Source organism: Miniimonas arenae (assembly GCF_006351005.1).
GTDB classification, from domain to species: Bacteria; Actinomycetota; Actinomycetes; order Actinomycetales; family Beutenbergiaceae; genus Miniimonas; species Miniimonas arenae.
This window is the reverse complement of the sequence record NZ_VENP01000011.1, coordinates 1-57,671: the sequence shown is the minus strand read 5'-3', so window position 1 is coordinate 57,671 and position 57,671 is coordinate 1. Positions and strand designations below refer to the sequence as shown.

Below are 57,671 nucleotides of genomic sequence, written 5' to 3'. Positions count from 1 at the left end.
GACCGAGGCCGCCGAGGGGTTCGAGCTGCCCGGCGCCGACCTGTCCGGTGAGGAGATCACCGTCCGCGTCCTTCCGCGGCAGGCGGACGAGTTCACGTGCACGCGGTGCTTCCTCGTGCACCACCGCAGCCAGCTCGCGTTCAGCGACTCGGTCGGAGCGGTCTGCGCGGAGTGCGCCGCCTGATCCGACCCTCAGCGACAGCACGGCCCCCGGCTCCAGCCGGGGGCCGTCGTCGTCTCGGCGCGGTCGTCCTTCGACCGCGGACCCGGCCTGAGTGCCGTCAGGCGACGGGTGGACGGATCGCCTGCAGCGCGCGTGCCAGCTCGTCCGCGCGCCGGGAGGAGACGACCCAGTACGGCGTCGGGTCCGCGTCGTCGCGCACCTCGACCTGCACGGCGGTGCGGATCCAGCCGCGGTGCGCGAGGTAGGCGCGCGCGTCCGCACCCGGCCCCAGGACGTGCCGGGTCGCCTCGGCGTCGAGCGCGCGCACCTCGCCGATGTGCCACGCGTCCAGGAACGCGCGGCCGGCGCGCAGGCCCGGGTCGGTGCCGTCGCTCACGCTGACGCGGTCGGCGGTCCGGGCCAGCAGCAGCACGATGGTGGCGGTCACCACGATCGCGGTCGCCAGGGCGGTCACCTCCGAGAGCGGGAAGACCACGAGCCCCGCCAGCAGACCCCCGAACGGTGCGAGCACCCAGGCCCCCGCGGAGGGCCACTGACGCTCCACGAACACGTCGGCGGACTCGACAGCGGGGGGCATGTGTCCAAGCCTGCCACGGCGCCGGGGCCGTGCAGACGCGCAGGTAGAGTGGCCGGGTGACGCACGACGGCATGGCGGGAGCGCCCGGGGAGGGCCCCGAGGAGGTCGACGTCGCGATCAAGATCCTCGACGACGGCATCGAGCCGCCCACCTATGCGCACCGGTTCGACGCGGGTGCGGACCTGCGCGCACGGGTCGCCGTGACCCTCGAGCCGGGTGAGCGTGCCACCGTGCCCACGGGGCTCGCGCTGGCGGTGCCGCGGGGGTTCGTCGCGCTGGTGCACCCCCGCTCCGGCCTGGCCGCGCGGCACGGGGTCACCGTGCTCAACGCACCCGGCACGATCGACGCGGACTACCGCGGCGAGGTCGCCGTCGTGCTCGTCAACACGTCACGTGACCGCGCGGTCACGCTCGAGCGGGGCGACCGGATCGCCCAGCTCGTGCTGCAGCGCGTGGCGCACGCACGCTGGCAGGTCGCACAGGACCTGCCCGAGACCGTCCGCGGGACGGGCGGTTTCGGTTCCACGGGCGGGTTCGTCCCCGCCGGAGAGGACTCCTGATGGCTCTGTTCGGTCGACGCCGCCGCGAGGCGGAGGAGACAGCGCCCGAGCCGGCTGCCGAGGCGGCCGACGGCGAGGCCACCCCGGACGACGGCGAGGCCGACGCCGGCGAGGCCACGCTCTCGCCCGAGGCGGTGCCCGCCGGCGAGCGTGGCCCGTGGGACGTCGCCGACGCCGACGACCGCCCCGGCCGCGTGGACCTCGGCGCGCTGCGCATCCCCGGCCGCAACGGGATGGCGCTGCGGATGGAGCTGGACCGCCAGTCCAAGCGCGTCATGGCGGCCAACGTGACGATCGGCCAGTCCAACCTGCAGCTGCAGGCGTTCGCCGCACCGCGCACTGCGGGCATCTGGGACGAGATCCGCGGCCAGATCGCCGCGCAGATCACGGCCCAGGGCGGTTCGGTGCAGGAGGCCAAGGGCCCGTTCGGCGCCGAGCTGCTCGCGCTGCTCCCGGTGCGGGACCAGGCCGGCAACGTGGCACGCCGGCCGGCCCGGTTCCTCGGCGTGGACGGACCGCGCTGGTTCCTGCGCGGCGTGCTCACCGGGGCAGCCCTCGCCGACCGCGCGGCCGCGACGCAGATGGAGCAGTACTTCTCCGAGGTGGTCGTGGTGCGCGGCAGCGAGGCCAAGCCGCCGAGCGAGCTGCTCACCCTCACGATGCCCGGCCGGCCGGCGCCCGCCGAGCCGGCGCCCGCGCAGCCGGACCTGCTCCGCCGCGGTCCCGAGATCACCGAGGTGCGCTGAGGTGGGGGCGACCTCGGCCCGCGTCGGCTGGCTCGCCAGCCACGCCGAGCTCCAGGCATCGGAGCAGCGCAGCTGGGTCGAGCGGTACCAGACCGAGGACATCGCCGCCCTCCAGCCGCGCCACCGCAGCCGTGTGGCCGGCGTGCTGCGCTCCGTGACGTACGCGCCGGTGGGCTCGACGACGGCGCTGCGCGCGGAGCTGTTCGACGGCACCGGCTCGATCGAGCTGTGCTGGACGGGACGCCGCGACGTGCCCGGGATCGTGCCCGGCCGGCGGCTGCTCGCCACCGGCATGGTGGCGCGCGGCGAGGCGCGCCAGGCGCGCCTGCTGATGTTCAACCCGCGCTACGACCTCATCGCCACCAGGCCGGGTGCCGGGTGAGCGACGCGGCGCGGGACCGCGTCGACGGCGCCGCCCCCACCGCACCAGACGCTGGGCCGGACGCCTCGCCCGCCGCCACGCCCCCTGTTGCCAGGCCCGCCGCTCCCGACGGCGTGTCCCACGCCGGTCCCGCCGTCGCGCCCGCGGTGACTCCCGCCGTCGTGCCCGCGACCGCTCGCGAGCTGGCGCCGGACGTCGCGCGCGCGCAGGGCCTGCGGGCGCTCGGCGGCGAGGGCTTCTCGCTCGAGGAGGCCGTCGGCGGGTGGCGCGGGCTGATCGAGTCGGTCGCGCCCGGGTTCGTCTTCGTCGTCGTCTTCGTCGTCACGAACGAGGTGCGACCGCCTGTCCTGGCCTCGCTCGCCGTCGCGGCGATCGCCGTCGTCGCGCGGCTGGTGCGTCGTAGCCCGGTGACGTACGCGCTCGGCGGCGTGCTCGGCGTCGGGATCGGCGCCTTCTGGGCCTGGCGCTCGGGCGACGCCGAGAACTACTTCGCGTGGGGCCTGCTCACGAACGCCGCGTTCGCGCTCGGCGTGGGGATCTCCCTCGCGGTGCGCTGGCCGCTGGTGGGGATCGTGGTGAGCGCGCTCGGCCTGGCGCCCAAGGCCCCGGTCGACGCACGGACCGAGGCGGGTGCCGCCGTCGAACCGGGCGAGCCGGCTCCGCCCGTGCTGGACTCCTCGTGGCGGCGCGACCCGCAGGCGATGCGCCGCTACACGATCGCCACGTGGCTCTGGTTCGCCGCGTTCGTGCTGCGCCTGGCCGTCCAGCTGCCGCTCTACCTCGGCGGCGAGGTCGCCTGGCTCGGCACGGCCCGGCTCGTCATGGGGCTGCCGCTGTGGGCGCTGGTGCTGTGGCTGACGTGGCTGCTGGTCCGGCGTCCAGGACACGCTGGAGCTGCTGCACGGGCGTCCCGTCGGGACTGAGGTGCGCGTCGACCTTGTCGGCCACCACGAACAGCAGCTGGTCCCCGCCCTCCAGGGCGTCGTCCGGGCTCGGCGGGATCGGGTGGTTGCTGCGGATGATGGTGGCGAGCACCACGTCGAGCGGCCAGGCCACCTCACCGACGCGGCGCCCCACGAGCGGGGAGCTGTCGGGGAGTGCGACCTCGTACATCCCCGCACCGGAGGACTGCAGCTCGAAGAGCTTGACGAGGTCCCCCACGCTGACGGCCTCCTCGACGAGCGCCGTCATGATCCGCGGCGTCGAGACAGGGACGTCCACACCCCACGTCTCGTCGAACATCCACTCGTTCTTCGGGTTGTTCACGCGCGCGACGGTGCGCGGCACCGCGAACTCCGTCCGGGCGATGAGCGACAGCACGAGGTTCACCTTGTCGTCGCCCGTCGCCGCCACGACGACGTCGCAGTCCTCCAGGCCCGCCTGCTCCAGGGTCGCCATCTCGCACGCGTCCCCGAGCAGCCAGCGGGCGCGCGACACGCTGGCCACGCGCATCGCGGCGGGGTTGCGGTCGATGAGCGTGACGTCGTGGCCGTGCCCGAGCAGCTCGCGGGCGATGGACCGGCCGACACTGCCGGCACCGGCGATGACAGCCTTCATGACTCCTCCTTGCGCGGCGGCGTGGCGAGCACGCGCTGGACGGCGTTCGCGGACGACGGCGCACACAGCACGTGCGCGACGTCGTTCTCCTGCACCACGGACTCGGGGGTGAGGAGCATGCCGGCGCCCCAGCGGGTGAGGAAGGCGACCCGGGCGCCCGACGCCTGCTCGAGGCGAGCCACGGGCACGCCGATCCAGCCCGCGTGCAGCGACATCTCCACGAGCGCGACCTTCCCCGAGGAGTCGGTGTACTCGGTCATCTCACGGGCCGGCAGCAGGCGACGCAGCATCTGGTCCACCGTCCACCGCACGGTGGCGACGGTCGGGATGCCGAGCCGCGAGTACATCTCGGCGCGGCCGGCGTCGTAGATCCGCGCGACCACGTTGTCGACGCCGAAGGTCTCGCGCACCACGCGGGCGGCGAGGATGTTGGAGTTGTCGCCGTTGGACACCGCGGCGAACGCGTAGGCCTCGTCGATGCCGGCCTGGGTCAGGGCGTCCCGGTCGAACCCCATGCCGGTGACGCGTCGTCCGGAGAAGTCGGCCGGGAGCCGGCGGAACGCCTCGGGGTTGGAGTCGATGACGGCCACCGAGTGGCCCTGGTTCTCGAGCGTCTCCGCGAGCATGACGCCCACGCGGCCCGCACCCATGATGACGACGTGCACGCGTCAGACGCTACACGCGCCTAGCATGTCGACCCGTGCCAGGAATCCTCGACGGCGCCAAGCGCGTCCTCCTCGGGCGCCCGATGTCCAGCGACGCGCTGGGCCACACGCTGCTGCCCAAGCGCATCGCGCTGCCCGTCTTCGCCTCGGACGCGCTGTCCTCAGTCGCCTACGCGCCGGACGAGATCCTGCTGACGCTCTCGATCGCGGGCGTCACCTCCTACCTCCTGTCGCCCTGGATCGGGCTCGCCGTCGCCGTCGTCCTCCTCACGGTGGTCGCGTCCTACCGCCAGACGGTGCACGCCTACCCCTCGGGTGGCGGGGACTACGAGGTTGCGACGACGAACCTCGGCCGCAACGCGGGCATCAGCGTCGCGAGCGCGCTGCTCGTGGACTACGTCATGACGGTGGCGGTCTCGATCTCCCAGGCCGCGCAGTACCTGTCGGCGATCGTCCCGTCGGTGAACGGCTACGAGGCCGCCATCGCGGTGGGCGCCATCGTGCTCCTCACCCTCATGAATTTGCGCGGCGTGCGGGAGTCGGGGGCGTTCTTCGCCGTCCCGGTGTACCTGTTCATGTTCGCGATGGGGCTGATGGCGGTGTGGGGCACCGTGCAGTACTTCACCGGCAGTCTCACGCTGGCCGAGAGCGCGGGTTTCGAGCTGGTGGCCGAGCCCGGGTTCGAGCAGGGCCTCGTCGGCATCGGCGGAGCGATGCTGCTGGCCCGGGCCTTCTCCTCCGGCTGCGCGGCGCTGACGGGTGTCGAGGCGATCAGCAACGGGGTTCCGGCGTTCAAGAAGCCGAAGTCGCGCAACGCCGCGACGACCCTCCTGCTGCTGGGTCTCATCTCGGTGACCATGATCGCCGCCATCCTCTTCCTCGCCCGGGCCACGGGCGTCGTCTTCGCCGAGAACCCGCACGAGCAGATGACCGACGGTGGTCGGGCGCTCCCCGAGGGGTACGAGCAGCACCCCGTCATCGGGCAGATCGCCGACGCGGTGTTCCACCACACCCCGGTGCTGTTCTACTTCGTGACGGCGGTCACCGGCCTCATCCTCGTCCTCGCGGCGAACACGGCGTTCAACGGGTTTCCCGTGCTGGGCTCGATCCTCGCGCGGGACGGGCTCCTGCCGCGGCAGCTGCACACCCGGGGTGACCGCCTCGCGTTCTCCAACGGCATCATCGCCCTCGCGGCCGCCGCGATCGCGCTCGTCATCATCTTCGACGCCTCGGTCACGCGGCTCATCCAGCTCTACATCGTGGGCGTCTTCATCAGCTTCACGATGAGTCAGCTCGGCATGGTGCGGCACTGGACGCGCGCGCTGCGCACCGAGGTCGATGCCCGAGTCCGGTCGCGGATGGTCCGCTCGCGCGCGGTGAACGCGTTCGGGCTGGGGCTCACCGGCGTCGTGCTCGTCATCGTCCTCGTCACGAAGTTCACCCGCGGCGCCTGGATCACCCTCGTCCTCATGGCGATCCTCTTCGTCGCGATGCGCGGCATCGCCAAGCACTACGACCGGGTGCGCGCGGAGCTCGAGCTCGACGACGTGAGCGCCGCGCGTGCGCTGCCGTCCCGGGTCCAGGCGGTCGTGCTCATCTCGCGGGTGCACAAGCCGACGATGCGGGCCATCGCGTACGCGCGAGCGACCCGCCCGTCCTCGCTCGAAGCCATCACGGTCGGGGTCGACCCGGAGGACGTCGAGCGGCTGCGCGCCGACTGGGTCGACAAGGAGATCCCGATCCCGCTCACCGTGCTGGACTCGCCCTACCGCGAGATCACCCGCCCGGTGCTGGACTACGTGAAGTCGCTGCGCAGCACCTCACCGCGCGACCTCGTGGTCGTCTACGTGCCGGAGTACGTGGTGGGGCACTGGTGGGAGCAGATCCTGCACAACCAGAGCGCCCTGCGGCTCAAGAGCCGTCTGCTGTTCACGCCCGGCGTCGTGGTGGCTTCGGTGCCCTGGCAGCTGGACTCCGCGAGCGACGGCGCGGACGAGTCGCGGTGGGACGAGCCGGTCGTCCAGTGGCGGACCGGCGGCCCGCAGGAGTGAGCCGCCGAGGCGACCCGGTCGACCACGACCGGCCCGGCTACTGCAGGAGCGAGTCCGGCGGTGGCAGCTGCACCGCCTGCTCGGCCTCGACGTGCACGCCCGGAAGCAGGTCCAGCCGTTCGCGGGTCGGGGTGTCGGCTCGCCCCAGCACGATCCCGAGCTGATCGAGCACCGAGGTGACGGCGAGCCCGCACTCCTCGAGCGCGGGCAGCGTCGTGCTCAGCGGGCGACCGGTGATCGTCACCACGACGGCCTGGCGCTCGGGGCGCTCGGGGCGCTCGGGGGCGTGGTGGGTGCGACGGTGCAGCGGCGTGGAGCCGGACATGCCTCCATTCTCACCCCGGGTCGGCCTGCCGTCGACGACTGCTCACCCCCGGGCCGCGCCCGATCCTCAGGCCGGCGGCCGGGTGGGCACCGTGGCGCAGCCGGCGCCGACGAGCATCGCGTCCTGCCCGGTCCCCCGCGCGGTCTCGACCACCCGCGCCCACAGCTCGCGCCCGCGCAGCCCGGTGGCCCGCGCGTACACGGCGGCGACCCCGGACACGTGCGGCGTCGCCATGCTCGTGCCCGAGAGGTAGGCGTAGGACCCCCGAGCCACCGGGTAGGAGGAGTAGACGTCGACCCCCGGCGCGGCGATGTTCACCTCGCCGCCGTCGCCGTTGAGCGCGACGCACGAGAAGGACGCCCGCAGCAGCGCCCGGTCGAGCGCGGCCACGGCCATCACGCTCGGGCAGTTGGCGGGTGAGCCGACCGGCATGTACCCCTCGTTGCCCGCGGCCGCGACGATGAGGCAGCCCGCGTCGAGCGCGGCCTGGGCGGCGGCCTCGTAGTACTGCAGGTAGGTCTCGCCCTTGGCGACGGCCGAGCCGAGCGACATCGAGATGACCGGCGCTCCGAGCGAGACGGCCCAGTTGATGCCCGCCAGCACGCCGCCCGAGGACCCCGACCCCTCGTTCGAGAGCACCTTGCCGACGGCGAGGCGCGCCGAGGGGGCGACCGAGAACCGGCGCTGCCCGCCCGGCGGCGTGTGCGCGCCGGCGATCGTGCCCGCCACGTGCGTGCCGTGGCCCAGCCCGTCGTGCACCTCCTCGCCGTCGACGAAGCTCTGGTGGGCGACGACGACCCCGGCCAGGTCGGGGTGGCCGAGATCGACTCCGGTGTCCAGCACCGCGACCGTGATCCCGGAGCCGGCCCAGGGCGCGCGGCTTCCGGCGGGCGGCGCGGCGTGCACGGCCTGGATGCCCCACGTCGCGTTCGGCGAGTCCGCCCAGAGCGTGGCCGGGTCGGTGCCCGGCTCCTCCGCGAGGTAGGTCTCGTCGGCCGAGACCGCGGCGGTGTGCTGGCCCAGCGCACGGACGTAGACCTCTGGCTCGCAGGAGCGCACGGGGAGCTCGGTTCCGGCGGCGGCCGCGCCCAGGGCGCTGACCTGGTCGGGATCCGCCGCGAGGATCGCGATGCCGAGCTGGTCGAGGTAGGCGTCCTCGCCCGGGACGGAGCCCGGCGGCGCATCGCCCACGCGCTGCACGCGGATGCCGGTGACGTCCCGCAGAAGCCCCTCGCCCTCGCCGCGGGCACCGGGCTCGAGGACGACGATCGTGCGTCCGGTCGTCCCGGTGGGGAGGTCGGCGCGGGTGGTGCTGTCCAGGCTCATGGGGGCTCCTCGAAAGTGACGGGTGCGGGTCCGAGGGGGACGTGCTCACCCCGGGGCGGGGGCGTGGGTCGAGCGTGCCACGCGCCGCCGACATCGCCCAGGGCCAGGCGGATCTCGGCCGACGCGCCCAGACCCCCGGACCCGTGCGGGTTCAAGGGTCTCGGTCAGGATCGAGCCCGGGCGTGCGCCGTCAGGGACGGCGGGGCCTTCGCCGTCGGCCGGGGATCACGCGAGGAGGCCGGTCACGAGACGAGCCCGATCACGAGCTGGACCCAGAACACCCCGAGCACCACGAAGGCCACGGCGCCGAGCGCGACCTGCCACCACCGGTCCCGGAGTCGGCCCATGAACTCCGCCTTCGTCGCCATGTAGACGAGCAGGAAGCACAGCACCGGCGCGGTGAGCACGGTGAGGGACTGCGCGATCACGATGAGCTGCACCGGCGAGGCCTGGAAGATGGCGGTGACGACGAGACCCACGGTGAGGATGACGCCGGAGAAGATGCGGGCGGCCTTCGTGGACGCGGAGGCGCCCTTCCCGAGCGCGTCGGAGAGCATCGTGCCGCCGGCGGTCGCGTTGGCGGTCATCGCGGAGAACGCCGCCGCGAAGAAGCCGAGAGAGAAGACCCAGGTGCCCACGCTGCCGGCGAGCGGCTCGAACACGGAGGAGAGCTGACCGATCGTCGAGGCGATCTCGCCGGGACCGTCGAACACCTTGGCCGCCACGAGGATCACGAGGGCCGTCATGACGCCGGGCGCGACGATGCCGGGCACCGTGTCGGCGACGGTGATGTCGCGGTACTGCGACTCCGTCCGCCGACGCTCGCGCGTCCCGTAGGCGCTGTAGAAGGCGGCGTTCGCCGAGAGACAGGTGCCGATGAGGGCGATGACGATGGTCGTGGAGCCCTCCGGGACGCGCGGGACGAGGCCCTCGACGGCGAGCCACCAGTCCGGTCGGGCGAGCACCGCCGACAGCACGAACGCGAGGGCCATGAGCGCCATCGCGACGATCATCACCCGCTCCATCACGCCGTAGACGTTGCGCAGCACGAGCACGACGGCGACGGCGAGCGTGCACACGACGGACCAGAACACCGGCGCGCCGCCGAAGAGCATCGAGAGGGCCAGGCCGGACCCGACCGCGTTGCCGACGGAGAACATCAGCGTGATGACGAACACGGCGCAGCCGGCGAGGTAGCCCACCCAGGTGCCGAGCCGCTGCTTGACCGCGGTGAGCAGCGAGACGGGGGACTTGATGCCGATGCGGACACTCATGTCGGTCAGCGTGAGCATGAGGATCGTCGCCGCCACGACGACCCAGACGAGCTGGTACCCGAAGCCGGAGCCGGCCTGGATCGACGTGGTGAGGTTGCCGGGGCCGAAGCCCCAGCAGCCGACTACGAATGCGGGGCCGGCCATCCGCAGCAGCCGGACGAAGGAGCGACGACCGGTGGTGGTCGTCTCGCCCGTGGCGCTCGGCACTGCGGTGGACGCGGCTGCCTGCCGCTCTGGCGCGGGCGGGCCCGCGACCGTCTGGGGGAGCGGGTCTGCGCGGACGGCCGCTGGGGCGACGGTGCCGGTGGGACGGGTCGTGTCGTGCATGGGGTCCTCCGTAGCGGCAACTCTGCCGCGGGTCGACGTCGACGGGAAGGCTCGGACGAGTGGTCACGGGGTGCATGACCGCGAGGGACGTTCGATAAGGAACGTTCCCGGGAACGATTGCAAGTGTGCGGGCGCGTCGAGGCCGCCGTCAAGGGCCAGTTCCCGGAGGTCGCCGCGTCACGCCCCGTACAGGCCCGCGAAGACGAACGACAGCGTCACGGACAGCCCGGCCACGATCAGGCCCGGAACGAGGAACGGGTGGTCGAACACGTGGCGGCCGAGCCGCGTGGAACCGGTGTCGTCGAGCTCGGCGGCGGCCAGGAGGGTCGGGTAGGTCGGCAGGATGAACATGCCGGAGGTGGCGGGGAACGCCGCCACGATCGCAGCCGGCGCGACGCCGAGGGCGAGCGCGGTCGGCATCAGCGCCTGCGCCGTCGCGGCCTGGGAGTAGAGCAGCGACGAGGCAAGGATCATGACGACGGCGAGCAGCCACGGCCACTGCACCAGTGCATCGCCCGCCAGCTCGCCGATGAGCTCGCTGTGGTTGTTGACAAAGGTCGAGCCGAGCCAGGCCACGCCGAGGATGCACGTGCACGCCGTCATGCCGACCTTGAAGGTCGAGGCCGACGGGATCTCTTTCACGTCCCCGCGGCACAGCACGAGGATCGCCAGGGCGACGGTCAGCATGGCCGCGACGCGAGCCGCCGCGCCGTTCATCGCGGGCGGGTCGACGAGGCCGACCCGCTCGCTCGTGAGGACCGCGTAGGTGAGCACCGCGACGAGTCCGACGACGAAGATCACCACCGAGCGTCGGGCGCCGGGCGGCAGGTCGCGCGCCTCGTGCGGCTGCGGAGGCCGCGCCTCACCGGTGCGCAGACGCTCGGCGTACTCGGGCAGCGTCGACAGCGCGGTGCGGCCCCGCGCGCGGTCCCAGACGAGGTAGAGCACCGAGGTCGCGAGGACCGCGAGCAGTGTCGCTGGCATCACGATGGCGAGCAGGAGCAGGTAGTCCCAGCCCGTGTCCCCGTCCTCCAGGAGGGAGGACATGAACAGGACGGACGCTGAGATCGGGGAGGCGGTGATCGCGACGAGCGAGGCCGCGACGCCGATCGTGAGGGCGCGCTGCGGGCGGACGTCGTTCTCCTTGCCTCCACGATCACCGGCATCGTCGCGAAGGACGCCTGACCGGTGCTGGCGGTGAGCGTGAGCAGGTAGATGACGACCGGACCGAGCACGGTGAGTCGTTTGGGGTTGGCCCGCAGCACTCGGTCGGCGAGATCGACGAGGTAGTCCATGCCGCCGGCGACCTGCATGGCGGCGACGGCGACGATCACCACCATGATGAACGCCACGACGGTGAGGGGCAGGTCGTCGAGCGAGACCGTGGCGCCCGTGAGGCCGAGCAGCAGGACGCCGAGGCCCCCCGCGAACCCGATGCCGATGCCGCCGACCTTGGCGCCGATCGCGATGGCGCCGAGCAGGATGAGCAGGTGGAGCCAGATCATCGCCGCCACCCCCTGGCGACCGCGAGCGGCCGCGGGAACGGGGTGGGAGCGGGGGTGGTGGGACGGGGGCGCACGGGGCCGCCCGTCGGGGTGCCGGACAACGCGGGTCATCTCCTTCGATGGCGGCGTCGAGACGCCGTAGGCCTGCGGGTGGGCCGGCACCCTGGGGGAGGAACGGGAACGTCGGGGGAGCGGGGCGTCCCGGCCGCGCGGGGGTGAGCCGCGCGGCCGGGAGATCTGTGTGGGCCGATCAGGCGGGGACGACCGCCTGGCCGAGGCCCGCGAACGCCAGCGCGGCCGCGATCTCCTCGTGCGCGCCCTCGGCGAGCGGGAGGAGCGGCGAGCGGACGGTCGCGTGCTCGAGGATGCCGCGGGCGACCAGCGCCTCCTTGAGGGCCACGGTGCCCTCCATGTGCGAGCCGCGGTGGTACACGGCCTGGGTGAGCGGGAAGAGCTTGGTGTGCACGGCCTTCGCCGCGGCGTAGTCCTGCGCCTTGCCGGCCTCGAGCAGCTCGTTCAGCAGCTCCGACGCCATGTTGCCGTAGCCGACGAGGAAGCCGTCCACGTCGAACGCCGTGTGCAGCAGGTACTCGTCGTGGCAGGAGAGGATCTGCAGGTCGGGGTAGGTCTCGCGGAGGATCGGGATCTCGGTGTCCCACCGCTTCATGTTCCGCACGCCGTTCTTGGTGGCGAACACACCCTCCTGGCCGGCGATCTCGAGCTGGGTCTCGAGGTCGTAGGACGCCTTGGTGACGTCCGGGTACTGGAAGAGGATGCTGGGCAGGCCTGCCTCCTCGTAGATCGCCTTGTAGCGGTCCTGCGGGGCGCCCTTCTGGAAGCCGAAGCGCAGCCAGCCGTGCGAGGGGTAGATGAGCCCGGCGGCGGCGCCCGCGGCGACCGCGCGGCGCGACTCCTCGACGGCGACGGCCGTGCCCTCGCCGGTGATGCCCGCGATGACCGGGACGCGCCCGTCGGTGGACGCCACGAACTCCTCGATCACCTGCACCTGCTCGGCCTGGGTGAGGAACGTGCCCTCGCCCGCGTGGCCCAGCACGATGAGGCTCTTCACGTAGGGCAGGGAGCCCAGGTAGCCGCCGAGGCGGTGGATGGCCTCGACGTCCACCGCACCGTCGCGGGTGAAGGGCGTCACGGGGGCCGGGTTGATGCCGCGCATGTCCAACGTCATTGTTCTTCTCCTTGTCGGGATCAACGTGCAATCGTTCACGGGAACGATTGCAAGTATGCCCCCCGTCCCGATCACAGGTCAACCCTGCGTCTGCCACGGATCGTTCCCGGGTCGCCGGCGCGATGGTGGCGCGGCGGCGTGGCCGAGCGGATGGAAGGATGGCGGGTGCAGGCCAGACCGAACCGGGGGTGGACGTGGCGTTCGAACGACAGGTCGTGACGCTGCGTGACGTCGCCGACGCAGCCGGGGTGTCCGTCTCGACCGCGAGCCGCGTGCTGGACGAACGGGGGCCCCGGTCGCGCTCGGCGAGCGCTGACCGGGTGCGCCGCGCCGCCGACGAGCTGGGCTACCGCCGCAACGCGATCGCGGCCGGCCTGCGCCGTGGTGCGACCGGGACGATCGGCATGCTGGTCCCGCGGCTGTCCGACACCGTGATGGCCGTCATGTACGAGGCGGTCGAGAGCGCCGCGCGAGCGCGCGGCTTCATGGCGGTCGTCGCGACGAGCGGTGACGACCCGCAGGACGAGGCGCGCGCCACCGAGACGCTGCTCGACCGCAACGTCGACGGCCTCGTGCTGGCGACGGCGCGCTTCGACGACTCCCTCCCCGCGTCGCTGCGCGAGCGCGGGATCCCGCACGTCCTCGTGCTGCGGACCGACGGCGTGAGCGCGTCCTCGCTCGGCGACGACGAGACGGGTGGCTACCTCGCGACGCGCCACCTGCTCGACCTCGGGCACGAGCGCGTCGCCGTCGTGGCAGGACCCGCGTTCACCTCGACCGCGCGATCGCGGCTGGCCGGGGCGAGGCGCGCCCTCACCGAGCGCGGCCTCGAGGCGCCCGCCGAGCTCGTCGGCCACGCGCCGACGTACGGCGTGGACGACGGCGTGCTCGCCGGCGAGCGACTGTTCGCCCTTCCCGCGGCAGAGCGACCGACGGCGGTGTTCGCCGCGAACGACAACCTCGCCATCGGGGTGATGTCGGCCGCGTACCGGGCCGGCCAGGTCCCGGGGCAGGACGTGGCGATCGTGGGCTACAACGACATCCCGTTCTCCCGCCGGATGCCGGTGCCGCTCTCCTCGGTCCTCGTCCCGTACGACCACATCGCCGCCACCGCGCTCGACCTGCTCGCCGAGCACGGCGAGCCGCGGATCGAACGCGCCATGCCGACCCTCATCCCACGGGCCTCCTCGGGGGCTCCCCTGCGCGGGGGGCGCTCGTGAGCCAGGACGGCCACGTGCTGCGCGGCGTCCGCACGGGCGCCCCGGCGCACGGCGGGCACGTCGTCGCCCGGCACGAGGGTCGCGTCGTCTTCGTGCGGCACGCCGCGCCGGGCGAGCTCGTGGACGTCCGGCTCACCGACGCCGGCGAGGGCGCGCGGTTCTGGCGCGGTGACGCGATCAGCGTCCACGAGCCCTCCCCGGACCGGGTGCCGCACGTGTGGCCGCCGGCCGGGCCGGGCGGCGTGGGCGGCGCCGAGCTCGGCCACCTCACGCTCGAGGCCCAGCGCCGCTGGAAGGCGACCGTCATCGCCGACACGCTGCGGCGCATCGGCCACCTCGAGGTGCCGGACGTGCCGGTGCACGCGGCGCCGGGCGAGGAGGCGCGCGGCGGGCTCGGCACGCGCACCCGCATCGAGCTCGTCGTCGACGCCGAGGGTCGCCCGGCGATGCACCGCCACCGCAGCCACGCGCTCGTGCCCGTGCCGGACATGCCGCTCGCCGTCGAGCAGATCCGCTCCTCCGGCGTGCTCGAGGAGTCCTGGCCGCCGGGCACCCGCCTCGACGTCGTCGCGGCGCACGACGGCCTGGCGGTCTACGTCGACGGCGAGCCCGCGCCCGGCCGACCGGGCGTGCGGGCCGGCGTCGTCGAGCGCGTGACGGTGACCGACCCCGCGGGCGCGAGCCGGGAGTACGAGTTCCGCGTCGCGGGCACGGGCTTCTGGCAGGTGCACCCCCAGGCGCCGAGCCTGCTGGCCGAGCGCGTGCTGACCGCGGCGGACCTGCGCGAGGGCGAGCACGTCCTCGAGCTCTACTCCGGCGCCGGCCTGCTCACGCTCCCGCTCGCGGACGCGGTGGGGGAGTCCGGCGTCGTGGTCGCCGTCGAGGGGGCCGGCGACGGCGCACGCTACGCCCGGCGCAACGCGCGCGCCCACCCGTGGGTGCGGCTCGTCGAGGGCGACGTCGACCACCTGCTCGCGCAGGCCGCCGACGGCCACGCGCCCCGAGGTCGAGGCGAGGGCGGCGGCCGCGGCGCGCGGGGCCGCTCGGGGCGCGGCGGCCGGACGAGGGCCGACGCGCAGACCCGGGCGCCCGGGACGCGCGGCCTGCTCGCTGACGTGCGACCCGACGTCGTGGTGCTCGACCCGCCCCGGGTCGGCGCCGGTCGCGGCGTGGTCGACGCCCTGACCGCGCTGCGCCCGCGGCGCATCGTCTACGTAGCGTGCGACCCCGCCGCGCTGGCGCGGGACGCGGCCCGCGCCGTCGCCCGCGGCTACGTGCTGAGCGACCTGCAGGCCTACGACCTCTTCCCGCACACCCACCACGTCGAGGCGATCGCGGTGCTCGACGCGCCCGGGGACCTCCGCCTCGCCGCGGAGCAGGGGTGGCCGGCGTGACGACGGCGACCCTCGTCGGGCTCACCGAGGCCGAGGTCGCGCAGCGGGTCGCCGCGGGTCAGGTCAACCGCGCCGACGACGCCACGTCGCGCAGCCTCGCGGACATCCTCCGGGCGAACACCCTCACCCTGTTCAACGCCATGCTCGGCACGGCGTTCGTGCTCGTCCTCCTCACCGGCCGCTGGCAGGACGCGCTGTTCGGCCTCGTGCTGGTCGTCAACACGCTCGTGGGCGTCGTCACCGAGTACCGCGCGAAGCGCACCCTCGACCAGCTCGCGGTGCTCGACGCACCCACCGCGCGGGCGCTGCGCGACGGGCAGGTGCGGGAGGTCGCCGTCGGGCACGTCGTGCTCGACGACGTGCTCGAGATCGCCGCGGGCGACCAGGTCCCGGTGGACGCGGAGGTCCTGCAGACCCGTGGGCTCGAGCTCGACGAGTCCCTGCTCACCGGCGAGTCCCGTCCGGTGCGCCGCGGCACGGGCGAGGAGGTGCTCTCGGGCTCGTCCGTGGTCGCCGGGGCCGCGACCGTGCGTGCCGTCCGGGTCGGTGCCGACTCCTACGCGCAGAAGGTGACGGCCGCCGCCAAGCGCTACTCCCTCGCCTCCTCCGAGCTGCAGGCGGGGGTGCGCCGCGTGCTGCGCGTCGTCTCGTGGATCATCGTGCCGATGGCCGTGCTGCTCGGGCTCAGCCAGCTGCGCGCGCTCGGCGGATGGGACGCGGCGCTCGCGAACGGGACGTGGCGCGACGCGGTCGTGCAGTCCGTGGCCGGGGTCGTCGGGATGATCCCCGACGGCCTGGTGCTGCTCGTGTCGCTCAACTTCGCCCTCGCCGCCGTGCTGCTCGCGCGGCGAGGCGTCCTCGTCCAGGAGCTGCCCGCGGTCGAGGTGCTGGCCCGGGTCGACGTGCTCTGCCTGGACAAGACCGGCACGATCACGGACGGCGCCGTCGCGTGCGAGGCGCTCCTCGTGCTCGACGCCGACGGCGAGCCCACCTCCGCGCAGCCGGACCGCCGGGTGCTCGCGGTGCTCGCCGCGATCGGCGCGCAGCCGGGGGCGAACGCGACCGCCGCGGCCCTGGCCGAGCACGTGCGGTCCAGGGCGGGCACCGCGCCGGGTGCGGCGAGCGGGGCGAGCACGACCGGATCCGCGATCGTGCCCGCCGCCGTGGGCGCCTCGGTCCCGTTCTCCTCGGCGCGCAAGTGGTCCGCGCTCGACGCCGACGGCGAGGCCTGGGTCCTCGGGGCGCCCGAGGTCGTGCTCGCGGGCCGGGAGGACGCCCTGGCCCGCGCAACGCTCGCGGCCGCCCGCGAGCGGGCGGGTGCGGGTGCGCGGGTCGTGCTGCTGTCCCGCGCCCCCGAGGGCCTGCCGGACGTCGACGAGGCGATGCCCGCCGTCGTGCCCGCCGCGCTCGCGGTGCTCGCCGAGCGCGTCCGGGGCGACGCGTCGGCGACGCTGGGCTACTTCCGCGAGCAGGACGTCGCGCTGCACGTCATCTCCGGCGACAACGCCGACACGGTCGGCGCCATCGCGACGAAGGTCGAGCTGCTCGGGCCGGGGGTCGACGTGCCGGGCACGGACGCCCGCACGCTGCCCGACGACGTGGCCGCCCTCGGCGACGCGCTGCAGGACGCGCCCGTGCTCGGGCGGGTCACGCCCGAGCAGAAGGTCGGCATCGTCGAGGCGCTGCAGGCGCAGGGCCGCACGGTCGCGATGACCGGCGACGGCGTGAACGACGCGCTCGCGATCAAGACGGCTGACCTCGGCATCGCGATGGGCGAGGGCGCGCGCGCCACCAAGGCCGTGTCCCGGATCGTGCTGCTCGACGGCCGGTTCGCCACCCTGCCCGGCGTCCTGGCGCAGGGCCGGCGGGTCATCGCCAACATGGAGCGGGTGGCGACGTTCTTCCTCGTCAAGACCGCCTACTCGACCGTGCTCGCCGTCGTGACGGTGCTCGCGACCCTCGCCGTGCCGATCGGCTACCCCTTCCTGCCGCGCCACCTCACGCTGGTCTCCGCGCTCACGATCGGCATCCCCGGGTTCCTGCTCTCGCTGCCGCCCTCGCAGGAGCGGTACGTGCCGGGCTTCCTGCGCCGGGTGCTCTCGTTCGCGCTGCCGGCCGGCCTGCTCGTCGCCGTCGCCGCGATGGGCGTGTACCTGGCCACCCGCGACCCCGCGCACGACGGCGAGACGACGGCCCGCACGCTGGCGACCCTCAGCGCGACGGGACTCGGGCTCGTCATCGTCGTGGCCTACCAGGGCCGGTTCGCGTGGTGGAAGGCCGCGATGGTCGCGGTGCTCGCCGCGGCCGGCGTCGGCGCGCCGTACGTGCCGCTCGCACGGGACTTCTTCCTGCTCGAGGTGCCGACGGCGGCCGACTGGCTGCTCGTGCTCGCCGTCGTGGCCGTCGGCGGAGCCCTGCTGGTGCTGCTGCGGCGGGTGGTGCAGGCGCGGGACGGCGGGCATGCTGGGCGAGCCGGTTCGCCGTCGGTGGGCCCGACGACGTAAGATATCTTGACGTCAAGATAGTTTTTGCGCGAGCGCGAGGAGACCCCATGAGCACACCTGACAGCTTCGGAGCCAGAGGGACCCTCGAGGTCGCGGGCGCCAGCTACGAGATCTACCGCCTCTCGGCGGTCGAGGGGACGGCACGGCTGCCGTTCAGCCTCAAGGTCCTCGCCGAGAACCTGCTGCGCACCGAGGACGGCGCGAACATCACCGCCGACCACATCCGCGCCATCGCGGCGTGGGACCCGGACGCCCAGCCCGACACCGAGATCCAGTTCACGCCTGCGCGCGTGATCATGCAGGACTTCACCGGCGTCCCGTGCGTCGTCGACCTCGCCACGATGCGCGAGGCCGTCGCCGAGCTCGGCGGCGACCCCAAGCGGATCAACCCCCTCGCGCCCGCCGAGATGGTCATCGACCACTCGGTGCAGATCGACGTCGCCGGCCGCCGCGACGCGTTCGAGCGCAACGTGGAGCTGGAGTACGAGCGCAACCACGAGCGCTACCAGTTCCTGCGCTGGGGCCAGACGGCGTTCGACGACTTCAAGGTCGTCCCGCCGGGGACCGGCATCGTGCACCAGGTCAACATCGAGTACCTCGCGCGCGTCGTGATGACGCGCGAGGTGGACGTCGACGGCGAGCGCGTGCTGCGCGCCTACCCCGACACCTGCGTCGGCACCGACTCGCACACCACGATGGTGAACGGCCTCGGCGTGCTCGGCTGGGGCGTCGGCGGCATCGAGGCCGAGGCCGCGATGCTCGGTCAGCCGGTCTCGATGCTCATCCCGCGCGTGGTCGGCTTCAAGCTCTCCGGCACGATCCCGGCGGGCGTCACCGCGACCGACGTCGTCCTCACGATCACCGAGATGCTGCGCCAGCATGGCGTCGTCGGCAAGTTCGTCGAGTTCTACGGCGCGGGCGTGGCGGCGGTCCCGCTCGCCAACCGCGCCACGATCGGCAACATGAGCCCCGAGTTCGGCTCGACCGCGGCGATCTTCCCGATCGACTCGGTCACCGTGGACTACCTGCGCCTGACCGGGCGCAGCGAGGAGCAGCTCGCGCTCGTCGAGGCGTACGCCAAGGAGCAGGGCATGTGGCTCGACCCGAGCGCGGAGGGCTACGCCGAGCCGCAGTTCTCGGAGTACCTCGAGCTCGACCTGTCCACCGTGGTCCCCTCGATCGCCGGGCCGAAGCGCCCGCAGGACCGCATCGAGCTGTCCCACGCCAAGACCCAGTTCGGCCGCGACCTGCCGACGTACGCGCCCGACGTCGTCAACGTCATCGACCAGGCCGAGCTCGAGTCCTTCCCGGCCTCGGACTCCCCGGCGATCGGCGAGCGCGTGCGCCGCACCGTCTCGGTGACCGACTCCGAGGGTCGCCAGTACGAGCTGTTCCACGGCGCCGTGGCGATCGCGTCGATCACGTCGTGCACGAACACCTCCAACCCGTCGGTCATGCTCGCGGCCGCGCTGCTCGCGAAGAACGCCGTCGAGAAGGGCCTCGTCGCCAAGCCGTGGGTCAAGACGTCGATGGCGCCCGGCTCGCAGGTCGTGACGAACTACTACGAGAAGGCGGGGCTGTGGCCCTACCTGGAGAAGCTCGGCTTCCACCTCGTGGGCTACGGCTGCGCGACCTGCATCGGCAACTCCGGCCCGCTGGACCCGGCCGTCTCCGAGGTCGTCAACCACGAGGACCTCGCGGTGGTCTCGGTGCTCTCGGGCAACCGCAACTTCGAGGGCCGGATCAATCCGGACGTCAAGATGAACTACCTGGCGTCCCCGCCGCTCGTCATCGCGTACGCCCTGGCCGGCACGATGGACTTCGACTTCGAGCACGAGCCCCTGGGCCGCGACGAGGCCGGGCAGCCGGTCTTCCTGCGCGACATCTGGCCGGCGCCCGAGGAGGTCCAGGCCACGATCGACGCCTCGATCGACCGCCAGATGTTCACCGAGGACTACGCCGACGTCTTCACGGGTGACGAGCGCTGGCGCGGGCTGGACACCCCCGCAGGCGACACGTTCGCGTGGGACCAGCAGTCGACCTACGTGCGCAAGCCCCCGTACTTCGAGGGCATGCCGGCCCAGCCCGAGCCGGTCACCGACATCACGGGCGCGCGTGTGCTCGCCAAGCTCGGTGACTCCGTGACCACCGACCACATCAGCCCTGCGGGGTCGATCAAGGTGGACAGCCCGGCCGGGCGCTACCTCGCCGAGCACGGCGTGGACCGCAAGGACTTCAACTCCTACGGCTCGCGCCGCGGCAACCACGAGGTGATGATCCGCGGCACGTTCGCGAACATCCGGCTGCGCAACCAGCTCCTCGCCGACCGCTTCGACGGCAAGGGCGTCGAGGGCGGCTTCACCGTCAACTTCCTGACCGGTGAGGACACCACGATCTACGACGCCTCGGTCGCCTACGCCGAGGCCGGCGTCCCGCTCGTGGTGCTCGGCGGCAAGGAGTACGGCTCGGGCTCCTCGCGCGACTGGGCCGCGAAGGGCACCCGCCTGCTCGGCGTGCGCGCCGTCATCACGGAGAGCTTCGAGCGCATCCACCGGTCCAACCTCATCGGCATGGGCGTCGTCCCGCTGCAGTTCCCGGCGGGCGAGAGCGCGAGCTCGCTCGGCCTCGACGGCACGGAGACGTTCGACATCGCCGGCATCACGCAGCTCAACGAGGGCGTGACCCCGCGCACGCTCGCCGTCACCGCGACCAAGCCGAGCGGCGAGGTGATCTCGTTCGACGCCGTCGTGCGCATCGACACCCCGGGTGAGGCGGACTACTACCGCAACGGCGGCATCCTGCAGTACGTGCTGCGCTCGCTCGTGGCCTGACGCCCGGCGTGTGACACCCGCGCCTGACACCCCGGCGCTGCGGGCCACCCGCGTGCCCGACGGCGGCCCTCACCTTCGCGGTGAGGGCCGCCGTCGTGCGTGTCGCACCCCGCTGGCACACTCGGCGCCATGACCACGACGTCCACGGTGCAGGACCACCTCGTCGACCGCGTGCAGCGCGAGCTCAGCAGCCTCGTCGACAAGACCGAGGGGCTCAGCGAGTACGACGCGCGGCGGCCGCTCGTGGGCAGCGGGACCAGCCTGCTCGGGCTGCTGCAGCACACGAGCGCCGTGGTGCTCGGCTACGTGACCGAGTGCTTCGGGCGCGAGGCGGGGATCGAGCTGCCCTTCTTCGGGCCCGACGCCGAGGAGGGCGCGGACATGTGGGTGTCGCCCGACGTCGAGCGGTCGTGGGTGGTCGGTCTCGCCCACCACACGATCGAGCAGGTGGGGCGCTCGAGCGAGGCGCTCACGCTGGACTCACCCGGACGGGTGCCCTGGTGGGGCGAGCGCGGTGCGGTGACGTTCGGCGAGATCCTCGCGCACGTCCTCGTCGAGGTCTCGCGGCACGCGGGGCAGGCCGACATCCTGCGCGAGGAGCTCGACGGCGCGCTCGGCTCCCGCCGCGACGACCCGAACGTGCCGGCGTGGAGCGCGCAGCAGTGGGCGGCCTACCGACAGCGGCTGGAGGAGATCGCGGCGCGCTTTCGCTGAGCACCGTCGAGCCGGCGGTGCAAGCACGGACCGCCGGCGGACACATCACGGTCATGGAGGGTCCCGCTCGTCCCGCTGATCCCACTGCCTCCGCTCGCGCTGCTCGCCGTGCGCGTCCGGTCCGGCCCTGCCGTCCAGATCGCACCGCGCCCGGCGAGCGTCCTCGCGGCCGGTCGCTCGCCGTCGTCGGTGCGGCCGTCGTGTCGGCGACGCTCGCCGCGGGGTGCGCCGCGCCGGAGGGTGCGACCGAACCCTTGCGCAGCGAGGTCGCGTACCAGCCCGTCTCGCTCGACGAGGCGCCCGCGCTCGACGGCGTGCTCGCCGCCAACGACGCCCTCGGCGCCGCGATGCTCTCCTCGAGCGACGCGACCAACGCCGTCGCGAGTCCGTTCGGCGCCTACGTCGCGCTCTCGATGCTCGCGGAGGGCGCGCGCGGCGACACGGCGGCGGCGTTCGACGCGGCCCTCGGCGCGGCCGGTGCCGACCGCACGGCGAGCGTCTCGGCGCTGCGGGAGGCGCTGCTGGCCTACGACGGCGACCCCACGCTCGCCGCGGCCGACCAGCTGCCCGCCGCCCCGCTGCTCCACCTGGCCGACCGTGTCGTGCTCGACGACGAGCTCGACGTCGAGCCGGACTTCCTCGCCGCGCTGGCGCGCGGGTACGACGCGGGTGTCGACACGACCGACCTGGGCGTCGCCGCGGCCAAGGCCGTGCTCGACGAGTGGGTGAACCGTGAGACGGGCGGCCTCGTACGGTCGTCGGCGATCACGCCCCACCCCGACCTGCGCGTCGTCCTGCAGGACGCGATCGTGCTGGCTGCCCGCTGGCGCGTCCCGTTCGAGCCGAGCGACACCGCGCCGGCCGCGTTCGCCACCGGCACCGACATGGTCGACGTCGACACGCTGCACGGGACTGCGGAGGCGGACTGGACGGCGCACGACGTCGACGGCTGGACCAGCGTGCGGCTGCCCTACGTCGAGGGCTTCGTCGCCGACCTCGTCCTGCCGCCGGCCGGGACCGACCCGGCCGACGTCTCGCTCGACGTGCTCGGCGGGCTGCGCACGGGGGCGGAGGCGACCGACCTGGCGCAGGGCCGGCCGATCGGCGTCGCGGTGCCCGTGCTCGACCTCGAGCCGGGCCCGCTCGACCTCCTTCTCGCGCTGGACGCTGTCGGGCTCGGGGAGCTGTCCCGTCTGTCCGACCTGCCCGACCTGGGAGGCATCACCACGACGGAGAATCTCGTTCTCGCCCAGGCGGCCCAGCAGGCGCGTCTGACGTTGGACGAGGGCGGAACCGTCGCCGCTGCCGTCACCGAGCTCGCGGCCGACTCGACCGCCGCGCAGGTCCAGCCGGCGGACGCGTTCGTCGTGACGTTCGACCGGCCGTTCCTCCTGCGGGTCGCGGACGCGGAGACCGGGCTCACGCTGTTCCTCGCCGCGGTGCGCGACCCGAGTGCGGGGTAGCACGCGTCAAGCGCTGTCGCACCCTGGTGCGAGGATGCGGGCATGACCCGGCCGGCGATCCCCGCGACAGGCTCCGGTGCGTCGCCGCCCGGGTGGTGGCCGGTGCTCGGTGGCGTGGTCGCAGGCGCCGCAGCCCTCGTGGCGGGCGAGCTCGTGGCCACCGTGCTCGTGCCGGCGGGGGCGCCGGTCGCCGCGGTCGGGGGAGCGGTCATCGACGCGCTGCCGGCCTCGCTCGTGAACTGGGGCAAGGAGACGCTCGGCACCGCCGACAAGCCCGTGCTGCTCGGCATCGTCGTGCTCGTGGTGCTCGCGCTCGCGGGCTGGGCCGGCGCGAGCGAGGTCCGTCGCGACGGCGCCGGGTCGCTCGTGCTCGCGGGCCTCGCGACCGTGGCGGGCGTTGCGGCCGCGGTGCGGGCCGAGTCGCTGGTGGCGGCGCTGCCCGCCGCCGTCGCGGGCGTGGCTGGCGTCGTGCTGCTACGGGCGTTGACGCGGCGGCTGCGCGCGGGTGGCGCCGGGGCGCGTGCACCTGCTCCCCGGCCGGGCGCCGAGGCCGTATGGAATGTACCCGGTCTTCCGATCGCGCCCGTGGTGCCCGCATCCGGTTCCGGTCCCGCCGGGGCCGCCCGCCGATCATTCCTCGTCTGGACCTCGGCGACGGCGGCGCTCACGGTGATCGGCGCCGTCGCCCTGCGCGCCTGGGGTGCCGCGGCGAGCGTGGTCGAGCAGACCCGCGCGCTGCTCACGCTGCCGGCCCCGGCGACGACCGAGTCGGTGCCGGCGGGAGCCGAGCTCGGCGTCGACGGCCTGTCGTCCTACCGCACGCCCAACGCGACCTTCTATCGCATCGACACCGCGCTGCGGGTCCCGGTGGTGGACGCGGACACGTGGACCCTGCGCATCACGGGTCTCGTGGAGCAGGAGGTGACGGTGACGTTCGCGGAGCTGCTCGCCATGCCGCTCGTCGAGCACGCCGCGACCCTGGCGTGCGTGTCGAACCCCGTGGGCGGCGACCTCGTGGGGAACGCGACGTGGCTCGGGCTCCCGATCCGCGAGCTGCTCGCGCGCGCGGGCCCGCTGCCCGGTGCGGACATGGTCCTGTCGACGAGCGAGGACGGCTGGACGGCCGGGACGCCGCTCGAGGCGCTCACCGATCCCGACCGCGAGGCGCTGCTCGCCGTCGGGATGAACGGGGAGCCGCTCCCGGTGGAGCACGGCTTCCCCGTCCGGATGGTCGTGCCGGGCCTGTACGGCTACGTGTCGGCGACGAAGTGGGTGCGCGAGCTGCGGGTCACCACGTTCGCCGACGACCAGGGCTACTGGACGCCGCTCGGCTGGGCGGCGCTCGGGCCGGTGAAGACCGCGTCGAGGATCGACGTGCCCAAGCGAGGCAGCGACGTCGCGGCAGGCCCGGTCGTCGTCGCGGGTGTCGCGTGGGACCAGCACACCGGGATCGCGCGCGTGGAGGTCGGGATCGACGGCGAGTGGCGGGATGCCGAGCTGGCCGAGGTCACGGGGCCCGACACCTGGCGGCAGTGGCGGCTTGACTGGGTGGCGACGTCGGGTCGACACGAGATCGCGGTCCGCGCGACGAACTCCGACGGCGAGACCCAGACCTCGGACATCGCCTCGCCCGCGCCGGACGGTGCGACCGGGTGGCACACCGTGGTGCTCGAGGTCTCCTGAGGGGTCCGGGCGGTCCGGGCGACGGTCAGGCTGCTCGTCAGGCCGACGGTCGGGCTGCTCGTTCTCGTGGCCTGCGGCTAGTTTCCTCGGCTGCCCGGTCAGGCGGGCGGCACGCCGTCCGTCGGCTCCTCGGACACGTGGGCCCGGAACGCCGTCGTGACGTACGGCAGCTCCACGGTGTCCGCGCCGGACGCCGTGCGGGTCTCCGTGTCGAACCCCGGGGCGGCGCGGAACACCTCGTCGAGGAGGTCGGCCAGCCCACGCTCGATCCGGGCGCGCTCCTCGTCGCCGGCCGTGATGAGGTAGCTGTGCGACCGCGCCATGGCCAGGAGATCCGCACGTGTCACGGTCTGCGTCCAGCGCCACTCGGCGCGGTCCAGCCGCGACGACAGCGGGGGAGCGACCGGAGGAGCGCCGGCCGCGACCATCTGCTCGGCTCGGCTGCCGTGCATGATCTCAGTCAGCCTGCGCACCCACGGTTCCGACTCGTCGCGGACGTTCCAGATCAGCCCGAGCACGCCGCCGGGGCGCAGGACACGGGCAACCTCGCGGCTCGCGGCCCCGGGCTCGACCCAGTGCCACGCCTGTCCCATCACCACGGCGTCCACGGATCCGTCCGGCAGCGGGAGCGCCTCGGCGGTGCCGCGGAAGGTCGGGACGCCCGGCACCTGCTCGCGCAGCACCGCCAGCATCGCCGGATCGGGGTCGACGGCGACCACCTCGGCACCCGTCGCGACGATCCCGCGGGTGAGCTTGCCGGTCCCGGCGCCGACGTCGGCCACGCGCAGCGGGGGAGCGTCCGGCGACGGGTCGCCGAGCAACCACGCGACGGCGGGCTCCGGGTAGGTCGGGCGGCCGGCCTCGTAGGTCGCGGCTGCTGCTCCGAAGGACGTCGCACGCTCGGTCACGCCAGCACCCTACGCCGCGCGCCTCACGGCTCCACGGGGTCGTCGCCGGCGTCGGACGCGTGCAGGAGCTCGTCGAGCGCGGCACGCGCCCACGGTCCGTTCGTCGGATCCTCGGGCGCGTCGACGAGCACGCCCGTCGCCATCGCGACCGCCCACGCCCCCGCGCGCCGCCAGCGGCCGGGATCGGGGCGGTCGGCGCCCGGGCCGCCGGGGCGCCGCGCCTCGTAGGCCGCGGCGAACGCGGCGCGACCGGATGCGTCGAACGCGAGCCACGCCGTCGCGAGGTCGCACGCGGGGTCGCCGGCGCTGAGGTCGCCGAAGTCGAGGAGCGCGGCGAGAGCGTCCCCGCGTGCGCCGTCGTCCGCCCCGGGCGTCACCACGAGGTTGGCGGGGTGCGGGTCCCCGTGCACCCACGCCGGTGCGTGCGCCCACGCGGGGGCCGCCACGCCGGCCCGCCACCGGGCCTCGGCGAGGTCGAGATCCTCGAGCGGGACGGCGCCAGCCCCGGCGCGTGCGCGGTCGAAGCGGGCCGTCACGGCGGCGACGCGCGTCGCGAGGGGCACCGCCCGCACCGGGTTGTGCGGTGCGTCGGGCGGAGCGGTGGTGTGCAGGGCGGCGAGCGCGTCGGCGAGGTCGACCGCCCAGGCCGAGGCTCGCCGTCGGGGCCGATCGGCGGAGCGCGCACCGCTCACCCAGCGCGTGACGGTCCACGGCCAGGGGTAGCGCGGCGACGGCGCACCGACCCGCACCGGGACCGGCACCACCACCGGGAGACGGGGCGCGAGGGCGGGCAGCCACCGCTGCTCGTGCTCGATGAGCGGCACGCCCTGGGCGCGCCGGGGCAGCCGAACGCAGAGGTCGTCCCCGACCCGGACGAGCACGTTGTCCCAGCCCTCGGCGACGACGTGGCGCGGCAGGCCGGCGAGGTCGGGGTGCTGCTCCGCGAGCAGGTGGCCCACGAGGTCGGCGTCGATCGGGTGGTCCAGGGGCAGGTCGCGGGGCGGGACGGGCACCGGGCCATCGTGCCCGACGGGCCCACGGCCCCGCGCGAGGGTGACGGCGCGCGTTCGAGCTCGTGGTGGCACGCTGGGCCGGTGACAGCAGCAGCGGGGAGCGGCGGCGCAGCGAGCGCGTCGGCACTCGACCCGACCCGGGTGTGGCGCTACGACGGCGAGATCCTCGGAGTGGGGTCGGCGAGCGGGACGCGCCTCGTGGTCGGGCTGTGGCGGCGCAGCCCGTTCGGGACGTTTGCGGACGTCATGGTCGAGGACCCGGGCGGCCGGCGCACGCTCCTCGCGCCCTCCCGAGAGATCGCCGACGAGGTCGCGCGCCTGTACCGGTTCGACCAGGTCCGCCTCGGACCCGTGCGCGTGCAGGGCAGCGCTGCGTCCGACGCGCATCCCGGTCTCCTCGTCGTCAGCGCCCCGGGTCTGCGCCTGACCGTCACGCTCGGCGGTCGCGACGGGCTCGGCAGGGTGTTGTCGCTCCTGCCGCGCGGCCTGGCGGCCTCGACGTCGTGGGCACGCGTCGTCGACGCACCCGCCCGGCTGCTCGCGCCCGGCGTGCGCACCGCGGGGCTGACCCGCGACGGGCGGCGCGCCACCTACGGGGCGTGGGACCGCCGTCGGGCGATCGCGGTCGAGGGGACCTGGTCCGGCGAGGACCTCGGCGTGCTCGCTCCCGTCGACCCGCCGGTGCGGTTCGGGTTTGGGTCGTCGCCGAGGGCGCCCGGGCTGACCCGCGTGGTGACGACCGTGCGGCCCTGACGCGCGGGTCGCGGCGAGCGCTGGGTCCTGGTCATGCTTCCGCGGCGAGCGCTGCGTTGCGTCACCGGAGGGCGCTGTGGTGACCGCAGGTCAGCGTTCGGTGGCGGGCCGTGACCGCAGGTCGTGCGCCGGCCCCGCACTGCGACGGCACGGTGCCGCCCGCGTCGCTCGTGGGGGCCCTGCCGTTCGCGCCGGACGCGGCGGCCGAGGCGCTGCACCGGCTCGAGCGCGACCACCCCGGCGCGTGGGACGAGCGGTACGGCTGGTGCGACGGCGTGAACCTCGGGGCGGGCGACGCCGCACCCGGGTCCGAGGGCACCGTCGCGAGGACCTGGTACGCGCCCGCGCGGTTCGGGCTCAACAAGGGGGTCTCGGCGCTGCTCGGCGCGGCCGCGCTCGGCAGCTCCGTGGTGTGGGACGCGTACGCGGCGCACCCGTGGGTCGCCCGGGGACTCGACGTGCTCGGCCTCGAGCTCGCGCGCTGAGCCCGTGCCCGGAACTTGCCCGCCGAGCTCGCTCGGCGACCCGGCTCGTTCGTACCTGCTAGCTCAGTGCCCCGGCAGCGCGATCTCGCGCTCGCGGTCCCACGGCACCGTCCAGCCGAGGGAGTCCAGCAGCGCGTCGAGCACGAAGGCCGTGAAGCCCCAGACGACGTGACCGGCGACGGCGAACGCGGGGCTGCGGTGCAGCACCGTGCCGCGCCGGCCGGGCACCGGTCGGCGCAGGACGACCGTGCCGCGGTGCGCGGGGTCGAGCAGGTCGGCGACGCCGGCCCGGAACGCCTCGACGGTCTCGACGCCGTCCACGCGCAGCGCCGACGGCGCGTCCCACCACGCGAGGACGGGCGTCACGACGTTGCCGCTCACCGCGACCGGGACGTCCGGCAGCGCCCCGAGCACGGTGACGCCGGCCGGGTCCAGCCCGGTCTCCTCCTGCGCCTCCCGCACCGCCGCCGCGGCGGCGGACTCGCCGTCGTCGATCCCGCCCCCGGGGAAGGCGACCTGTCCGGGGTGGTGGCGCAGGGTGTCCGAACGCCGGGTGAGGAGGAGGTCGACGTCGGCGTGCACGGGGTCGGCGACGTCGGACTCCTCGAGGAGGCCGAACAGCAGCAGCACGGCGGACCGGCGTACGGGGCCGGTGACGGGGGAGCGGTCCAGCGGCGTGGTCCAGGGACCGCCGCCGCTCGCGAGCGCCGTCAGGTCGGCGCGCGCCCCGTCCGCGTCGGGCGTCACCACGACGAGGGCAGCGGGCGGCCCTCCTCGTACCCCGCGGCGGACTGGCGACCCACCACGGCCCGCTCGCGGAACTCGGCCAGCGTGCGCGCGCCGGCGTAGGTGCAGGCCGAGCGCAGGCCCGAGATGATCGAGTCGAGCAGGTCCTCCACGCCCGGGCGCTCGGGCTCGAGGTACATCTTCGAGGAGGAGATGCCCTCCTCGTAGAGGGCCTTGCGCGCGCGGTCGAACGCGGAGTCGTTGCGGGTGCGCGCGGCGACCGCGCGGGCCGAGGCCATCCCGAAGCTCTCCTTGTACAGCCGCCCCGAGCCGTCGGTGCGCAGGTCGCCGGGCGACTCGTGGGTGCCCGCGAACCAGGAGCCGATCATCACCTGGGACGCACCCGCGGCGAGCGCGAGGGCGACGTCGCGCGGGTGGCGCACCCCGCCGTCGGCCCAGACGTGGGCGCCCAGCTCGCGTGCGCGGGCGGCGCACTCGAGGACGGCGGAGAACTGGGGTCGGCCGACGCCGGTCATCATGCGCGTGGTGCACATCGCACCGGGGCCCACCCCGACCTTGACGATGTCGGCGCCGGCGGCGACGAGGTCGCTCACGCCATCGGCCGTGACGACGTTGCCGGCGACCACGCGCACGTCGGTGTCGACCGAGCGCACCGCGCGCAGCGCCTGCAGCATCTTCTCCTGGTGGCCGTGCGCGGTGTCGACGACGAGCAGGTCGACGCCCGCGGCGAGCAGGGCGGCCGCGTTGCCCGCGACGTCGCCGTTGATGCCGATGGCCGCGGCGACCCGGAACCGCCCGTCGGCGTCGAGCGCGGGGGAGTAGATGGACGAGCGCAGCGCGCCCGTCTGCGTGAGCACCCCGACGAGGGTGCCGTCCGCACGCACGACCGGGGCGACGCGCCGTCGGGCTCGGTGCAGCTCGTCGAACGCGCGCGCACCCGCGTCCGCGCCGGTCAGCGTCGACTCCTCGATCACGGTGGGCGTGGCGGCCATCACCTCGCCGACCATCGTGAACTGGTCCACGCCGGCGCAGTCGGCGGGGGTGACCACGCCCACGGGTCGTCCCTCGCGCAGCACGACGGCCATCCCGTGGCTGCGCTTGGCCATGAGCGCGAGGGCGTCGTGGACGGTGTCCTCGGGCGTGACGTGCACCGCGGTCTCGACGACCGGGTGGCGGCGCTTGAGCCACGCCGTCGTGCTCGCGACGACGTCGGTGGGGACGTCCTGCGGCAGCACGGCGAGTCCGCCGCGGCGGGCGAGGGTCTCCGACATCCGCCGACCGCTCACGGCGGTCATGTTGGCCGCGACGATCGGCAGCGTCGTGCCGGATCCGTCACCGGGCGTCAGGTCGACGTCGAACCGGCTCGCGACGTCGCTGCGCGAGGGGACGAGGAACACGTCCCCGTAGGTGAGGTCCTCGTGGGCGTCCTGGCCGGGGAGAAGGCGCATGACCACCAGCGTAGGCGTCCGTCCCGGGCGCTCCCTCGACGGCGTGTCGGGCGCGGCGCGCCGCGACGGGAGGGCCGGTCCCGGCCGGGGAGGGCGAGCTCCTACCAGGCCGTACCCGTGCGGAGTAGCGTCGGGCCGTGAGGGGCATCACAGCAGGTGAGGCGCCTCACAGGAGGGTCGGGACCAGAGTCCCTGACGCTCGACCGGCGCGGTTCGTAAAGTCGAGGTCAAGGCCCGATCGGGTCGCTTCCGTACCACCAGGAGGAACGAGAACATGACCACCACTGCTCCGGCGGGTGTCGAGGTCGACGCCTGGGCCGGGTTCGTCCCCGGGCCGTGGACCGAGTCCGTGGACGTGCGTGACTTCATCCAGCGCAACTACACCCCCTACACCGGGGACGCCTCGTTCCTCGCCGGGCCCACGGAGAAGACTCTCCGGACGTGGGACACCCTGGCGAAGGACTACCTCGCCGTCGAGCGTGAGCGTCGCGTGTACGACGTGGACACCCACACCCCCGCCGACATCGACGCGTTCCCGGCCGGCTACATCAGCGCCGACGACGACGTGATCGTGGGCCTGCAGACCGACGTCCCGCTCAAGCGCGCCATGATGCCGAACGGCGGCTGGCGCATGGTCGAGACCGCGATCCAGGAGGCCGGCAAGGAGGTCGACCCGCGCGTCAAGGAGATCTTCACCAAGTACCGCAAGACGCACAACGAGGGCGTCTTCGACGTCTACACCCCGCGCATCCGCGCCGCCCGGTCCTCGCACATCATCACGGGTCTGCCGGACGCCTACGGCCGCGGCCGCATCATCGGCGACTACCGCCGCGTGGCGCTCTACGGCGTCGACCGCCTCATCGCCGAGAAGAAGAAGGACAAGGACTCGGTCGTCGGCCAGCCCTTCTCCGAGAGCTGGGCGCGGTTCCGCGAGGAGCACAGCGAGCAGATCAAGGCGCTGCTCAAGCTCAAGAAGCTCGGCGAGCAGTACGGCTTCGACCTCGGTCGGCCCGCACGCACCGCGATCGAGGCCGTGCAGTGGACCTATCTCGGCTACCTCGCCTCGGTGAAGAGCCAGGACGGCGCCGCGATGAGCATCGGCCGCCTCTCGCCGTTCTTCGACGCGTACTTCGAGCGTGACCTCGCCGCCGGCACCCTCACGGAGGAGCAGGCGCAGGAGATCATCGACGCGCTCGTCATCAAGCTGCGCATCGTGCGGTTCCTGCGCACGATCGACTACGACCAGATCTTCTCGGGCGACCCGTACTGGGCGACCTGGTCCGACGCCGGCATGAGCGAGGACGGCCGCACGCAGGTCACCAAGACCTCGTTCCGCCTCCTGCAGACGCTGCGCAACCTGGGCCCCGCGCCCGAGCCGAACATCACGATCTTCTGGAGCGACGAGCTGCCCGAGGGCTACAAGGAGTTCTGCGCCGCGATCTCGATCGAGACCAGCGCGATCCAGTACGAGTCGGACAACGAGATCCGTGACCACTGGGGCGACGACGCGGCCATCGCGTGCTGCGTCTCGCCGATGCGCGTGGGCAAGCAGATGCAGTTCTTCGGCGCGCGGGTGAACGCCGCCAAGGCGCTGCTCTACGCCGTCAACGGCGGCCGGGACGAGATGTCCGGCAAGCAGATCGTCACGGGCTACGAGCCCATCCAGGGCGACGGTCCGCTGCAGTTCGACGAGGTGTGGGCGAAGTACGACGCGATGCTGGACTGGGTCACGCAGACCTACGTCGAGGCGCTCAACATCATCCACTACAGCCACGACAAGTACGCCTACGAGTCGATCGAGATGGCGCTGCACGACGACGAGATCGTCCGGACCCTCGGCTGCGGCATCGCCGGCCTGTCGATCGTCGCGGACAGCCTCTCGGCCATCAAGTACGCGACCGTGACGCCCGTGCGGGACGAGACCGGCCTCGTGGTCGACTACCTCACCGAGGGCGAGTTCCCCGTCTACGGCAACGACGACGACCGCGCCGACGAGATCGCGCAGCTCGTGGTCAAGACCGTGATGGACAAGATCCGCGCGCTGCCCACGTACCGCGACGCGGTGCCCACGCAGTCCGTCCTCACGATCACGTCGAACGTGGTCTACGGCAAGGCGACCGGGTCGTTCCCGTCCGGTCACCGCGCCGGTCAGCCGTTCGCACCGGGCGCCAACCCGGAGAACGGCATGGACACGCACGGCATGATCGCGAGCATGATGTCGGTCGGCAAGCTCGACTACGACGACGCCCTCGACGGCATCTCGCTCACCAACACGATCACGCCGTCCGCCCTCGGCCGGACCAAGGACGAGCAGGTCACCAACCTCGTCGGCATCCTCGACGCCGGCATGGGCGAGGGCCTCTTCCACGCCAACATCAACGTGCTCAACAAGGACACGCTGGTGGACGCCATGGCGAACCCGGAGAACTACCCGCAGCTCACGGTGCGCGTGTCCGGCTACGCCGTCAACTTCGTCAAGCTGACCCGCGAGCAGCAGATGGACGTGCTCCAGCGCACGTTCCACGAGTCCGTCTGACGCGATCAGTCACGAGCCGAACGGGCGCCGGGCTGCCGACCAGGCAGCCGGGCGCCCGTTCGGCACGACAAGGAGGTGTCGCGATGACCGCGACCACCGGAACCACCACGACGACGAGCACGACGGCGGGCGCCCCGACCATGCTCGGGGGCCTCTCCACGGCGATGGACGCCGACCGGCGCGAGCTGCTCGCCGGCATGCGCACGGGCGAGATCGGCATGGTCCACTCGTGGGAGCTCGTCACGGCCGTGGACGGCCCGGGCACCCGGATGACCACGTTCTTCTCGGGCTGCCCGCTGCGCTGCCTGTACTGCCACAACCCCGACACGCTGCAGATGCGCGGCGGCAAGCCGGTGCGCGCAGACGACCTGCTCGGTCGGATCAAGCGCTACCGCAACGTGTTCAAGGCGACCAGGGGCGGCATCACGCTGTCCGGCGGCGAGGTGCTCATGCAGCCCGCGTTCGCGGCGCGCATCCTGCGCGGCGCCAAGGCCATGGGCATCCACACCGCGCTGGACACCTCCGGGTTCCTCGGCGCGAACGCCAGCGACGAGCTGCTCGCCGACGTCGACCTCGTCCTGCTCGACGTGAAGTCCGGCCTGCCGGACACCTACAAGCGCACCACGGGCCGCGAGCTCGCGCCCACCCTCACGTTCGGTCGGCGGCTCTCGGCGCTCGGCATCGAGACCTGGATCCGCTTCGTGCTGGTCCCGGGCCTCACGGACGCCGACGAGAACATCGCCCCGATCGTGGAGTACGCCGCGTCGCTGGAGTCCGTGAGCCGGGTCGAGGTGCTGCCCTTCCACCAGATGGGCCGCGCGAAGTGGGAGGAGATCGGGATGCGCTACGAGCTGGGCGACACCAAGCCGCCCACGGTCGAGCGCACCGAGCAGGTCCGCGACATGTTCCGCGCCGCTGGGCTCACCACCTACTGAGCCCAGCCCAGCGCAGCCCAGCGCGGCCCCGCCCGGCTCACGCCGTGCACGACGGCGATCCTCGCCGTGCACGACGGCGAGCCTCGCCGTCGTGCTCGACGTCGTGACTCCGGGATCACTCCGGGAGCGACGCCACGCCGTCGGGCAGCAGCCGCCGACCCAGCACGCGCTCGGAGTACCCCGTGCGGTCCAGGTAGGGCGTGATCCCGCCGAGGTGGAACGGCCAGCCGGCGCCGAGGATCATCGCGGTGTCGATCTGCGACGGCGTGGTCACGACGCCCTCGTCCAGCATCCGGCCGATCTCCGTCGTCAGGGCGACGAGCACGTCGTCGAGCACGCCGGCCTCGTCGAGCGGCTGCTGCGGCGTGGCGGGGTCGCGCGCGGCGTCGAAGGCCGCCTGCACGTCCGGGAGCGGGCGGCGTGGCAGGCCGGGCGCGGGCGGCGGACCGACCACAGGGACGCCGTCGGCCACGATCCGCTCGAGGCCCGGCGAGCGCGGGAACGCCTCCCCGAGCTCCTCGCGCAGCGAGGTCAGCACGTGCAGCCCGACGGCCGGCCCGACCAGGTCGAACAGCTGGAACGGCGGCATCGGCAGGCCGAGCACGTCGCACGCCCGGTCCGCGACCTCGACCGGCGTCCCGCGCTCGACGGCGCCCACGATGCGTCCCAGGAGCAGCACGAGCAGCCGGTTGACGATGAAGCCGGGCCGGTCGGCCGACCCGACCGCGTTCTTGCCCAGCGCCTTCGTCACCGCGTACGCCGTCGCCAGCGCGGGCTCGTCGGTGCGCTCCGCGCGGATCACCTCCACCAGCGGCATGGCGGCGACGGGGTTGAAGAAGTGCAGCCCCACGACGCGCTCGGGGTGGTCCAGGTCGGCTGCCATCGCGGTGACCGACAGCGCCGAGGTGTTGGTGGCGAGCACGGCGTCGGGCCCGACGATCGGCTCGAGCTCGGCGAACACGTGCTTCTTGAGGTCGAGCCGCTCGGTCACGGCCTCGATCACGAGGTCGCAGCCCGCGAGGTCGGCCAGGTTCGTGGTCGCCGTGATGGAGCCGAGCACGCGCGCGGCCCGCGCCGTGGTGAGCCGGCCGCGGTGCACCGCCTTGTCGACCTCGGCCCGCACGTGCGCGAGGCCAGCGGCGCAGCGCTCGGAGTCGAGGTCGCGCATCACCACGGGGACCTTGAGCCGACGCGCGACGAGCAGGGCGATCTGCGCGGCCATGAGCCCCGCGCCCACCACGCCCACGCGGCGCACGGGCCGGGCCAGCTCGGCCGGCGGCGCCCCGACGGGTCGCTTGGCGCCGGTGACGAGGCCGAACGCGTAGACGCTCGCGCGCATCTCGTGCGTCATCACGAGGTCGGCGAGCGCCTCGTCCTCGAGCGCGTACGCCTCGTCCAGGCCGAGGTCACGGGTCTGCTCGACGAGCGCGAGGGCGCGGTGCGGTGCGGGCCGGGAGGTGCCCACGACGGCGTCCAGGCGGGTGCGCGCCGCGTCCACGACCGCGCGAAAGCTGTCCTCGGGCTCGGGTGCGCGGCGCGCCACCACGGTGTCGCCGCGCACCACCGACGCCGCCCACGCGACGGAGCGGGCGAGGAAGTCGGCCGGGTCGAGCATGACGTCGACGACGCCGAGCAGGTCCGCCTCGTGCGCGCTGAGCGGCTTCGTGGCGGCCGCCCGGGTGAGGATGACGTCCAGCGCGGCCTCGACGCCGATCAGCCGCGGCAGCAGGGTCGCCCCGCCCCAGCCCGGCACGAGGCCGAGGGAGGTCTCGGGCAGCCCGAGGGCGCGCACCGAGCCGGCGACGGTGCGGTAGTCGCACGCCAGCGCCAGCTCGAGCCCGCCGCCGAGCGCGACGCCGTTGACGAACGCGAAGGTCGGCACGCCGAGCTCGCGCAGGAGCCGGTACGCGGCGTGCCCGCCGCGGCCGAGCGCGAGGGCCTGGTCCCGGGACGTGACCTCGGTGACCCGCTTGAGGTCGGCGCCCGCCGCGAACACGTAGGGCTTGCCGGTCACGGCGAGGGCCGCGATCTGCCCGCGGGATGCGCGCTCGCGCTGCGCGAGGAGGACCTGCTCGAGCTCGGCGACGGTCTCGGGGCTGAGCGTCGTCGGTCGCGTGTGGTCGGCCCCGTTGTCGAGCGTGAGCAGTGCCAGCGTTCCGCCGCCGCGCAGGGCGTCCGCGGTGGGCAGGTCGACGTCGCGGACCAGGACTCCGGTCGTGCTCACAGCTGGACCTCCGGGGTGGTGGGCGTCGCACCCGCGGACGCGAGGTGCTCGCCCGAGGTGCGCTCGCCGTCGTACGCGGGGTGGTGCGGGTTCTCCCAGACGACCGTCGCGCCCTGGCCGAGGCCGACGCACATCGTGGTGAGGCCGTACCGGATGCTGGGGTCGTCCTCGAAGCGGCGGGCGAGCTGGATGGCGAGTCGCACGCCGCTCGCGGCGAGCGGGTGGCCGACCGCGATCGCGCCGCCGTCGGGGTTGACGCGCGGGTCGGCGTCGTCGAGGCCGAAGGCGTCGAGGAAGGCGAGCACCTGGACGGCGAAGGCCTCGTTGACCTCGATCGCGCCGATGTCGTCGATGCCAAGGCCCGCGAGCTCGAGCGCGCGGCGGGTCGCCGGGACGGGGCCCAGGCCCATGACGGCGGGGTCGACGCCCGCGTAGGCGAAGGACACCAGGCGGGCCCTGGCGGCGAGCCCGAGCTCGGCGGCGACGTCCTGCGCGGCCAGCAGGCACGCCGTCGCGCCGTCGGTGAGCGGCGAGGAGGTCGCCGCGGTGACGCGTCCGCCGGGCCGGAAGGGCGTGGGCAGGTCGCGCACGCCCTCGAGCGTGGTGCCCGGCCGGGGCGGCTCGTCCGCGGTCGCGAGCGTCCAGGCGCCCTGGTCGCGGACCCCGACGGCGACGAGGTCGCGGTCGATCCGGCCCGCGGCGAGCGCGGCTGCGTAGCGCTCCTGGCTGGCGACCCCGTACCGGTCCGCACGCTCGCGGGTGAGGCGAGCGTCGCCGTCGTGCAGGTTCTCGGCCGTGGCGCCCATGACGAGCGCGTCGGAGTCGACGAGCCCCTCGGCGACGAACCGCGGGTTCGGGTCGGCGCCGCCGCCGAGCGGGTGCCGGCCCATGTGCTCGACCCCGCCCGCGATCGCGACGTCCACGGCGCCGACCGCGATCTGGGCCGCGACCTGCGTGGTCGCGGTGAGCGCTCCGGCGCACATGCGGTCGACGGCGTAGCCCGGCACCTCCTGCGGCAGGCCCGCGAGCATGGCCACGGTGCGGCCGAGCGTGAGGCCCTGGTCGCCCTGCTGGGTGGTCGCCGCGATCGCGACCTCGCCCACGCGCTCGGGGGGCAGGTTCGGGTTGCGGTGCAGGAGCTCGCGCACGCAGGCGACGGCGAGGTCGTCGGCGCGTGTGCCGGCGTACAGGCCGTCGTCGCGGGCGCGACCGAACGGGGTGCGCACGCCGTCGACGAGGACGACGCGTCGGCCGAGCAGGCCGCGGCGCATAGGGGGAGAGCTGGTCACGGTGACCTCCGGGAGGGCCGCGCAGGCGGCGGGACGACGGTGTCGAGGACGACGTTACCTGATACCGCGGGTACCGGTAAACGGGCGCCGTCGCCGCCGGTCGTCAGACCTCGTCGGACGAGGTCGGCCCGTCAGGCGGGGTCAGCGGCCCGCTGCTCGCCGTCGGGGTCGGCCACCGAGGCCGGGTCCCGCAGCGCCGCCGCGAGCCCGGCCGCACAGACCTCGGCCTGCCAGGGCCGCGCGCCGTGCGTGGTGAGCCAGGTCGCCACGACGCCGGTCGTGATCGCGTCGCGCGGCGTGACCTCGCCGGCCTCCCAGGCGAGCCGGCGCTGCAGGTCGGGCGTGAGCAGGTTCTCCTGCGGCGTGCCGACCTCCTCGGCGATCTCGCGCATCCGCGCCCGCACCGCCCGCAGCCGTTCGGCCGCCTCGGGGTAGCGGTCGCGCCACGCGCGGTGGGAGGGCACGTCGGCCGCGGGGCCTCGCCGCGAGGGCAGCTCGTTCTCGGGCAGCGCGAGCGCACGCGCGACGGCGGACCACCAGATCCCCAGGCGCCGCCGCGTCCCCTTGCCGGAGAACTCGGGCAGCGCACCGAGCGCGTCGGCCGAGCGCGGCAGGGCCGTGGCGGCCGCAACGATGGCGCGGTCGGGCAGGACCCGACCGGGGGAGATGTCGCGGTCGCGCGCCACGTCGTCGCGCTGCTGCCACAGCTCCCGCACGACGGCGAGCCGGCGCACGTCCCGCACCGACGTCAACCCGGACGTGCGTCGCCAGGGCTCCACGCGGGGCGGGGGCGGCGGCGCGAGCCGGACGGCCTCGAACTCCTGGCGGGCCCACTCGAGCTTGCCCTGGCGCACGAGGTCGGCCTCGAGCGCGTCGCGCAGCTCCACGAGCACCTCGACGTCGAGCGCCGCGTAGCGCAGCCACGACTCGGGCAGGGGGCGGGTGGACCAGTCGGCCGCGGAGTGCTCCTTGGCGAGCGAGAGGCCGAGCTCGGCCTCGACCATGGCGGCGAGCCCGACGCGATCACGGCCGAGGAGGCGGCCGGCGAGCTCGGTGTCGAACAGGAGGTCGGGCACGAAGCCGACCTCGGCGAGGCAGGCGAGGTCCTGGGAGGCGGCGTGCAGCACCCACTCGACGCCCGCCGTCGCGCGCGTGAGCGAGGACAGGTCCGGCAGCTCGACGGGGTCGATGAGCGCCGTGCCGGCGCCCTCGCGGCGCACCTGCACGAGGTAGGCGCGCTGGCCGTAGCGGAAGCCCGAGGCCCGCTCGGCGTCGACGGCGACCGGGCCCGTGCCGGCCGCGAGCGCGGCCGCGTACGCCGCGAGCTCCGCCTCGGTCACGAGGACGTCGGGCACGCCGTCGCGCGGTTCCGTCAGCGGCGTGACCGGGCGGACCGCCGGCTCGGTCGGGGCGGTGCCCGGGGAGCTGGTGGTGCCCGTGGCGTCAGCGCTGTCGGTGCTGCCCGTGCTGCCAGTGCTGCCAGTGCTGCCCGTGATGTCGGCGGTGGTCACCGCGCCTGCCGACTCAGCCACGGTTCCTGCGGATGCCCAGGGCGGTCACGTTCTCGGGCAGGGGCGGCAGGCCGCCGGCCCACGCGGTGGCCGCGACCCACGCGCGCAGGTGCGGACCGAGGTCGGAGGAGGCGGGGGTCCACGAGGCCCGCATCTCGATCTCGACCTCGTGGCCACGCACCTCGAGCCCGCCGAACGTCTCCGAGAGCACGCGGGTCACGGTGCCCGAGAGCGAGTGGTACTCGGCGCGCGCGTCCGTGAGCGAGTCGGTCAGCCAGCTCCACGCGGCCTCGCCGAGCATCGGGTCGGCGCCCATCTCCTCCTCCAGCCGCGCACGGGCGAGCACGACGACGCGGAAGGTCCCGTTCCAGGCGTCCTGGCCCTCCGGGTCGTGCAGCACGACGAACCGCCCGTTGGCGAGCATGTCCTCGGCGTCGTTGGTGGGGTTGATCTCGGCCGTCATCGCCAGCGCCCAGGGCGCGATCCGGGTCGGCGGGGGCACCTCCTCGAGGTGCACCTCGGGTCGGAACGCGTGTCCGCGCAGGCTGAGCAGCGCCGCCTCGAAGTCGGGCGGCAGCGTCGGTGCATCCGTGGCCACGCTCACACGCTAGGCGGGTGCGCCACCGGCGCGGTCTAGGCTCGCCGTCGTGCCGCTCACAACCCCGCCCCCGCCCGCGTCCGGAGGCCCTGCCGGGCACCGCTCTCGCGGAGTGCGGGGCAGCGCGGCGGTGCGGCCCGTGCGGCCGATCGTCCTCGGTGGCGACATCGGGGCCTACGCGTCCGCGCGGGCGTTCCACGAGGCGTTCGGCGTGCGCTCGGTCGTGGTCGCGGGCGCAGCCACCGGGCCGGTCCGCGACTCCGTCGCCGTCGACCTGCGGGTCGTGCCCGACGTCGCCGCCGACCTCGTCGCCACCCTGGGCGCGATCGTCGCGGAGCGACCGGGGGAGCGCCACCTCGTGCTGGCGAGCGCGGACTGGCTGGTCGAGGCCGTGGTCGCGGCGGCGCCGCAGCTGCGCGACCTCGGCGTCGTCGTCCCGTACGCACCGGCCGACGTCGTCGCGCGGGCGTCGGACAAGGCGCAGGTGATGGCCGCGTGCGCCGCCCTCGGCGTGCCGCACCCGGAGACGGCCGTGCTCGTGCTCGACGGCGAGGCGAGGCTCGACGCCGTGCTCGCGCCGTTGGCGGAGCTCACTTACCCGCGCGTGGTGAAGGTCGCCTCGACGTCGCGGGCGCACGACGTGACGTACCCCGGCCAGGCGAAGGTGCACGTGGTGGCCGACGCGGCCGAGGCGCGCGACCTGCTCGGCCGGATGGCCGCGGCCGGCCTGCGCGGCGGGGTTCTCGTGCAGGAGGTCCTCCCGGGCGGGGACGGCGCGATGGCCGCGGCGAACGTTTTCGTTGGGCCCGACGGCGAGGTGCGGTTCGCGCAGCTCGGTCGCGTCCTCCTGGAGGAGCACACGCCGACGGCCCTGGGCAACTCCCTCGCCCAGGTCACGGCCGACGCCCGCACCGACGCCCTGGCGCCCGCGGTGCTGGCCGACGTCCAGCGGCTGCTGCGGCATCTGGGCTGGAGCGGCTTCGCGAACGTCGACCTCATGCAGGACGCTGCGGGCACCTACCGCGTGCTCGAGATCAACCCGCGCGTGGGTCGCAGCGGGTACGCGGTGACGGCCTCGGGGTACAACGTGGCGGCGATGTACGTCGACGCCTACCTCGACGGCGCGCCCGCGCCGGCGGCGCCCGTGCTCGGCGCGCGGGAGCACCTGTTCACCGTGGTGCCGACGGCGCTCCTGCGCGTGTTCGCGCCGCAGGCGCGCGCCCAGGTGCGGCGGCTGCGCCGGGCCCGCGCCGTGACGAACGTGCTGGTGTACCGGGCCGAGCGGAGCCCGCGGCGCTGGTGGTACGTGACGGTCGCGGCCGTGAACCAGGCCCGCAAGCTGCTCCGGTACCACCCGGCGTCGCCGCTCGCCGGTCGCCGCTGACCGGGAGCCGCGCGCCGCGTCTGCGGCGGGCGCCGCCGAGGCGAGGCGTGCTACTCGCCGACGACGGAGGTGCCCGTGTAGAAGTGCAGGACGGGCACGCCGAGCTCCTTCTCCGCCTTGTCGGCCCAGCCGCGGTGGAAGGTGTCCTCCACGGCGCGGGGCTGCGTCACGGCGATGACCTGGAGGATGTCGGGGGCCGCGGCGAGCTCCGCGCGCAGGGCCACGACGACGTCGTCGGCGATCGTCGCGGCCTCGACCTCGGCGCCGGCCGCCTCGAGCGCGTCCACCGAGCCCTGCAGCACCTCGGCGGCGTCGCGGCGGGCGACGTCGTCGGGCAGGTCGTTCCTGCCCGTCACGTCCTCCCACGCCTCCTTGAGGTCGAGCACCATGAGGTGGTCGAGGAAGTCCGACACGACGCTGTGCTTCACCTCGGTGGGCACGAGCACCCGGTAGACGGCGCCGTCCTCACCGGCGAGCGCGAGGATCTTCGCGACGTCGGAGGCGGCGAGGACGTCCTCGCTCAGGACGACGACGGTCTGGGGCATGGCACGGGCCTTCCTGCGGGGAACGGGTGGCGCGTCCGAGGGTCTGGTCGCGCGGCGCCACCAGCCTAGGCCCCGCGGGGCCCGCCAGGGCCGCCAGCCCCGCCGAGCCGGCCAGGGCCTGGGCCCCGCCAGGACCGCCGGGCCCGCCAGGGCCCGGTGCCCGCCGTCGCAGAGTGCCAGGTAGCCTGCCCACGTGCCCGACCCCGCCCACCCGATCTCGCTCACGGACCGACTCCCCGAGGTCACGGCGGCGCAGCTGCTCGCCGGCCTCGTCCCGCCGCCGCAGTTCGCCCGCGCCTCGTTCGACTCCTACGTGCCCGATCCGGCGCACCCTTCGCAGGCCCAGGCACGCGAGCGCATGCGCGACCTCGCGGCCCGCATCGTCGAACCCCCGCGCAAGGGCCTGTTCCGCAAGGCGCCCCCGCCTCCGGCGTCGCTCTACCTCGACGGCGGCTACGGCGTCGGGAAGACGCACCTGCTCGCCTCGCTGGCGCACGCCGTCGGGCCCGAGCGCTCCGCGTACGGCACGTTCGTCGAGTACACCCACCTCGTGGGCGCCGTCGGGTTCCGCGAGTGCGTGGCCGCGCTGTCGGACCGCGCGCTCGTCGCGATCGACGAGTTCGAGCTCGACGACCCGGGCGACACGGTGCTCATGTCGCGCCTCCTGCGCGAGCTCGCCGACGCGGGGGTCACGCTCGTGGCCACGTCGAACACGCTGCCCGAGGCGCTGGGTGAGGGCCGGTTCGCCGCGGAGGACTTCCTCCGCGAGATCCAGGCCCTCGCCGCCCGGTTCGAGGTCATGCGGATCGACGGCGAGGACTATCGCCTGCGCGACGGACGCCCCGAGCGGACCGCGCTGTCCGACGAGGAGGTGCGCCTCGCCGTCGAGCAGGCGTCGGCGAGCGGCGCGCAGGCGAGCCTCGACGACTGGGGCGGGCTCATGGCGCACCTCGCGCGGATCCACCCCTCCCGCTACGGGCAGCTGGTGGACGGCCTCGACCTCGTCGCGGTCACCGGCGTGCACGAGCTCGACGACGACATGGTGGGGCTGCGGCTCGTCGTCCTTGTCGACCGGCTGTACGACCGTGACGTCCCGGTCCGGCTCGGCGGAGCGGCGGTCGCCGATCTGTTCAGCCCTCGCATGCTGACGAAGGGGTACCGCAAGAAGTACTTCCGGGCACTCTCGCGGCTCGGTGCGCTGGCCGGACGGCCCCTGCCCTGAGCCCCCGCCCGACCTCGCGCGGCGCCGTCGCCGGCTCGCCGACGGCATCTGCGCCGCACGCCGAACGGTCACGGGACGAGGGATCCGGCACCCGTCCGACCCCGGCGGTCAGCGCGCGCTGAGCGCCCGGGCCTCCTCGACGGGCTCGGCCTGCCCGCCGGCGGCGAGGGCGTCGCGCAGCCGCTCGGCTGCGTCGTCGAGCTCGGAGTCCGGCGCGGGCGGGCCCTCGATGCCGTGGAAGTCCTCCGGGCCGTGGGTCGGGAGCACGTGAAGGTGCAGGTGGGGGACCCCGTAGCCCTGCACGACGAGGCCCGAGCGGACACCGCCGAACGCCTCGAGCTGCGCGCGTCCCACGATGCGGGCGACGTCCACGAGGTGGGCCATGAGTCCGGGGTCGGCGTCCAGCCAGTGGTCCACCTCGGCGCGCGGCACGACCAGGGCGTGCCCGGGGCGCACGGGGGCGATCGTGAGGAACGCGACGCACGTGGGGTCGGACCAGACGAACCGTCCGGGGATCTCGCCGTCGATGATGCGGGTGAACAGGGTCGTCATGGGTCCTGACGGTATCGAAGGCGCGGGGTTGCCGAGGTAGTGTGATCCGGGTCACCATCGGGGGTGGCAGCCGGGGGCGGCGGAAGGGTGACGGACGTGCGGGCAACGGTCCTGACGAGAGGCGTCGCGGCATGCCTCGCGGCCGCCGTCGGGGTGCTCGTGGCGGGCGGCGCGCAGGCGGCGCCGGTGCCGCTGCCGGTCTCGGGGGAGAGCGCCCTCGCTTACCTCGACTCCCCGATCGCCGGGGCGGCCTACCTCGCACCCGAGCACGCCAGCCCGCGCTGGGACCGCACGTCGAGCGCCCGTGGGGCGGCCGACTCCGACGGGCTCTCCCCGATGGACTATCCGCTCGAGGAGGACTCGGTCGACCCGCTGGCGGAGGCCGCCTCGTGGTGGACCCCGGCCACCGCGACCGGGACCGCGCCCCCGCCGCCCGCCCCGCTGCTGTCCGCCGTGGACGCCGCGGTCGAGCAGGCCGCGTACCGGCTCTCGCTCGCCGAGGCGGGGGTCGAGGTGTCTGAGCTCGGCTGGGTGCACCCGCTGCCGAACGGGAAGTTCGCCTCACCCTTCGGGTTCCGCGGCGCGATCGCGGGGTTGACCAGTGCGGGGCTGCACAACGGCGTGGACCTCTCGGCCCCGCTCGGGTACCCGATCCGGGCGGCCGCCGCGGGCACCGTGGTGTACGTCGGCAACGGCAGCCGCGAGCTGGGGCTCTCCGGATGGGTGGTCGCGATCGACCACGGCGACGGCGTCGTGACCGCGTACAACCACATGGCCCAGGCCGGCGTGCTCGTGACCCTCGGGCAGCAGGTCCGCGAGGGCGAGATCGTCGCACTGGTCGGGACCGAGGGTCGGTCGACCGGACCGCACCTGCACTTCTCGGTGCACGTCAACGGCGTGGCCGTCGACCCCGTCCCGTTCATGCTGGCGCGCGGCGTCGACCTGCGCTCCGGGCGCACCGTCACGCCGGTCCCGCTGACCGCCGACTACCTCGCCGCCCAGGCCGCGTTCCAGGCCAACCTGGTGGCGATCGCCATGACGCCGCTCCCGCCCGTGCCGGTGGTGCAGGCGCCGTCGCCGACCCCGACGCCCACGCCCGACCCGTCCCCGAGCCCGACGCCCACGCCCGAACCGACTGCGAGCCCGACGCCGGAGCCGTCGCCGAGTCCCTCGCCCAGTCCGTCGGCCAGTCCGTCGCCCAGCCCCGGACCCTCGGCGACGCCGCATCCCTCGACTACGCCCACGCCGACTCCGAGCCCGACGCCCGAGCCGTCACCGCAACCCTCTCCGAGCCCGAGCCCCACCGCCACGCCGACACCGGCCGCGACGGCGACACCCGAGCCCGCAGGGACGCAGCCTTCCGCGTCAGCAGCGCCGTCCGCCGCCGCGAGCGACGAGCCGACCTCGAGCGCCGCCGTGGCCGGGGACCCCGAGCCGACCGCCGCTCCGTAGCGCACCCGCGCCGGCGCGCGCCGGCGCCCTCGCGAGCCGGCGCCGGCGCCGACCGCGATCAGCTCCGGGTACGCACCAACGCGACGCCGTGGGCGCCCAGGTCGACCACGCCGTCGTGCACGCTGGTGCCCGGCTCCCACGCGAGCAGCACCTCGACGGCGCCCTCGACGCGCACCGGGAGCGGCTCGTCGGTGAGGTTGAGGACGACGGCGACGCCCGAGCCGCCGTCCGACGCGCCACCGTCCGCAGCCTGCGCCGCCTCCCCGGCACGGTGCAGCACGAGCGCGGTCGCGTCGTCGTCGGCGTCCACCCGGGTGCGCGACCGGTCGCCCGAGGCGAGGGCCGGCTCGCGGCGGCGCAGCGCGATGAGGTCGCGGTGCCACGCGAGGAGCCGGTGGTGCCGGCGCGCGCCGTCGTCGGGTGTCGCACCGGAACCAGCGTCGTGTGCGTCGCCCCGCGGAGCGTCGATCTCGCTCCAGTCCAGCCGGCTCGCCTCGAAGGTCTCAGGGTCCTGCGGGTCGGGCACCTCGTCGGTGTCCCAGCCGTGACCGCCGAACTCCTCGCGCCGCCCCCGGGTCACGGCCTCGCCGAGCTCGGGCTCGGGGTGCGACGTGAAGAAGCGGAACGGCGTGCTCGCGCCCCACTCCTCACCCATGAAGAGCATCGGGCTGAACGGCGAGGCGAGCACGAGCGCGGCGGCCTGCGCGAGTGCGGCGGGCGGGAGGCTCGCGCCCGGCCGGTCACCCGTCGCCCGGTTGCCCACCTGGTCGTGGTTGGCCGAGCACACCACGAAGGCGTGGCCGTCGACCCCCTCGGGCACCGGCGCGCCCCAGTCCTGCTCGCGGAAGGTCGAGTAGGTGCCGTTGTGCACGAAGACGTCGCGCATCACCTGGGCGAGTGCCGCCGTCGAGCCGAAGTCCACGTAGTAGCCCGCGCGCTCCCCGGTGAGCAGGGCGTGCACCGCGTGGTGCACGTCGTCGTCCCACTGCGCGGTCATGCCGTGGCCCCCGGCCGCGGTCGGCGTGACCATGACGGCGTCGTTGAGGTCGGACTCCGCGACGAGCGAGAGCGGCCGGCCCACCTCGCGCGCGAGGTCCGCGACGGCGTCGGACAGCTCGGCGAGCAGGTGCCGCTCGGAGTCGTCGACGAGCGCGTGCACGGCGTCCAGCCGCAGCGCGTCGACGTGGAAGTCGCGCAGCCAGCGCAGCGCGTTGTCGACGAGGAAGGCGCGCACCTCGGCGCTGCCCGGTCGGTCGAGGTTCACGGCCGACCCCCACGGGGTGGTGTGCGCGTCCGTGAAGTAGGGGCCGAACTCGCCGAGGTAGTTCCCCGACGGACCGAGGTGGTTGTAGACGACGTCGAGGCACACCGCGAGCCCGCGGGCGTGCGCGGCGTCGACGAACGCCTGCAGAGCCTCGGGGCCGCCGTAGGGCTCGTGCACCGCGTAGAGCGCGACGCCGTCGTACCCCCAGCCGCGGTCCCCGTTGAAGGCGGCGAGCGGCATGAGCTCGACGACGTCGACGCCGAGCGCGACGAGGTGGTCCAGCCGCTCGATCGCGGAGGTCAGCGTGCCGCCGGGCGTGAAGGTGCCCACGTGCAGCTCGTACGTCACGGCGCCGCGCACGTCGCGCCCCGCCCACGCCGCGTCGGTCCACGCGAAGGCGTGTGCGTCGAACGTGCGGCTCGGCCCGTGCACCCCGGCGGGCTGCCGGGGCGAGCGCGGGTCGGGGCGGGGATCGCCGCCGTCGAGCCGGAAGGCGTAGTCCACCTCCGGCGCGACGTCGCCGGTGGTGCGCCACCACCCGCCGCCGACGGCGAGCATCGCCTCCTCGTGCGCGTCGCCACCCTTGCGCCCTGCGCCGAGCACCACCGCCACGGCGTCCGCGTAGGGCGCCCACACCGACAGCGGGGCGGCGCCCGGCCCGCTGGTCACGAGGGCGTCCCGGACGGCCCGGCGACGGCGTCCGCGGCGTGCCCGGCGTCCTCGGCAGCCACACCCGCCTCGGCAGCCCCCACCGCCTCGGCCGTCACATCCTCGACCGGCAGCAGGAACGCGACGGGGGAGGGGGCGAACAGGTCGGCGAGCCGGACCGGGCCCGGTCGGTGGACGAGGCCGGGTCGGCGGGGATCGGCCCACGCGGTGCCGTCGGGCAGCACCACCTCGCGCTCACCCCAGCCCGACGTCAGACCCGTGGTGTGCCGGCTGATCACCGTGACCGAGCGGGGTTCGCCGTCGCGCGTGCGGGCGAAGGCGACGGCCCGCTCGGAGGAGGTTGCGAGCGGGAGGTAGCCCGCACGCGGGCCCACGAAGGCCTCGGGGTCGCCGCGCCGCGCGTGCAGCACGGCGCGCACGAGCGCGAGCTTCTCCTCGCCGAGCGAGCCGGTGCCGCTGCCGTCGGTCCGCTCGACGCGGTCGAGCGCGACGGCGAGGGCCGCGTAGTCCACGGGGCGCCGGTTGTCGGGGTCGACCAGGGCGATCCGGGTGGTCTCGGTGCCCTGGTACACGTCCGCGACGCCCGGCAGCGTGAGCTGGAGGAGCGTCTGACCGAGCGTGGCCGCGCGGACCGAGGCCCGCGTGCGGTCCAGCCACCCCGCCATGAGCTCGGCGACGTCCGGCGAGGCGAGCACGTGCTCGGCGAAGGCGATCACGCGCTCCTCGCGAGCGGCGTCCGGGTTGGTCCAGGCGGTCCACTCCTTGGCCTCGCGTGCGGCCTTGAGCAGGTACCCCGTGAACCGGTCGGCCTCGAGCGGGCCCTCGTCCGTCCAGGTGCCGGCCAGGATCTGCCAGAGCAGATTCTCGGTCCGGCCCGGCAGGTCGGTGGGTCGCGCGTCGGACGTGGCCGCGCGCAGCGCGTGGACCAGGTCGACCCACGCCGTCGCGTGCTCGCTGAGCACCCCGATCCGCGCGCGCACGTCGGCGCCGCGCTTGGTGTCGTGCGTCGTACCCGCCGTCATCGTGTCGGGCCAGCGCTGCTGCTGGCGCTCAGCCCACGAGTGCAGCGTGTCCGGCCCGAGGGCGAACGTGCCCGGCGAGGCGCCCACCTCGCACAGGCTCACCAGGTGGGTCCACCGGTAGAAGGTGGTGTCCTCCACGCCCTTGGCCATGACGGCGCCGCAGACCTGCTGGAAGCGCACGATGATCTCGTCGCGGCGGGGCTCGCGCACCTTGCCCGCGCTGCCGGCCTCGCGCCCGAGCACGAGGTCGACCACCACCTGCATCGTGTCGGCACGCTCCTCGTCCAGCCGGGACGCGGCCAGGGCGGCCGCCTCCTCCACGAGGGCGACGGCGGCGGGCGGGGCGGGCTCGCCCGGGACGACGTAGGCGCGGTAGCGGTCGAAGGCGATGACGAGCTCGGTGACGCAGTCCAGCAGGGCGCGCCACGTGTGGTCCCGCAGCCGGATGTCGTCGTGGCACACGTCGGAGATGAGGGACGTGAGCCGGTGCACCTCGGCGAACAGCGACTGCTCGACGACCTGCCGCTTGCTCTCCACGGTGAGCGCCGGCAGGCCCATCGGCCCGTCGCCGGTCAGCTCGTGCATTATCCCGGCGAGCGCGGGCGCACCGGCGGGATCCACGAGGAGCTGGCCGACCCGCCATGCGGTGTCGTACCCGGTGGTGCCCGCCACGGGCCAGTCGGCGGGCAGCTCCTCGGTCGGCTCGAGGATCTTCTCGGCCACGACCCAGGCTCCGCCGGTCGCCTCGTCCAGGTGCCGCAGGTAGGCGCGCGGGTCGGCGAGGCCGTCCGGGTGGTCGATCCGCAGGCCGTCGACGAACCCCTGCGCCATGAGCTCGAGCACCAGGCGGTGGGTCGCGTCGAACACCGCCGGGCGCTCCACGCGGATCGCCACGAGGGTCCCGACGTCGAAGAACCGTCGGTAGTTCAGCTCCTCGTCCGCGACGCGCCAGTAGGCGAGCCGGTAGTGCTGGGCCTCGAGCAGTCGCGTCAGGGGCAGGCTCTCGGTGCCGGCCCGGACGGGGAACATGTGGTCGAAGTAGCGCAGCACCGTGGTGGGCCCGACGCCGGGCACGTCGATCTCGTCGACGGTGAGCTCACCCCGCCCGAGCACGGCGCCGATCCGGTCGCCCAGGACGGGCATGAGCAGCCCGGCCGACGGGCCCGACCACTCGACGTCGAACCACTCGGCGTACTCCGAGGTCTCCCCGTGCGCGAGGACGTCCCACAGCTCGCGGTTGTGCCAGGCGGGGGTGGGCACGGCCATGTGGTTCGGCACGATGTCCAGGACCACGCCCATGCCCCGCTCGTGAGCCGCGGTGCAGAGCCGCTCGAGCGCGGCGCGCCCGCCCATCACCTCGCTGACCTCGTCGTGGTCCACGACGTCGTACCCGTGCGTCGACCCCGGCGCCGCCGCGAGCACGGGCGAGAGGTAGAGGTCGGTCACCCCGAGCCGCTCGAGGTACGGCAGCTGGGCGCGCGCCTCGTCGAACGAGAGGTCGGGACCCAGCTGGAGGCGGTAGGTGGAGACCGGGGTGCGTCGGGAGGGCTGGTGGGGCTCGCGGCTCATGCGTCGTTCTTCTTGGCGCGCGGCTTGCGCGGCGCGCGTCGCTTCGGCGTGGGCGGGTTGGGTGGCGTCGCCCCGCCGCTGGTCCCCGTCTCGTCGGCCGCCGCGGCCGCCGTCGCCGGGTCGGTGGGCGCGGTGGAGACCGACGCCGTGGGCGCGGCCTCCGCCGCCCGGGCGAGCTGCGCCGTCGTGCCCGTCGACACGCTCGTGGTGGGCCGCGGCGTCACGCTGACGCTCGGACGGGAGAACACGACGATCGAGCTGCCGGCGACCTCGACGCTCGTGCCTGCCGCGAACACCTGCCAGTCCTCGAAGGAGTGGTCGGAGTCGAGCACGCCCTGCCAGGCCTGACCGTAGGAGGCGGGCGGCAGGGTGAACGTGATGGGCGCCGGGTCGGCGTTGAAGAGCACGAGGAAGGAGTCGTCGACGATCGGCTCGCCCCACTCGTCGGGCTCGTTGATCGCGTCGCCGTTGAGGAACACCATGAGCGCCTTGGCGTACCAGGTGTTCCACTCCTCGCCCGTCATCGGCTCCGCCGCGGGAGTGAGCCACGCGATGTCCTGGATCCGGTCGCCGTCGGACTCGGTGTAGGTGCCCTCGAAGAACCGCCGGCGGCGGAACACCGGGTGCTTGGCGCGCAGCGCGATGACCTTGCGCGCGAACTCGAGCATCGTGGTCTGGGGCTCGTCCAGCTCCCAGCTCATCCAGGAGATCTCGTTGTCCTGGCAGTAGACGTTGTTGTTGCCGCCCTGGCTGCGCCGCAGCTCGTCACCGTGCGCGATCATCGGCACGCCCTGCGACAGCAGCAGCGTGGCGAACAGGCTGCGGGCCCGCCGCGCGCGCAGCTCGAGGATCTCCGGGTCGTCCGTGGGTCCCTCGGCACCGGAGTTCCAGGACCGGTTGTGCGACTCCCCGTCCCGGCTGTCCTCGCCGTTGGCCTCGTTGTGCTTCTCGTTGTAGGAGACGAGGTCGTTGAGCGTGAAGCCGTCGTGCGCCGTGATGAAGTTGACCGACGCGATCGGCTTGCGGCCGGTGTGCTCGTAGAGGTCGGAGGACCCGGCGAACCGGCTCGCGAACTCCGACATCGTGTGCGGCTCGGCGCGCCAGAAGTCGCGCACGGTGTCGCGGAAGGCGCCGTTCCACTCGGTCCACAGGGGCGGGAACCCGCCGACCTGGTAGCCGCCCTCGCCGAGGTCCCAGGGCTCGGCGATCAGCTTGACCTGGGAGACGACCGGGTCCTGGTGGACGAGGTCGAAGAACGCCGACAGGCGGTCCACCTCGTGCAGCTCGCGGGCGAGGGTGGCCGCCAGGTCGAAGCGGAAGCCGTCCACGTGCATCTCGGTGACCCAGTAGCGCAGCGAGTCCATGATCAGCTGCAGCACGTGCGGGGACCGCATCATGAGCGAGTTGCCCGTGCCGGTGGTGTCGAAGTAGTGGATGGGCTCGTCGTCGACGAGCCGGTAGTACGCGGGGTTGTCGATGCCGCGGAAGGACAGGGTCGGGCCCAGGTGGTTGCCCTCCGCCGTGTGGTTGTACACGACGTCGAGGATCACCTCGATGTCCGCCTCGTGCAGCGCCTTGACCATCCCCTTGAACTCCTGCACCTGCTGGCCGCGGCTGCCGGTGGCGCTGTAGGTGTTCTGCGGTGCGAAGAAGCCGATCGTGTTGTAGCCCCAGTAGTTCGACAGGCCCTTGCCCTGGAGCGTGGAGTCGTTGACGAACTGGTGCACCGGCATGAGCTCGATCGCGGTGACGCCGAGGGTCTTGAGGTGCTCGATGACCGCGGGGTGCGACATCCCCGCGTACGTGCCGCGCAGGTCCTCCGCGACGTCGGGGTGCAGCATCGTCATGCCCTTGACGTGGGCCTCGTAGATGACGCTGCGGTGGTACTCGTGCGCCGGCGGGTGGTCGTGGCCCCAGTCGAAGAAGGGGTTGTGCACCACGGAGGTCATGGTGTGACCGAGGGAGTCCAGGTCGTTGGGCGCCTGCCCCGGCTCGGGCGCGCCGCCGGCGGGGTAGGACAGGAGCGCGGGGTCGCCGTCGATCGTGCCGTCGAACGCCTTGGCGTACGGGTCGAGGAGGAACTTCGCGGGGTTGCACCACAGGCCGCGCTCGGGCTCGTAGGGACCGTGCACGCGGTAGCCGTAGCGCTGCCCGGGCTGCACGGCGGGCAGGTAGACGTGCCACACGTACGCGTCGACCTCGCGCACCTCGATGCGCTCCTCGTTCCCCGCGTCGTCGATCAGGCAGAGCTCGACCCGCTCGGCGACCGAGGAGAAGAGGGCGAAGTTCGTCCCCGTCCCGTCGTAGGTCGCGCCGAGCGGGTAGGGGTGTCCAGGCCAGATACGCATTGCGGAAGCATGTCATGGACGCGTGACATCCCTGTGACGCGGTCGGGGAGAGCGTTGCGCTCAGCGGGGGCGCCGAGCGCGTTCGGCCTCGTCAGCGCGCCGGCGCGGCGACGGGGCCCGACGGCGGAGCGCACCTCGCGCGGTCGGCCTCGTCAGCGCGCCGGCGCGGCGACGGGTGCCGACGGCGGAGCGCACCTCGCGCGGTCCGCCTCGTCAGGGCCGGACGGCGGAGCGCACCGTGCGCGGTCGGCCTCGTCAGCGCGGCACGTCGGCCAGGCGCGCACGCAGGGCCGCGAGACGCGACTCGTCCCACCCGTCGGGCTGAGTCACCCAGCGCCAGGCGTCGACGTAGGCGCCGCAGTAGTGGTGCCCGTAGCCCGCGGGGATCCCGTCGGAGTCGGAGACCATCATGTCGAGGAAGAGCTGGACACCGGTGATCACCGGCCACCACTGCAGGCGTGGCAGCACGTCCTGGCCGACGGGCTCGCGCAGCCAGTCGTCGGGACGCCAGAGCTCGGGCCACCACCAGCGCGCGACGCCGTCGCTCGGGTGCTGGACGTAGACCACGCGAGGCGAGCCGGCCGAGCCGAGGGCGTCGAGGTGCTGGGGTCCGCCGTTGCGGGTCGCGAAGCGCACGTGCCGACCGCCGTCCAGGACGGGGTGGATCTGGGTGGAGCCGGCATCCCGCCGCGCTGTGAGCTCGGTCACGAGCGGCGTGAACCGGGGCGAGCCCGCCCACACCGCGCCACCCGCCCGGCTCAGGACGTCCTCCAGCGAGCCGAACGCGGCCTGCGAGCCGTAGGCGCCGAGCGACAGCCCGAAGGGCACCAGCAGGGGCCGGGAGTCCGGCGGCAGCTGCCGCCAGCGCGCGTGCACGGCCTCGAAGAGCGCGCGGCCGGCGCGGGCCGGCAGGTCCAGCTCGAGGGCCAGCTGGACCCAGCTGGGGTTCACCGAGTACTGCAGGGCGGCGACCGCGGTGCGGCCGCCGTGCAGGTACTCCACGGCCGCCACGGCCGGACCGTCCACCCAGCCCGACCCGGTCGGGGTGACCAGGACGAGCACGTCCCGCTCCCAGGCACGGGTCCGGTCCAGCTCGGCGACGAGGCGTGCGGCCATCGCGTCCAGGTCGGGCGGGTCCACGAGCTTCCCGTGCGTCGTGACGCCCACGTAGACCCGGATCGGCTCGACCGCGGGGCGGCCGGTGAGCTCGGCGATCTCCTCGACGGAGGGACCGGAGCCGACGAACCGACGGCCCTCCGCGCCGAGACCCGACCACGGCTCGAAGGAGGCCGGCGAACCGGACCGGGTGCTCGCCGTCGGGCGCTCGTACTCGTGGGAGATGGTGCCGCTGCGGATCGCGAAGCGGCCGGTGACGTAGCGGCCGAGGATCTCGGCGAACCCCGCGCGCAGGAGGAGGATCGAGCCGACGGTGTAGAGGGCGTCGCCCGCCACGCCCGCGACGGGCTCGGGCAGCCAGCGCCCGAGCAGGCTGCGCAGCGCGTGCACACGGCGCCGGATGCGCCGCTGCGCGATGACGGGCAGGACGATCGCGCCGGCGGCGACGGCGAGGGTGCGCGGATCCGGTTGCGCGGTCGCGGGCAGGCCCCACAGCCGCTGGAGGCGACGCTGCCCCTGGGCCCCGGTCCAGAGCGTGACGACGGCGGTCGCGGCGAGGCTCGCGCCGGCGACCGCGCGTGCGACGGGCTGGGCGTCGGACCACGGGTGGCCCGCCGCGTCGTCCGCGCGGTGCGCGCCGCGGCGCGCCCAGTGCACGAGGCGCTCACCGCGCGCGCCGAGCGCGTACCCGACGGCGAGTGACAGCCCGGCGGCCACGCCCTGGGCGACGGCTCCGCGCGGCGCGAGGGTCGGTCGGGTGCCGGCCGCGTAGGCCGCGGCGCCGACGGCGAGGCCCGCGGGGGAGAGGCTGCGCCAGAAGCGGCCGAGCGGGCCGACGGCCAGGCGGGCGCTCGCCGCGGCCGGCGTCACCGCTGCTGCTGCTCGCGCCGCGTCCGCCGCCGTGGCCGTGGCCGCCCGGTCCGTCGCCAGGGCACGCGCCGCCCGGAGCGACGCCAGCACTCCCGCGGCGCTCACCGCGTGAACGGTCCTCACCACGGCGCGCGCGCGTAGTCCTTGAGGAAGCAGCCGTGCAGCAGCTCCCCGGCCTCGCCGCGCACGATGGGGTCGTACACCCGGGCGGCGCCGTCGACGAGGTCGAGCGGCGCGTGGAAGCCCTCCTGCGCGAGACGCACCTTCGTGGTGTGCGGGCGCTCGTCCGTGATCCAGCCGGTGTCCACGCTCGTCATGTAGATGCCGTGCTCGGCGAGCTCGGTCGCGCTGGTGCGGGTGAGCATGTTCACGGCGGCCTTGGCCATGTTCGTGTGCGGGTGCCCGGGGCCCTTGTAGCCGCGCGCGAAGACGCCCTCCATGGCGGAGACGTTGACCACGTAGGCGCGGCCGGTCGCGGTCGCCGACATGCTCGCCCGCAGGCGCGAGAGGAGGATGAACGGCGCCGTGGAGTTGCACAGCTGCACCTCGAGCAGCTCCATCGGGTCGACCTGTTCGACGGTCGCGACCCAGGAGTTGTGGTCCACCTCGTCCGGCAGGAGGCCGCCGGCGTCGATCGCGGTGCCCGCGAGGTGGCGCTCGAGGGAGGCGCTCGCGGCGTCGAGGGCGGCCCGGGCGGGGCCGAGGCTCGCGAGGTCGGCGCCGACGGGGTTGCTCGGCAGGTCCGTCACGGAGCCCGCGAGCATCGCGGGGTGCGCGGCGCTGGTGCGCCCGAAGGTGATCGTGGGGACGTCCGGGTCGTCCGGCAGGTGCAGGTTCTCCGCCTCGGCCAGGGCCGAGTAGGCGCCGGGCGTGCGCCGGACGGTCTGGGCGGCGTTGTTGACGAGGATGTCGAGCGGACCGCGGGCCGCGACGTGGTCGGCGAGCGCGACCACCTGGGCGGGGTCGCGCAGGTCGATGCCCACGACGTCGAGCCGGTCCAGCCACTCGTGCGCGTCCGGCATCGCGGCGAACCGGCGGGCGGCGTCGCGCGGGAAGCGCGTCGTGATGGTGAGGTCGGCGCCGTCGCGCAGGAGACGCAGCGCGATGTACATGCCGATCTTCGCCCGCCCGCCGGTCAGCAGGGCGCGCCGCCCCGTGAGGTCGGTGCGGGCGTCGCGCTTGGCGTGGTTGAGGGCCGCGCACGCGGGGCAGAGCTGGTGGTAGAACCAGTCGACCTGCGTGAAGAGCTCCTTGCACACGTAGCACGGCTGCGGCTTGCGCAGCGTGCCCGCCACCCGGTCGGGCGTGGTGGCCGAGCTCGGCAGAAGGCCGGCCGTCTCGTCGTCGATCCGGCCGGGGCTGCCGGTGGCGGTGGAGTGGATTACGGCGCGGTCGTGGTCCTGCAGGTCGCGACGGCGCTCGTCGCGGCGGACCTTCTTGGCCAGCTTGTACAGACCCGCCGTCGCGCGGCGGGCCTCGATCTGGTCGGGGTGGTCCGAGGGCAGGTGCGCCACCTGGCGCGCCACGCGGACGAAGACCGCCATGTCGGCGGGGTCGACGCCCGCTGGTGCGTCGGCGTCGGCGCCGGCGCCGGGGAGGTCTGCGTCGGCGCCGGGGAGGTCTGCGTCGGCGTCGGCGTCGAACGCGTCCGATCTGCTGGAGAGGTCCTCGAGGGTGGTCATACGCCTGCCTGGGCCGGGCAGGCGCGAACCTGCGGAGAGAGTCGAGTCGGTCAAGTCTACGGGCGGGCTGCGCAGCGAGTCCGGGACCGTGGCGACGGCCACAGGGGCGGGACCGGCGGGCTCGCGGTCGTGGGAGCGAGGCGGTGGCGCTGGCGGCCCGGACAGGGCGTCGCGGCGCGTGCCTCGCCGTCGGGCGTGGCGCTGGGCCCGGCAGACTGGTCGCGATGGATGCGATCGCGCGGCTGCTCGCGAACCCCGGCGACCTCCCGGTGCGGGGCGCGCTGCCGGAGGTGCGTGCCGCCGTCGAGCGCGCGGGTGTCGCGGTGCTCACGGCGCCGCCCGGGAGCGGCAAGACCACGCTCGTCCCGCCGCTGCTCGCGGACATCGTGCGTGCCGGTGCCGGTACCGGTGCCGGCCGAATCGTGGTCACCCAGCCGCGGCGGATCGCGGCCCGGGCGGCCGCGCGCCGGCTTGCGTCGCTGCTCGGCCAGGAGGTCGGCGGCGACGTCGGCGTCACGGTGCGGGGCGAGTCGCGCACGTCCCCGCGCACCCGGGTCGAGGTCGTCACGACCGGCGTGCTGCTGCGCCGGCTGCAGCGCGACCCGGCGCTGCCCGGCGTCGCAGGCGTGGTGCTCGACGAGGTGCACGAGCGGTCGTTGGAGTCCGACCTCGTGCTGGCGATGGTCGCCGACGTGCGGGAGGCGCTGCGCGAGGACCTCCGCGTGGTCGTAATGTCGGCGACGCTGGACGCCGCCGCGCTCGGCGCCGCGTGGGACGCGCCGGTGGTCGTGGCGGACGGGGCGCTGCACGAGGTCGACACGGTGTGGTGCCCTCCCGAGCGGCCGCTCGTGCGCAGCGACGAGCGAGGCGTGCGGCGCGAGTACCTGCAGCACGTGATCGCCGTCGCGCGGCGCGCCGTCGCCGAGCGTGCGGGTGATGTACTCGTGTTCGTGCCGGGGGCGCGGGAGGTGGACGACGTCGTGGCCGGGCTGCGGCGTGCGCCCCTCGGGGGTCTCGCCGGCGCGCCCGCCGCCGACGGGGCCGGCGCCGAGGACGCCGCCGACGGGCGTCGCAGCGAGGAGCCGGAGGTGCTGCCGCTGCACGGGCGCCTGTCCGCCGCGGCGCAGGACCGCGCGCTGCGGGCCGGTGGGCGCCGACGGGTCGTGGTGAGCACCGCCGTCGCGGAGTCCTCGCTCACGGTGCCCGGCGTGCGCGTGGTGGTCGATGCCGGACTGGCACGGCAGCCGCGCACCGACCACCGGCGCGGGCTTGCCGGGCTGGTCACGGTGATGGTGAGCCGCGCCGGCGCCGAGCAGCGCGCGGGCCGCGCCGGGCGTGAGGGCCCGGGGGCGGTGTACCGGTGCTGGTCCGAGGCCGAGCACGCCCGGCTCGCGCCGTTCGCGGAGCCCGAGGTCGCGACGGCGGACCTCGCCTTGTTCGTGCTCGAGGCCGCGTGCTGGTCGCGCGACGGCGTCGCCGGGCTCCGGCTGCCCGACGCGCCACCCCGCGCCGCGCTCGAGGCGGCCGAGGAGGTGCTGCGCGGGCTGGGCGCGCTCGACGGCGACGGCGTGGTGACCGCGCGGGGTCGCGCGATCGCCGGGGTGCCGACGGATCCGCGGCTCGCCCGCGCGCTGCTCGACGGCGCGGCGTCCGTCGGTCCGCGCGCCGCGGCCGAGGTGGTAGCCCTGCTGGCGGAGGACTTGCGCGCTCCTGGGGGCGACCTGAGCGCCGCGTGGCGGGCGGCGCGGGGCGGGGGAGCGGGGACCGAGTGGGCGCGGACGCGCGACCGGTTGCTCGCCGTCGTGCAGGACGCCGACGGCGGGGCGGACGTCGCGGGGGCCGCGCCCACGCCGGCGGTGCGCGACGCGCAGGCGCGCGACACGCCGAGGGTGAGCGACGCCGTCGTGGCCGAGGTGGTGGCGCTCGCGCACCCCGACCGGCTGGCGCGGCGTCGGGCCGGATCGACCGCCTATCTCATGGCCTCGGGCTCGGGCGCCGTGCTGGGCGAGGGGTCGGCGCTGGTCGGCCAGGAGTGGCTCGCCGTCGCCGACGCCGATCGCTCGCGGGGGAGGGACGCGCTGATTCGGTCGGGGGTTCCGATCGACGAGGCCGCAGCGCTCGCCGCCGGCGCTGCGCTCGTGCGTGAGGAAGTCGACGTGGCGGTCGAGGGCACGCGCGTGGTGGCTTCACGGGTGCGCCGCCTGGGCGCGATCCCGCTGTCCTCGGTGCGGCTGAGCCGCGTCGGACCGGAGGGTGCGGCGGCACTGCGGGCGGCCCTGCGCCGCTCGGGTGTCGGCGTGCTGCGCTGGACCGAGGCTGCGAGAGGCCTGCGGGCGCGACTGGCGTTCCTGCACCGTGAGCTCGGTCCGCCGTGGCCCGACGTGGGGGACGACGCGCTCGCCGAACGCGTGCAGGAGTGGCTTCCCGACGGGACGACGGACCTTGCGCGCGTCGACGTGCTCGCGCTGCTGCGCGGGCTGCTGCCCTGGCCGGACGCCGCGCAGCTCGACGAGCTCGCGCCCGAGCGGATCGCGCTGCCGTCGGGGCGGTTCGTACGGGTGGAGTACGGGGCGGACCAGCCCGTGATCGCGTCGCGCGTGCAGGACTTCTTCGGGATGCACGAGACGCCGCGGCTGGCCGGGGGGCGGGTTCCGGTGGTGGCGCACCTGCTGTCACCCGCCGGTCGGCCCGCGGCGATCACGGCTGACCTGGCGGGCTTCTGGGACGGCGGGTACGCGGCGGTGCGGGCGGATCTGCGGGGGAGGTACCCGAAGCACGCCTGGCCGGAGCGGCCATAGGGGCGGTGGCGCGAGCGACGCCCGGGGACGTACATCCCACGCGTCCGTCGGCCGAGTCGTCGGCACGGCCCTACTAGCGGCCCACCCTGTCGGCGCTGTTCAGCAGCGGTGGTAGTGGTTGGGCTGGTGGGTGGTGGGTGTCCAGGCGTGGCGGTGGGTCGGGGTGAGGGTGGGGCCGGGGGTGATGGTGGGTGTGGCGCCGGGTCGTGGGGTGGTGATGGTCCAGTCGCCGGTGTGGATGAGGTGGTGGTGGTAGC

At 74.5% G+C, this 57,671-nt stretch carries 43 protein-coding genes and 1 pseudogene (1 of these 44 running past the window's edge); 21 read left to right on the top strand and 23 right to left on the bottom strand.

The window, feature by feature from the left end; translation table 11 throughout:
- A protein-coding gene (locus tag FH969_RS04745; RefSeq protein WP_108717529.1) for a DUF4193 domain-containing protein crosses the window boundary here: on the top strand, positions 1–184 show its 3' portion. 116 nt of this gene lie to the left of the window's left edge; the window shows 184 of its 300 coding nt (coding positions 117–300); the start codon falls outside the window, past its left edge; its stop codon occupies positions 182–184.
- Positions 185–281: 97 nt separating this feature from the next.
- Here FH969_RS04745 and FH969_RS04740 read toward each other — a convergent pair whose 3' ends face one another.
- Positions 282–761, bottom strand: coding sequence for a DUF3093 domain-containing protein (locus FH969_RS04740; protein ID WP_139986315.1), 480 nt, complete (start codon positions 759–761; stop codon positions 282–284).
- Between the two features lie 71 nt (positions 762–832).
- On the opposite strand from FH969_RS04740, the gene dut reads away from it, so the two are divergent.
- From dut to FH969_RS04720, 4 genes are read left to right on the top strand one after another with little or no spacing between them, the layout of a single operon-like run.
- On the top strand, positions 833–1,321 hold the full coding sequence (gene dut, locus FH969_RS04735; protein ID WP_139986329.1) for a dUTP diphosphatase: 489 nt from the start codon (positions 833–835) through the stop codon (positions 1,319–1,321).
- Complete coding sequence (locus FH969_RS04730) at positions 1,321–2,067, top strand: DUF3710 domain-containing protein (RefSeq protein WP_139986314.1); 747 nt, start codon at positions 1,321–1,323, stop codon at positions 2,065–2,067. Before dut ends, FH969_RS04730 begins: the two co-directional genes overlap by 1 nt.
- Position 2,068: 1 nt before the next feature.
- Positions 2,069–2,449 carry a single stranded DNA-binding domain-containing protein gene (locus FH969_RS04725; protein WP_139986313.1) on the top strand — a complete coding sequence of 127 codons (381 nt, stop codon included), beginning with the start codon at positions 2,069–2,071 and terminating at the stop codon, positions 2,447–2,449.
- On the top strand, positions 2,446–3,372 hold the full coding sequence (locus FH969_RS04720; RefSeq protein WP_246071706.1) for a DUF3159 domain-containing protein: 927 nt from the start codon (positions 2,446–2,448) through the stop codon (positions 3,370–3,372). Before FH969_RS04725 ends, FH969_RS04720 begins: the two co-directional genes overlap by 4 nt.
- On the opposite strand, the gene FH969_RS04715 is transcribed toward FH969_RS04720, so the two are convergent.
- Together FH969_RS04715 and FH969_RS04710 are read right to left on the bottom strand one after the other, a co-directional pair.
- Positions 3,269–4,006, bottom strand: coding sequence for a potassium channel family protein (locus FH969_RS04715; RefSeq protein ID WP_108717525.1), 738 nt, complete (start codon positions 4,004–4,006; stop codon positions 3,269–3,271). The two genes, FH969_RS04720 and FH969_RS04715, sit on opposite strands and share 104 nt — an antisense overlap.
- Positions 4,003–4,656, bottom strand: coding sequence for a potassium channel family protein (locus FH969_RS04710; protein ID WP_108719893.1), 654 nt, complete (start codon positions 4,654–4,656; stop codon positions 4,003–4,005). Before FH969_RS04710 ends, FH969_RS04715 begins: the two co-directional genes overlap by 4 nt.
- Positions 4,657–4,754: 98 nt before the next feature.
- Here FH969_RS04710 and FH969_RS04705 point away from each other — a divergent pair, with 98 nt between their 5' ends.
- On the top strand, positions 4,755–6,722 hold the full coding sequence (locus FH969_RS04705) for an APC family permease (protein ID WP_139986328.1): 1,968 nt from the start codon (positions 4,755–4,757) through the stop codon (positions 6,720–6,722).
- Positions 6,723–6,759: 37 nt separating this feature from the next.
- Here FH969_RS04705 and FH969_RS04700 read toward each other — a convergent pair whose 3' ends face one another.
- The 5 genes and pseudogenes from FH969_RS04700 to FH969_RS04680 form a co-directional block, all read right to left on the bottom strand.
- Positions 6,760–7,047, bottom strand: coding sequence for a hypothetical protein (locus tag FH969_RS04700; protein WP_139986312.1), 288 nt, complete (start codon positions 7,045–7,047; stop codon positions 6,760–6,762).
- A 66-nt stretch (positions 7,048–7,113) separates the two neighbouring features.
- Complete coding sequence (locus tag FH969_RS04695; RefSeq protein WP_139986311.1) at positions 7,114–8,373, bottom strand: S8 family serine peptidase; 1,260 nt, start codon at positions 8,371–8,373, stop codon at positions 7,114–7,116.
- 242 nt (positions 8,374–8,615) lie between these two features.
- Positions 8,616–9,974, bottom strand: coding sequence for an Nramp family divalent metal transporter (locus FH969_RS04690; protein WP_139986310.1), 1,359 nt, complete (start codon positions 9,972–9,974; stop codon positions 8,616–8,618).
- 177 nt (positions 9,975–10,151) lie between these two features.
- A pseudogene (locus tag FH969_RS04685) lies at positions 10,152–11,479 on the bottom strand (anaerobic C4-dicarboxylate transporter family protein).
- A gap of 250 nt (positions 11,480–11,729) precedes the next feature.
- Entirely contained in the window at positions 11,730–12,665 is a 936-nt protein-coding gene (locus tag FH969_RS04680) for a dihydrodipicolinate synthase family protein (protein WP_108717521.1), read from the bottom strand.
- 158 nt (positions 12,666–12,823) lie between these two features.
- On the opposite strand from FH969_RS04680, the gene FH969_RS04675 reads away from it, so the two are divergent.
- From FH969_RS04675 to FH969_RS04645, 7 genes are all read left to right on the top strand, one after another.
- Positions 12,824–13,885: a LacI family DNA-binding transcriptional regulator gene (locus FH969_RS04675; protein ID WP_139986309.1), complete on the top strand. Its 1,062-nt coding sequence runs from the start codon at positions 12,824–12,826 to the stop codon at positions 13,883–13,885.
- The gene (locus tag FH969_RS04670) at positions 13,882–15,279 is read left to right on the top strand and encodes a class I SAM-dependent RNA methyltransferase (RefSeq protein ID WP_234417649.1); all 1,398 of its coding nucleotides are present in this window, start codon (positions 13,882–13,884) and stop codon (positions 15,277–15,279) included. Before FH969_RS04675 ends, FH969_RS04670 begins: the two co-directional genes overlap by 4 nt.
- The gene (locus FH969_RS04665; RefSeq protein ID WP_108719890.1) at positions 15,276–17,783 is read left to right on the top strand and encodes an HAD-IC family P-type ATPase; all 2,508 of its coding nucleotides are present in this window, start codon (positions 15,276–15,278) and stop codon (positions 17,781–17,783) included. Before FH969_RS04670 ends, FH969_RS04665 begins: the two co-directional genes overlap by 4 nt.
- Before the next feature lie 47 nt (positions 17,784–17,830).
- Entirely contained in the window at positions 17,831–20,614 is a 2,784-nt protein-coding gene (gene acnA / locus FH969_RS04660) for an aconitate hydratase AcnA (protein ID WP_108717519.1), read from the top strand.
- Between the two features lie 129 nt (positions 20,615–20,743).
- Complete coding sequence (locus FH969_RS04655) at positions 20,744–21,328, top strand: mycothiol transferase (RefSeq protein ID WP_108717518.1); 585 nt, start codon at positions 20,744–20,746, stop codon at positions 21,326–21,328.
- 254 nt (positions 21,329–21,582) lie between these two features.
- Entirely contained in the window at positions 21,583–22,791 is a 1,209-nt protein-coding gene (locus FH969_RS04650) for a serpin family protein (protein ID WP_180359669.1), read from the top strand.
- A 42-nt stretch (positions 22,792–22,833) separates the two neighbouring features.
- On the top strand, positions 22,834–24,474 hold the full coding sequence (locus FH969_RS04645; protein WP_139986307.1) for a molybdopterin-dependent oxidoreductase: 1,641 nt from the start codon (positions 22,834–22,836) through the stop codon (positions 24,472–24,474).
- A 98-nt stretch (positions 24,475–24,572) separates the two neighbouring features.
- Here the strand turns inward: FH969_RS04645 and FH969_RS04640 are convergent, their stop codons facing one another.
- Together FH969_RS04640 and FH969_RS04635 are read right to left on the bottom strand one after the other, a co-directional pair.
- A complete protein-coding gene (locus FH969_RS04640) occupies positions 24,573–25,382 on the bottom strand; it encodes a class I SAM-dependent methyltransferase (protein WP_139986306.1) in 810 nt (269 codons plus the stop codon).
- Positions 25,383–25,405: 23 nt separating this feature from the next.
- Positions 25,406–26,395, bottom strand: a complete 990-nt coding sequence (locus FH969_RS04635) for a phosphotransferase (protein WP_246071705.1) — start codon at positions 26,393–26,395, stop codon at positions 25,406–25,408.
- Positions 26,396–26,476: 81 nt separating this feature from the next.
- Here FH969_RS04635 and FH969_RS04630 point away from each other — a divergent pair, with 81 nt between their 5' ends.
- Positions 26,477–27,148: a hypothetical protein gene (locus tag FH969_RS04630; RefSeq protein WP_246071704.1), complete on the top strand. Its 672-nt coding sequence runs from the start codon at positions 26,477–26,479 to the stop codon at positions 27,146–27,148.
- 110 nt (positions 27,149–27,258) lie between these two features.
- The gene (locus FH969_RS04625; protein WP_139986305.1) at positions 27,259–27,633 is read left to right on the top strand and encodes a glucoamylase family protein; all 375 of its coding nucleotides are present in this window, start codon (positions 27,259–27,261) and stop codon (positions 27,631–27,633) included.
- A gap of 63 nt (positions 27,634–27,696) precedes the next feature.
- Here the strand turns inward: FH969_RS04625 and FH969_RS04620 are convergent, their stop codons facing one another.
- Together FH969_RS04620 and FH969_RS04615 are read right to left on the bottom strand one after the other, a co-directional pair.
- A complete protein-coding gene (locus FH969_RS04620; RefSeq protein ID WP_246071703.1) occupies positions 27,697–28,380 on the bottom strand; it encodes an NUDIX hydrolase in 684 nt (227 codons plus the stop codon).
- On the bottom strand, positions 28,377–29,828 hold the full coding sequence (locus FH969_RS04615) for a GuaB1 family IMP dehydrogenase-related protein (protein ID WP_139986303.1): 1,452 nt from the start codon (positions 29,826–29,828) through the stop codon (positions 28,377–28,379). Before FH969_RS04615 ends, FH969_RS04620 begins: the two co-directional genes overlap by 4 nt.
- Positions 29,829–30,102: 274 nt before the next feature.
- Between FH969_RS04615 and pflB the strand changes: the two genes are divergently transcribed.
- On the top strand, positions 30,103–32,364 hold the full coding sequence (gene pflB, locus FH969_RS04610) for a formate C-acetyltransferase (RefSeq protein WP_139986302.1): 2,262 nt from the start codon (positions 30,103–30,105) through the stop codon (positions 32,362–32,364).
- Between the two features lie 83 nt (positions 32,365–32,447).
- Positions 32,448–33,299 (top strand): pyruvate formate-lyase-activating protein, encoded by an 852-nt coding sequence (pflA, locus tag FH969_RS04605; protein ID WP_139986301.1) that lies wholly within the window; start codon positions 32,448–32,450, stop codon positions 33,297–33,299.
- A 115-nt stretch (positions 33,300–33,414) separates the two neighbouring features.
- On the opposite strand, the gene FH969_RS04600 is transcribed toward pflA, so the two are convergent.
- From FH969_RS04600 to FH969_RS04585, 4 genes are all read right to left on the bottom strand, one after another.
- The gene (locus FH969_RS04600; RefSeq protein ID WP_139986300.1) at positions 33,415–35,523 is read right to left on the bottom strand and encodes a 3-hydroxyacyl-CoA dehydrogenase NAD-binding domain-containing protein; all 2,109 of its coding nucleotides are present in this window, start codon (positions 35,521–35,523) and stop codon (positions 33,415–33,417) included.
- Complete coding sequence (locus FH969_RS04595; RefSeq protein WP_139986326.1) at positions 35,520–36,794, bottom strand: thiolase family protein; 1,275 nt, start codon at positions 36,792–36,794, stop codon at positions 35,520–35,522. Before FH969_RS04595 ends, FH969_RS04600 begins: the two co-directional genes overlap by 4 nt.
- A gap of 149 nt (positions 36,795–36,943) precedes the next feature.
- On the bottom strand, positions 36,944–38,323 hold the full coding sequence (locus tag FH969_RS04590; RefSeq protein ID WP_425462449.1) for an HRDC domain-containing protein: 1,380 nt from the start codon (positions 38,321–38,323) through the stop codon (positions 36,944–36,946).
- A 13-nt stretch (positions 38,324–38,336) separates the two neighbouring features.
- Positions 38,337–38,921, bottom strand: a complete 585-nt coding sequence (locus FH969_RS04585; protein WP_139986299.1) for a DUF3000 domain-containing protein — start codon at positions 38,919–38,921, stop codon at positions 38,337–38,339.
- Positions 38,922–39,060: 139 nt separating this feature from the next.
- Between FH969_RS04585 and FH969_RS04580 the strand changes: the two genes are divergently transcribed.
- Positions 39,061–40,305: a carboxylate--amine ligase gene (locus FH969_RS04580; RefSeq protein ID WP_139986298.1), complete on the top strand. Its 1,245-nt coding sequence runs from the start codon at positions 39,061–39,063 to the stop codon at positions 40,303–40,305.
- Between the two features lie 50 nt (positions 40,306–40,355).
- Here FH969_RS04580 and FH969_RS04575 read toward each other — a convergent pair whose 3' ends face one another.
- Positions 40,356–40,850 (bottom strand): hypothetical protein, encoded by a 495-nt coding sequence (locus tag FH969_RS04575; protein WP_108717507.1) that lies wholly within the window; start codon positions 40,848–40,850, stop codon positions 40,356–40,358.
- Between the two features lie 193 nt (positions 40,851–41,043).
- Between FH969_RS04575 and zapE the strand changes: the two genes are divergently transcribed.
- On the top strand, positions 41,044–42,072 hold the full coding sequence (gene zapE, locus FH969_RS04570) for a cell division protein ZapE (RefSeq protein ID WP_139986297.1): 1,029 nt from the start codon (positions 41,044–41,046) through the stop codon (positions 42,070–42,072).
- Between the two features lie 108 nt (positions 42,073–42,180).
- Here zapE and FH969_RS04565 read toward each other — a convergent pair whose 3' ends face one another.
- Entirely contained in the window at positions 42,181–42,624 is a 444-nt protein-coding gene (locus FH969_RS04565; RefSeq protein ID WP_108717505.1) for an HIT family protein, read from the bottom strand.
- A 96-nt stretch (positions 42,625–42,720) separates the two neighbouring features.
- Between FH969_RS04565 and FH969_RS04560 the strand changes: the two genes are divergently transcribed.
- A complete protein-coding gene (locus FH969_RS04560) occupies positions 42,721–44,076 on the top strand; it encodes a M23 family metallopeptidase (protein ID WP_139986296.1) in 1,356 nt (451 codons plus the stop codon).
- Positions 44,077–44,134: 58 nt separating this feature from the next.
- Here the strand turns inward: FH969_RS04560 and treZ are convergent, their stop codons facing one another.
- The 5 genes from treZ to FH969_RS04535 all read right to left on the bottom strand — a co-directional run bounded on the left by treZ (position 44,135) and on the right by FH969_RS04535 (position 54,478).
- Positions 44,135–46,009, bottom strand: a complete 1,875-nt coding sequence (gene treZ / locus FH969_RS04555) for a malto-oligosyltrehalose trehalohydrolase (protein ID WP_218975263.1) — start codon at positions 46,007–46,009, stop codon at positions 44,135–44,137.
- Positions 46,006–48,600 (bottom strand): malto-oligosyltrehalose synthase, encoded by a 2,595-nt coding sequence (gene treY / locus FH969_RS04550; RefSeq protein WP_139986295.1) that lies wholly within the window; start codon positions 48,598–48,600, stop codon positions 46,006–46,008. The genes treZ and treY overlap by 4 nt, the downstream gene beginning before the upstream one ends.
- Positions 48,597–50,948: a glycogen debranching protein GlgX gene (gene glgX, locus FH969_RS04545; RefSeq protein WP_139986294.1), complete on the bottom strand. Its 2,352-nt coding sequence runs from the start codon at positions 50,946–50,948 to the stop codon at positions 48,597–48,599. Before glgX ends, treY begins: the two co-directional genes overlap by 4 nt.
- A 255-nt stretch (positions 50,949–51,203) precedes the next feature.
- Entirely contained in the window at positions 51,204–53,039 is a 1,836-nt protein-coding gene (locus FH969_RS04540; protein WP_180359668.1) for an alpha/beta hydrolase, read from the bottom strand.
- A 14-nt stretch (positions 53,040–53,053) separates the two neighbouring features.
- On the bottom strand, positions 53,054–54,478 hold the full coding sequence (locus tag FH969_RS04535; RefSeq protein ID WP_246071709.1) for an SDR family oxidoreductase: 1,425 nt from the start codon (positions 54,476–54,478) through the stop codon (positions 53,054–53,056).
- Between the two features lie 362 nt (positions 54,479–54,840).
- Between FH969_RS04535 and FH969_RS04530 the strand changes: the two genes are divergently transcribed.
- Positions 54,841–57,414 (top strand): ATP-dependent RNA helicase, encoded by a 2,574-nt coding sequence (locus FH969_RS04530; RefSeq protein ID WP_139986291.1) that lies wholly within the window; start codon positions 54,841–54,843, stop codon positions 57,412–57,414.
- Positions 57,415–57,671: the final 257 nt, after the last annotated feature.

Coding starts and splice junctions, on each gene's coding strand:
- FH969_RS04740 (WP_139986315.1), bottom strand. CDS start 761: ATGCCCCCCGCTGTCGAGTCCGCCGACGTGTTCGTGGAGCGTCAGTGG.
- dut (WP_139986329.1), top strand. CDS start 833: ATGGCGGGAGCGCCCGGGGAGGGCCCCGAGGAGGTCGACGTCGCGATC.
- FH969_RS04730 (WP_139986314.1), top strand. CDS start 1,321: ATGGCTCTGTTCGGTCGACGCCGCCGCGAGGCGGAGGAGACAGCGCCC.
- FH969_RS04715 (WP_108717525.1), bottom strand. CDS start 4,006: ATGAAGGCTGTCATCGCCGGTGCCGGCAGTGTCGGCCGGTCCATCGCC.
- FH969_RS04710 (WP_108719893.1), bottom strand. CDS start 4,656: ATGGGTGCGGGCCGCGTGGGCGTCATGCTCGCGGAGACGCTCGAGAAC.
- FH969_RS04705 (WP_139986328.1), top strand. CDS start 4,755: ATGTCCAGCGACGCGCTGGGCCACACGCTGCTGCCCAAGCGCATCGCG.
- FH969_RS04700 (WP_139986312.1), bottom strand. CDS start 7,047: ATGTCCGGCTCCACGCCGCTGCACCGTCGCACCCACCACGCCCCCGAG.
- FH969_RS04695 (WP_139986311.1), bottom strand. CDS start 8,373: ATGAGCCTGGACAGCACCACCCGCGCCGACCTCCCCACCGGGACGACC.
- FH969_RS04690 (WP_139986310.1), bottom strand. CDS start 9,974: ATGCACGACACGACCCGTCCCACCGGCACCGTCGCCCCAGCGGCCGTC.
- FH969_RS04680 (WP_108717521.1), bottom strand. CDS start 12,665: ATGACGTTGGACATGCGCGGCATCAACCCGGCCCCCGTGACGCCCTTC.
- FH969_RS04675 (WP_139986309.1), top strand. CDS start 12,824: ATGGCGGGTGCAGGCCAGACCGAACCGGGGGTGGACGTGGCGTTCGAA.
- acnA (WP_108717519.1), top strand. CDS start 17,831: ATGAGCACACCTGACAGCTTCGGAGCCAGAGGGACCCTCGAGGTCGCG.
- FH969_RS04655 (WP_108717518.1), top strand. CDS start 20,744: ATGACCACGACGTCCACGGTGCAGGACCACCTCGTCGACCGCGTGCAG.
- FH969_RS04645 (WP_139986307.1), top strand. CDS start 22,834: ATGACCCGGCCGGCGATCCCCGCGACAGGCTCCGGTGCGTCGCCGCCC.
- FH969_RS04615 (WP_139986303.1), bottom strand. CDS start 29,828: ATGCGCCTTCTCCCCGGCCAGGACGCCCACGAGGACCTCACCTACGGG.
- pflB (WP_139986302.1), top strand. CDS start 30,103: ATGACCACCACTGCTCCGGCGGGTGTCGAGGTCGACGCCTGGGCCGGG.
- pflA (WP_139986301.1), top strand. CDS start 32,448: ATGACCGCGACCACCGGAACCACCACGACGACGAGCACGACGGCGGGC.
- FH969_RS04595 (WP_139986326.1), bottom strand. CDS start 36,794: ATGCGCCGCGGCCTGCTCGGCCGACGCGTCGTCCTCGTCGACGGCGTG.
- FH969_RS04575 (WP_108717507.1), bottom strand. CDS start 40,850: ATGCCCCAGACCGTCGTCGTCCTGAGCGAGGACGTCCTCGCCGCCTCC.
- FH969_RS04565 (WP_108717505.1), bottom strand. CDS start 42,624: ATGACGACCCTGTTCACCCGCATCATCGACGGCGAGATCCCCGGACGG.
- treY (WP_139986295.1), bottom strand. CDS start 48,600: ATGAGCCGCGAGCCCCACCAGCCCTCCCGACGCACCCCGGTCTCCACC.
- glgX (WP_139986294.1), bottom strand. CDS start 50,948: ATGCGTATCTGGCCTGGACACCCCTACCCGCTCGGCGCGACCTACGAC.
- FH969_RS04535 (WP_246071709.1), bottom strand. CDS start 54,478: ATGGCGGTCTTCGTCCGCGTGGCGCGCCAGGTGGCGCACCTGCCCTCG.
- FH969_RS04530 (WP_139986291.1), top strand. CDS start 54,841: ATGGATGCGATCGCGCGGCTGCTCGCGAACCCCGGCGACCTCCCGGTG.